At 57.8% G+C, this 57,671-nt stretch carries 51 protein-coding genes (1 of these 51 running past the window's edge); 32 read left to right on the top strand and 19 right to left on the bottom strand.

Translation table 11 applies throughout. The features are described from left to right. The 11 genes from AU11_RS14730 to AU11_RS17850 form a co-directional block, all read left to right on the top strand. Window positions 1-441, top strand: partial view of a hypothetical protein gene (locus AU11_RS14730; RefSeq protein WP_051687284.1) — the 3' portion only. The gene continues 123 nt to the left of window position 1, outside the view; 441 of the gene's 564 nt are visible here — the last part of the coding sequence; its start codon lies off the left edge, out of view; it ends in the stop codon at window positions 439-441. A gap of 19 nt (window positions 442-460) precedes the next feature. Next, complete coding sequence (locus AU11_RS14725) at window positions 461-2,644, top strand: hypothetical protein (RefSeq protein ID WP_156035340.1); 2,184 nt, start codon at window positions 461-463, stop codon at window positions 2,642-2,644. Beyond that, window positions 2,641-5,556 (top strand): tetratricopeptide repeat protein, encoded by a 2,916-nt coding sequence (locus AU11_RS14720; RefSeq protein WP_043320028.1) that lies wholly within the window; start codon window positions 2,641-2,643, stop codon window positions 5,554-5,556. Before AU11_RS14725 ends, AU11_RS14720 begins: the two co-directional genes overlap by 4 nt. Beyond that, window positions 5,543-6,202, top strand: a complete 660-nt coding sequence (locus AU11_RS14715) for a tetratricopeptide repeat protein (protein WP_051687283.1) — start codon at window positions 5,543-5,545, stop codon at window positions 6,200-6,202. The genes AU11_RS14720 and AU11_RS14715 overlap by 14 nt, the downstream gene beginning before the upstream one ends. Before the next feature lie 3 nt (window positions 6,203-6,205). Next, complete coding sequence (locus AU11_RS14710) at window positions 6,206-6,487, top strand: hypothetical protein (protein WP_156035338.1); 282 nt, start codon at window positions 6,206-6,208, stop codon at window positions 6,485-6,487. A gap of 118 nt (window positions 6,488-6,605) precedes the next feature. After that, window positions 6,606-7,295: a MotA/TolQ/ExbB proton channel family protein gene (locus AU11_RS14705; protein WP_043320026.1), complete on the top strand. Its 690-nt coding sequence runs from the start codon at window positions 6,606-6,608 to the stop codon at window positions 7,293-7,295. Between the two features lie 54 nt (window positions 7,296-7,349). Further along, the gene (locus AU11_RS14700; protein WP_043320025.1) at window positions 7,350-7,901 is read left to right on the top strand and encodes a biopolymer transporter ExbD; all 552 of its coding nucleotides are present in this window, start codon (window positions 7,350-7,352) and stop codon (window positions 7,899-7,901) included. Next, window positions 7,898-8,419: a biopolymer transporter ExbD gene (locus AU11_RS14695; RefSeq protein ID WP_043320024.1), complete on the top strand. Its 522-nt coding sequence runs from the start codon at window positions 7,898-7,900 to the stop codon at window positions 8,417-8,419. Before AU11_RS14700 ends, AU11_RS14695 begins: the two co-directional genes overlap by 4 nt. A 12-nt stretch (window positions 8,420-8,431) precedes the next feature. Continuing rightward, window positions 8,432-9,469 (top strand): AgmX/PglI C-terminal domain-containing protein, encoded by a 1,038-nt coding sequence (locus AU11_RS14690; RefSeq protein ID WP_043320023.1) that lies wholly within the window; start codon window positions 8,432-8,434, stop codon window positions 9,467-9,469. Between the two features lie 290 nt (window positions 9,470-9,759). Further along, window positions 9,760-10,557 carry a LuxR C-terminal-related transcriptional regulator gene (locus tag AU11_RS14685; protein WP_043320022.1) on the top strand — a complete coding sequence of 266 codons (798 nt, stop codon included), beginning with the start codon at window positions 9,760-9,762 and terminating at the stop codon, window positions 10,555-10,557. A 200-nt stretch (window positions 10,558-10,757) separates the two neighbouring features. Next, a complete protein-coding gene (locus AU11_RS17850) occupies window positions 10,758-11,555 on the top strand; it encodes a response regulator transcription factor (RefSeq protein ID WP_051687282.1) in 798 nt (265 codons plus the stop codon). A 295-nt stretch (window positions 11,556-11,850) separates the two neighbouring features. On the opposite strand, the gene AU11_RS14670 is transcribed toward AU11_RS17850, so the two are convergent. The 4 genes from AU11_RS14670 to AU11_RS14655 are packed head-to-tail and all read right to left on the bottom strand — an operon-like array spanning window position 11,851 to window position 15,378. Then, window positions 11,851-12,240, bottom strand: coding sequence for a DUF2237 family protein (locus tag AU11_RS14670; RefSeq protein ID WP_197023844.1), 390 nt, complete (start codon window positions 12,238-12,240; stop codon window positions 11,851-11,853). 2 nt (window positions 12,241-12,242) lie between these two features. Continuing rightward, the gene (locus AU11_RS14665; RefSeq protein ID WP_043320020.1) at window positions 12,243-12,866 is read right to left on the bottom strand and encodes a DUF2939 domain-containing protein; all 624 of its coding nucleotides are present in this window, start codon (window positions 12,864-12,866) and stop codon (window positions 12,243-12,245) included. 17 nt (window positions 12,867-12,883) lie between these two features. After that, window positions 12,884-13,963, bottom strand: coding sequence for a M48 family metallopeptidase (locus tag AU11_RS14660; protein WP_043320019.1), 1,080 nt, complete (start codon window positions 13,961-13,963; stop codon window positions 12,884-12,886). Window positions 13,964-13,977: 14 nt separating this feature from the next. Then, a complete protein-coding gene (locus tag AU11_RS14655) occupies window positions 13,978-15,378 on the bottom strand; it encodes a YjgN family protein (protein ID WP_043320018.1) in 1,401 nt (466 codons plus the stop codon). A gap of 216 nt (window positions 15,379-15,594) precedes the next feature. Here AU11_RS14655 and AU11_RS14650 point away from each other — a divergent pair, with 216 nt between their 5' ends. Beyond that, window positions 15,595-16,671, top strand: a complete 1,077-nt coding sequence (locus AU11_RS14650) for a hypothetical protein (RefSeq protein WP_051687281.1) — start codon at window positions 15,595-15,597, stop codon at window positions 16,669-16,671. 56 nt (window positions 16,672-16,727) lie between these two features. Here AU11_RS14650 and AU11_RS14645 read toward each other — a convergent pair whose 3' ends face one another. The 5 genes from AU11_RS14645 to cysK form a co-directional block, all read right to left on the bottom strand. Next, window positions 16,728-17,324: an outer membrane protein gene (locus tag AU11_RS14645; protein ID WP_043320017.1), complete on the bottom strand. Its 597-nt coding sequence runs from the start codon at window positions 17,322-17,324 to the stop codon at window positions 16,728-16,730. A gap of 91 nt (window positions 17,325-17,415) precedes the next feature. Then, the gene (locus AU11_RS14640) at window positions 17,416-17,691 is read right to left on the bottom strand and encodes a type II toxin-antitoxin system HicB family antitoxin (protein ID WP_043320016.1); all 276 of its coding nucleotides are present in this window, start codon (window positions 17,689-17,691) and stop codon (window positions 17,416-17,418) included. Between the two features lie 159 nt (window positions 17,692-17,850). Beyond that, window positions 17,851-18,117, bottom strand: coding sequence for a hypothetical protein (locus AU11_RS14635; protein WP_043320015.1), 267 nt, complete (start codon window positions 18,115-18,117; stop codon window positions 17,851-17,853). 158 nt (window positions 18,118-18,275) lie between these two features. Beyond that, complete coding sequence (gene cysQ / locus AU11_RS14630; RefSeq protein ID WP_043320014.1) at window positions 18,276-19,112, bottom strand: 3'(2'),5'-bisphosphate nucleotidase CysQ; 837 nt, start codon at window positions 19,110-19,112, stop codon at window positions 18,276-18,278. A gap of 287 nt (window positions 19,113-19,399) precedes the next feature. Then, a complete protein-coding gene (gene cysK, locus AU11_RS14625) occupies window positions 19,400-20,317 on the bottom strand; it encodes a cysteine synthase A (protein WP_043320013.1) in 918 nt (305 codons plus the stop codon). A 173-nt stretch (window positions 20,318-20,490) separates the two neighbouring features. Here cysK and AU11_RS14620 point away from each other — a divergent pair, with 173 nt between their 5' ends. The 10 genes from AU11_RS14620 to AU11_RS14575 all read left to right on the top strand — a co-directional run bounded on the left by AU11_RS14620 (window position 20,491) and on the right by AU11_RS14575 (window position 30,641). Then, a complete protein-coding gene (locus AU11_RS14620; protein ID WP_043320585.1) occupies window positions 20,491-21,177 on the top strand; it encodes a lysoplasmalogenase in 687 nt (228 codons plus the stop codon). A 61-nt stretch (window positions 21,178-21,238) separates the two neighbouring features. Further along, on the top strand, window positions 21,239-21,895 hold the full coding sequence (yrfG, locus tag AU11_RS14615; RefSeq protein ID WP_043320584.1) for a GMP/IMP nucleotidase: 657 nt from the start codon (window positions 21,239-21,241) through the stop codon (window positions 21,893-21,895). A 231-nt stretch (window positions 21,896-22,126) separates the two neighbouring features. Further along, window positions 22,127-22,507: an RNA-binding S4 domain-containing protein gene (locus AU11_RS14610; protein ID WP_043320012.1), complete on the top strand. Its 381-nt coding sequence runs from the start codon at window positions 22,127-22,129 to the stop codon at window positions 22,505-22,507. Window positions 22,508-22,848: 341 nt separating this feature from the next. Continuing rightward, the gene (locus AU11_RS14605) at window positions 22,849-24,396 is read left to right on the top strand and encodes a serine protease (RefSeq protein ID WP_043320011.1); all 1,548 of its coding nucleotides are present in this window, start codon (window positions 22,849-22,851) and stop codon (window positions 24,394-24,396) included. Between the two features lie 42 nt (window positions 24,397-24,438). Next, window positions 24,439-24,903: a DUF4124 domain-containing protein gene (locus AU11_RS14600; protein WP_197023843.1), complete on the top strand. Its 465-nt coding sequence runs from the start codon at window positions 24,439-24,441 to the stop codon at window positions 24,901-24,903. 91 nt (window positions 24,904-24,994) lie between these two features. Next, window positions 24,995-25,873 carry an Hsp33 family molecular chaperone HslO gene (gene hslO / locus AU11_RS14595; RefSeq protein WP_043320009.1) on the top strand — a complete coding sequence of 293 codons (879 nt, stop codon included), beginning with the start codon at window positions 24,995-24,997 and terminating at the stop codon, window positions 25,871-25,873. A gap of 399 nt (window positions 25,874-26,272) precedes the next feature. Continuing rightward, window positions 26,273-27,820 carry a phosphoenolpyruvate carboxykinase gene (locus AU11_RS14590; RefSeq protein ID WP_043320583.1) on the top strand — a complete coding sequence of 516 codons (1,548 nt, stop codon included), beginning with the start codon at window positions 26,273-26,275 and terminating at the stop codon, window positions 27,818-27,820. Between the two features lie 174 nt (window positions 27,821-27,994). Further along, on the top strand, window positions 27,995-28,675 hold the full coding sequence (locus tag AU11_RS14585) for a D-Ala-D-Ala carboxypeptidase family metallohydrolase (RefSeq protein WP_043320008.1): 681 nt from the start codon (window positions 27,995-27,997) through the stop codon (window positions 28,673-28,675). 38 nt (window positions 28,676-28,713) lie between these two features. Further along, window positions 28,714-29,442: a D-Ala-D-Ala carboxypeptidase family metallohydrolase gene (locus tag AU11_RS14580; protein WP_043320007.1), complete on the top strand. Its 729-nt coding sequence runs from the start codon at window positions 28,714-28,716 to the stop codon at window positions 29,440-29,442. 74 nt (window positions 29,443-29,516) lie between these two features. Next, complete coding sequence (locus AU11_RS14575) at window positions 29,517-30,641, top strand: AI-2E family transporter (RefSeq protein ID WP_051687280.1); 1,125 nt, start codon at window positions 29,517-29,519, stop codon at window positions 30,639-30,641. Window positions 30,642-30,762: 121 nt separating this feature from the next. Here AU11_RS14575 and AU11_RS14570 read toward each other — a convergent pair whose 3' ends face one another. The 5 genes from AU11_RS14570 to glnA form a co-directional block, all read right to left on the bottom strand. Continuing rightward, window positions 30,763-31,098, bottom strand: a complete 336-nt coding sequence (locus tag AU11_RS14570; RefSeq protein WP_043320006.1) for a zinc ribbon domain-containing protein YjdM — start codon at window positions 31,096-31,098, stop codon at window positions 30,763-30,765. A 143-nt stretch (window positions 31,099-31,241) separates the two neighbouring features. Then, window positions 31,242-32,654 (bottom strand): nitrogen regulation protein NR(I), encoded by a 1,413-nt coding sequence (gene glnG / locus AU11_RS14565; protein ID WP_043320005.1) that lies wholly within the window; start codon window positions 32,652-32,654, stop codon window positions 31,242-31,244. Between the two features lie 75 nt (window positions 32,655-32,729). Next, window positions 32,730-33,803, bottom strand: coding sequence for a nitrogen regulation protein NR(II) (gene glnL / locus AU11_RS14560; RefSeq protein ID WP_043320004.1), 1,074 nt, complete (start codon window positions 33,801-33,803; stop codon window positions 32,730-32,732). Window positions 33,804-34,102: 299 nt separating this feature from the next. Beyond that, on the bottom strand, window positions 34,103-34,780 hold the full coding sequence (locus AU11_RS14555) for a DUF4124 domain-containing protein (RefSeq protein ID WP_043320003.1): 678 nt from the start codon (window positions 34,778-34,780) through the stop codon (window positions 34,103-34,105). A 230-nt stretch (window positions 34,781-35,010) separates the two neighbouring features. Then, window positions 35,011-36,414 (bottom strand): glutamate--ammonia ligase, encoded by a 1,404-nt coding sequence (glnA, locus tag AU11_RS14550; RefSeq protein ID WP_043320002.1) that lies wholly within the window; start codon window positions 36,412-36,414, stop codon window positions 35,011-35,013. 391 nt (window positions 36,415-36,805) lie between these two features. Here glnA and thiI point away from each other — a divergent pair, with 391 nt between their 5' ends. Further along, entirely contained in the window at window positions 36,806-38,272 is a 1,467-nt protein-coding gene (gene thiI / locus AU11_RS14545; RefSeq protein ID WP_043320001.1) for a tRNA uracil 4-sulfurtransferase ThiI, read from the top strand. 74 nt (window positions 38,273-38,346) lie between these two features. On the opposite strand, the gene AU11_RS17845 is transcribed toward thiI, so the two are convergent. Together AU11_RS17845 and AU11_RS14535 are read right to left on the bottom strand one after the other, a co-directional pair. Next, window positions 38,347-41,295 (bottom strand): serine/threonine-protein kinase, encoded by a 2,949-nt coding sequence (locus AU11_RS17845; protein ID WP_051687279.1) that lies wholly within the window; start codon window positions 41,293-41,295, stop codon window positions 38,347-38,349. A 659-nt stretch (window positions 41,296-41,954) separates the two neighbouring features. After that, window positions 41,955-43,385 carry a carbohydrate-binding protein gene (locus tag AU11_RS14535; RefSeq protein ID WP_051687278.1) on the bottom strand — a complete coding sequence of 477 codons (1,431 nt, stop codon included), beginning with the start codon at window positions 43,383-43,385 and terminating at the stop codon, window positions 41,955-41,957. A 346-nt stretch (window positions 43,386-43,731) separates the two neighbouring features. On the opposite strand from AU11_RS14535, the gene AU11_RS14530 reads away from it, so the two are divergent. From AU11_RS14530 to AU11_RS14515, 4 genes are all read left to right on the top strand, one after another. Beyond that, window positions 43,732-44,109: a VOC family protein gene (locus tag AU11_RS14530; protein ID WP_043320000.1), complete on the top strand. Its 378-nt coding sequence runs from the start codon at window positions 43,732-43,734 to the stop codon at window positions 44,107-44,109. A gap of 254 nt (window positions 44,110-44,363) precedes the next feature. Then, on the top strand, window positions 44,364-46,172 hold the full coding sequence (typA, locus tag AU11_RS14525) for a translational GTPase TypA (RefSeq protein WP_043319999.1): 1,809 nt from the start codon (window positions 44,364-44,366) through the stop codon (window positions 46,170-46,172). 182 nt (window positions 46,173-46,354) lie between these two features. After that, window positions 46,355-50,062, top strand: a complete 3,708-nt coding sequence (locus tag AU11_RS14520) for a DUF1566 domain-containing protein (RefSeq protein WP_043319998.1) — start codon at window positions 46,355-46,357, stop codon at window positions 50,060-50,062. 65 nt (window positions 50,063-50,127) lie between these two features. Beyond that, window positions 50,128-50,925: a helix-turn-helix transcriptional regulator gene (locus AU11_RS14515; protein ID WP_043319997.1), complete on the top strand. Its 798-nt coding sequence runs from the start codon at window positions 50,128-50,130 to the stop codon at window positions 50,923-50,925. Window positions 50,926-50,938: 13 nt separating this feature from the next. Here the strand turns inward: AU11_RS14515 and AU11_RS14510 are convergent, their stop codons facing one another. Continuing rightward, complete coding sequence (locus AU11_RS14510) at window positions 50,939-51,502, bottom strand: glutathione S-transferase family protein (protein ID WP_043319996.1); 564 nt, start codon at window positions 51,500-51,502, stop codon at window positions 50,939-50,941. A gap of 229 nt (window positions 51,503-51,731) precedes the next feature. Here AU11_RS14510 and AU11_RS18340 point away from each other — a divergent pair, with 229 nt between their 5' ends. Beyond that, a complete protein-coding gene (locus AU11_RS18340) occupies window positions 51,732-52,397 on the top strand; it encodes a hypothetical protein (protein WP_043319995.1) in 666 nt (221 codons plus the stop codon). 107 nt (window positions 52,398-52,504) lie between these two features. After that, window positions 52,505-53,503, top strand: coding sequence for a hypothetical protein (locus AU11_RS14500; protein WP_043319994.1), 999 nt, complete (start codon window positions 52,505-52,507; stop codon window positions 53,501-53,503). On the opposite strand, the gene AU11_RS14495 is transcribed toward AU11_RS14500, so the two are convergent. Continuing rightward, complete coding sequence (locus tag AU11_RS14495; protein WP_051687277.1) at window positions 53,500-54,918, bottom strand: S8 family serine peptidase; 1,419 nt, start codon at window positions 54,916-54,918, stop codon at window positions 53,500-53,502. The genes AU11_RS14500 and AU11_RS14495 overlap by 4 nt on opposite strands. Before the next feature lie 158 nt (window positions 54,919-55,076). On the opposite strand from AU11_RS14495, the gene AU11_RS14490 reads away from it, so the two are divergent. The 3 genes from AU11_RS14490 to AU11_RS14480 are packed head-to-tail and all read left to right on the top strand — an operon-like array spanning window position 55,077 to window position 57,046. Further along, entirely contained in the window at window positions 55,077-55,595 is a 519-nt protein-coding gene (locus AU11_RS14490) for an RNA polymerase sigma factor (protein WP_231491952.1), read from the top strand. A 10-nt stretch (window positions 55,596-55,605) separates the two neighbouring features. Next, the gene (locus tag AU11_RS14485; RefSeq protein WP_051687276.1) at window positions 55,606-56,385 is read left to right on the top strand and encodes a hypothetical protein; all 780 of its coding nucleotides are present in this window, start codon (window positions 55,606-55,608) and stop codon (window positions 56,383-56,385) included. Window positions 56,386-56,425: 40 nt separating this feature from the next. Next, window positions 56,426-57,046, top strand: coding sequence for a hypothetical protein (locus AU11_RS14480; RefSeq protein ID WP_051687275.1), 621 nt, complete (start codon window positions 56,426-56,428; stop codon window positions 57,044-57,046). A gap of 25 nt (window positions 57,047-57,071) precedes the next feature. Here AU11_RS14480 and AU11_RS14475 read toward each other — a convergent pair whose 3' ends face one another. Further along, on the bottom strand, window positions 57,072-57,584 hold the full coding sequence (locus tag AU11_RS14475) for a macro domain-containing protein (RefSeq protein WP_043319993.1): 513 nt from the start codon (window positions 57,582-57,584) through the stop codon (window positions 57,072-57,074). Between the last annotated feature and the right edge of the window lie 87 nt (window positions 57,585-57,671).

Raw genomic sequence — 57,671 nt, 5'->3', positions numbered from 1 at the left:
GCGGACGACCTCGAATCGCTGAAACAGGAAGTCCTGAAGCTGAATCGAGACCTGCTGGTGCTGGAAGAGGATCTTCTGTTTCCAGCCCAGAGTCAGGTGGCGGTATACGTGTCCATGGACGTGGGTCACTTTTTTGATCTGGACTCGGTAAAGCTGCACATCAATAACAAGCTGGTGGAAACCCACCTGTACACCGAACACCAGAAAGAAGCGCTGTTTCGCGGCGGTATCCAGCCCCTGTTCAAGGGCAACCTGAAATCCGGGGAACACACCATTACTGCGTTCTTCAATGGTACCGGCCCCGAGCAACGCGAGTTCAAGCGCGCCGCCACCCTGGAGCTCAGCAAAACGGATGAGCCCGCTGTGATCGAACTGCGCATATCCGATACCGGAGGCAAGCAGCAGCCGGAATTTACCGTCGTCCAGTGGCCGGCTCCCTGAGTTCCCCATGGGGTCTGTTGTGTTTAAAAATACTACCGTGGCGCTCGCGCTGACCGGATTGATTGCCGGCGCTGTTCCCTGCGCGGCGGAAGACACGCCCGCGGAGACAATACCGGGTGCCGAGTCACCCGAAGGAAAGCCCCGGGAGAAGTTCCAGCAGGCACAGGACATGCGTTACGGCGCTGCCCTGTATCACTACTTTCAGGGCAACACCTTTGATGCGCTGAGCACCCTCATGGTGTCAGACCTGCGCGGGGGAATTTCTCATCACGCGGATAATGCAGAATTAATCCGCGGCGGTATCAGTCTGGCATTCGGTCTGGAGCGTCAGGCTGCAGACCTGTTCGAGCAGCAGTTACAGAAAGCCGCGGATGAAGAAAATCAGCAGCAGATCGAGCGCTTTCGGGAAATTGCCTGGCTGAAACTGGCGGAACTGAACTACCGACACCAGAACTGGGACACGGCGGCCCTGCAGCTGGAAAAATCCGGCGCAATCCACCAGACCACCCTCACTCTTAATCTCGCCATTCGCAACGGTGACCTCAGCCAGGCCGCGCAACTCCTGCGCCTGGCTGATCTGCCAGTGGCGGAAAGGGTACTCGGCCACAATAACCTGGCCGCCGCCTTTGCCCGCGATGAATACTTCCCTGCAGCAGCAGAAGAGTACCAGCGCGCCGCAGATCTGGTCGATAGCGTCACCCTCGACAAGGATCTGGCGGATGAACTGCGCGAGGAACTGTACATTCTGCGCGACAAGGCCCGCATTGGTGCCGGATACGCCTTTACCCTGCAGGGTGATTACGCGGCCGCAGCGGAAGAATTTCGCCGGGTGAGATTGGACACCCCCTGGTCCCCGGACGCACTGCTCGGCCTGGGTTGGGCCTCCGTAAACGGCGCCGCTCACACACAGGCAGTGGATGCCCTGGGTTATCTGATTCGCCAGAACCCGCTACTACCACAGGTACAGGAAGCCTTGCTGGCCCTACCCTATACCTACGAAGCGCTGGACCGGCCGAAGCTCGCACTGCGAAGTTATCAAAATGCCGAGCAACAGTACCAGCGCGCACTCGATGATCTGCACAAACTGACAGGGGCCGCCGGTCAACTGCAGTTTGCGGAAATCGACGGGGACGAACGCATCGACCTGCAGCGATACGGCTGGCTCGAGGATGCTGAGACACCGGCACTGATTCGTATGAACCAGCATTATCTGTTGCAGATAATGCAAAGTGACCGCCTGCAATTGCAGTTGTCCGAATTGCGCGATCTGCAACAGTTGCGGCGAGTGCTGGATCGCTGGCAGCAACGACTGCCGGAATTCCATACCCTGATTGACGAACGTGAGCAGCGTCGCCTAGCGATCGTACGTGAGCACGACAGTGCCCAGTACGATCAGCAGGTACAGATTGCCGAGCAGCAGCTGGAAAAACTGCAGGCCTCGCTGGCGCGGGTAGAGGCCGATAAAGATGGGCTGGCCATGTTCGCCGCTTCCGATAGCGAACACGCAGAATTCCTGCAAATGTTGCGCGACGCGGAAACCCGATACGAAAAATTGAGTGCGGCCGGCAAGACCAGCAACTATCAGCAACAAACCCTGGCGCGAGCACGGGGCATTCTGCAGTGGCAGGCTTCTGAGGAATACCATCAGAACCTGTGGCAGAAGCGCAAGGCTATCGATGCTCTGCAAGCCCAATTGGTAGACGCGGCGCGCAACCAGCGTAACGTGGCTCGCATTTCTGCCGAAGCCCCGCAACTCAATTTGCTGGCCGGTAGTGTCGAAGACGCGGGCCTGCGCATTGATCAACAGCGCAGCGCTATTGACCGCGCCAGTGCGGTTATCGAAAACCAGATCCGCGCCGATCTGCGCAGCGCCCTGAATAAGACCCGCGGGCGGGTAGAGCAGTACATGGCCCACACCCGGCTGGCCATCGCACGCATTCAGGATGCGGCCATGCAGGGGCACTATGATCGGCCCGAAGATCGCACCGAGGATCTCCCCGGTGACCCTCCCAATCCTGAAGCAACTCCTGGGAGCAGTACCGAAGAGCCTGCAGCCACCGATACGCTCACCCCGGGCGAAACTGAACGCGAACCCGATGCCCGTTCCGGTTCTTCAACGGACGAGTCCCCGAACCCCGAAAACCCCGCTGAACCGGACCAGGAATCAGAACCAACTGCCCAGCCAGGAGAGCCGGAATCGTGAGTGCTACTTTTTCACGGCCACCTCGCAGGCACCTGTTGACCCTCGCAATAAGCGCCAGCATCGCCCTGGGTGGCTGCGCCGGTTACGTGGATAAAAGCAAAACCCTCGCGGACCTGCCGCCAGCGGCACTGCCACCCGAACCACTGGTGGAAATGCCCAAACTGGCACTGCCGGCCCTGATCGACAGCTACGAGCGCGCCCTGGCTGCACAGCAGAATCCGCAGACCCGCCGCCAGATACAGCTGCGCCTGGCGGATCTGGAAATGGAACGACTGGAGCAGCTACAGGCAGACAACCCGGAAATGGCGGTGGCTTACGCGGAAGCGGTGCGCCACTACGAAGCGCTGTTGCAGACCTCAGCAGACGACGATTATCTGGCCTATCGCCTGGCCCGTGCACGCTCGCTGGATGGCAACAATCCCGGCGCCCTGGACGCACTGGAACAGATCGTCCAGCGCAACCCGGATTCACCATTTATCGCCGAGGCGCTGTTTCGGCGCGGCGAAGCGGCCTTTGGTCGCAAGCAGTATCGCGCTGCGGAACGTGATTTCAGCGATGTTCTCGCACAGGGTGATACACCATTTGCACGTAACGCCCGCTATATGCTCGGTTGGAGTCAGTTCAAGGACGCCCGCTACAAAGCCGCCAGTGAGACCTTCCTGACACTGATGGACGACCTGCTTGGAGAAACAAACGGGCAAACACGCTTTCTGGGCGAACTGGAAAAGGGTGAGCGTCGCCTTGCGGACGACACCCTGCGAGTGCTGGCACTGGGGTTCAATTACCTGGGCGGCGCCGAGGTCATCGAGTCCTTTGTCGTCGATGAGCGACCACGCACCTATCATCACTTACTGTATCGCGCCCTTGGCGACTGGTATGCCGAAAGTGAACGCTATCGCGACGGTGCGGAAACCTTTCTCGCCTATGCAGATCAGTACCCACAGAGCTTCAAGGCCCCGGGCATGCACGCGCGGGCGGTGGAAATCCTGCAGCAGGGCAACTTTCCCAGCGAGGTCATTCCGGCCAAGCGCACATTCGTTACCCGCTACGGCAGCCGCAGCGCCTATTGGGAAAATGCCGACGACCAGCAACGGGGCCTGCTTAAAAATCAGTTAAAACCCTGGCTGGAAGAACTGGCCCGCTTCGACCACGCCCGCGCCCAGGCACTGGCCAAAGAGGCATCCGATCCCCGCAATCGCGGAAAGGTGGCAGCCCAGGCACAGCGGCAATCCCGCGAGGCATTTATTGCCGCCGCCGCACTTTATGGCGAATTTATTGATACTTTCCCCGGTGATGACAAAACCCCGGAGCTTACTTTCCTGATGGCGGAAAGTCTCAACGAATCCGGACAGTATGCACAGGCATTCAATGCCTACCGCCGCGTGGCCTGGGGCTTTGCCACCGAAAGCGAACCCGCGCCACAACCGAATCCGCGCCAGGCCACCGAGGCGGGCTACGCCGCGATCCTTATGGCGGGGCGGGTGCACGACGCCGAAAAGAAAGTGCAGAACAATGCGGAACAGGCCAACCTGTGGCTGGACCTGAAAACCGAAACAAGCCTGCGTTTTGCCGACAGCTGGCCACAGGACCCTCGCGCCTTACCGGTGCAGCTGGATGCCGCACGCAATCTGTTTGACCAGTATCGCCACCAGGAAACCATCGACGCCGCCATCAAGGCCGCAGCGTGGCAGCCACCGCCCACCCCGGAACAGCGCCGCAGCATCCTGCTGCTGTTGGGCCACAGCCAATTCGAAACGGAAAATTATCCGGCCGCAGAACTGGCCTACGAGCAGCTGCTCGCCGGTATGGCATCGGACGATCCGGAGTACCTCAACACCCGAGACCGCCTACAGTCGTCTATCTACAAGCAGGCGGAGGTAATTCTCAAGCAGGTACACCTGACCACTGACAACATGGAGTTTGTGGCGCCTACCGAGGAAGCCATTGCGCTATTACTACGAGTACGGGAAAGCGGTCGTTCACCCATCGCCGCCACCGCACAATACGATGCGATCAACCAGTTGATCCGCCTGCAGCGCTGGCCGCAGGCCCAGGCCGAACTGCAGGACTTCCGCACACATTATCCTCAGCACAGACTGACCCCGACCCTCACTGCAAAAGCGGTAGTGATTTATCAGGGTATGGATATGCCGGAAGCCGCGGCCAGCGAACTGATGGCACTTGCGCAGAACGACCCCGACCCGAACGTGCGTCGCGACTCTCTGTACCTCGCAGCAGAACAGTTCGAGCAGTCGGGTAATCGCAGCCGCGCGATCGATGCTTACCGCCAGTACGCGCGTGACTGGCGCCAGCCGGCGCTACAGAATCTGGAAGCGCAATACCAGCTGGTGTCCCTGTATGAAAAATCCGGAAACCAGCGCGAGCGCAATCAGTGGCTGAATAGTCTGGCGAGCAACAAGGTTTCCGAACCCCGCGGCCGTTATCTCGCCGCCTTTGCTCAGAACGATCTGGCCGGCCAGAGCTTCGCCCGCTTTGAACAGCTGGCTCTGACCCTGCCGTTGAAACAAAGCTTGCGCAACAAAAAGCAGGCGATGGAAACCACCGTAACCGCGTACAAGAAAGTACTCGACTTCGGTATTGCCGAATTCACTACCGCGGCGAATTTCCGGCTGGCCGAAATCTATCGTCAGTTGAGTCGCGATCTGATGGACTCCCAGCGACCCAACGGACTCAACCCGCTGGAACTGGAGCAGTACGAAATCCTGCTGGAAGAACAGGCTTACCCCTTCGAGGAAAAAGCCATCGAGCTGCACGAAGCCAATGTGAAGCGTACCGCTGACGGCGTCTACGACGAGTGGATCAAAAGCAGTTTCTCGTCGCTGGAGAATCTGTTGCCCGCCCGTTATCGCAAACCGGAATCAACTGTGGAGTGGAGCGATGCGGCCTATTAACCAGAACCAACTCAGCAGCTATGCTCTGGCAACCATTGCCGCGCTACTGCTCAGCGCCTGCGCCGGGAACCCCACGGGGTCAGATACCTCGGGCATCGATGCTGAGCCGGTCGCCGAGGGGGAAATACCCCAGCGTGTTGCCACCCCCAACCCCTATCTTGCGGAAGCCGCCAGCGTACCAGGGGCTGCGCAGCAGGCTCTGGCAAACGCTCGCGGGTACTTCGAACAACAGCAGTTTGGCGCGGCGGAAACCGAGCTCCAGCAGGTCGTCACCCAGTGGCCGCAGCTTTCTGGGGCCTGGCTAAACCTGGCCAAGGTCCAGTTGAAACTGGAGCAGCCGGAGCAGGCCGAAGCGAGCCTGCGGCAAGCGGTGACCGCCAACCCAAAAAATGTGTTCGCGTGGAACTCCCTCGGCGTCCTGCTGCGCGACCTGGGTCGCTTTGACGAAGCACAGCAAGCCTATGAAAACGCCCTACAGCAATGGCCGGACTTCGCCATGGGCCACCGCAACCTGGGTATTTTATTTGACCTCTATCTGCACCAACCGGAACGGGCCTTGCATCACTATCGCGAAGCCAGGGCACTGGAAGCGGAAGCGGACCGGGTATTGGCGGGGTGGATTATGGATCTGGAGCGGAGACTGTAGCCCATGAGATTGCCGATGATTTCCGCAGCGCTGCTCTCACTGCTGTTTAACTCTGCCGCTCAGGGGCAGCAGGAAAGCGGAGAAGTGATCACACTGGAGTCCACTATCGTGGGCAGTCAGGAGCAACCCAAAGTGCTGTATATCATTCCGTGGAAACAGGCCGCCAGCCTGGAAAAAATCGAGAGCACACTGCCCAATGCCATTTCCCACAGCTTCCAACATCAGGAATACTCGGAGCTGCATCGGGAAATAAAGTTACTCAAGGTGGAAAACACCGAAGAGTAAAATATCAACCAGTTTCTGACCTGCGGGGCCTGCCATAACAGCACCGCGGAAGTGAATGAACTCAACACAACCCTTTTTCATTACTAGATAAGAATCTTTACGTCCCGGAGATTTGACCATGGAGTTTTTCAATACACTGCTGCGCTTCTTTCAGAACGGCGGCACTTTCATGTATCCCATCGCACTGGTACTGGTGATCGGTGTGGTGCTGGTGATCGAGCGCTGGGTATTCCTGTCCCGCGCCAAGCTCGCCAACCGTCGCGCCTACGGCCAGATTCTGCCGATGATGCAGCAGCGCAACTTCGCCGCGGCGCTGAAGTTTGCCCAGAACGAGCCGGCACCTATGGGCCAGCTCGTTGCCGCCGGCATCAGCACCGCCCAGCATGCGCGCAAGGACGAGAACATCGCCATGGCCATTGAAGAGAGTATCCTTGAAGCCGTGCCGCGCCTGGAAAAGCGCACCAACTATCTGGCCACCCTGGCCAACATCGCCACCCTGTTGGGCCTGCTGGGTACCATTATCGGTCTGATCGCGGCGTTTACCGCGGTGGCCAATGCGGACCCTTCTGAGAAAGCCAGCATGCTGTCTTCCAGTATTTCCGTGGCGATGAACACCACCGCCTTCGGTCTGATCTCCGCGATCCCGCTGCTGCTGGCCTACTCCATGCTGCAGAACAAGACCAACGAGATCATCGACAGCCTGGAAATGGCCGGCGTGAAGTTTCTTAACCTGATTACCCTGACCCGCAGTCAGAAAGCGGAAGCATCCGCAGCGCGTCCCGCCGCCAAAGCCGGCGCACCGGCCTAACGCCACCGAAGACGCAACAATCGTAAACGTTAAGAACTAGACCAAGAGAGAGCCATGGCTATCCGACGCAGGCTGGAAACCGACCCGGATCTGGACATCACCTCATTTATGAGCCTGATGACCGTTCTGGTCCCGGTATTGCTTCTGAATATGGTGTTTTCCCATATCTCCGTGCTGAACCTCAACCTTCCGGGATTGAGTGATGCCAGTGTGGAAGAGCAGAAAGAAAACCGGCAACTGGAAATGGTGCTGCGCGCCGAGTACATCGACATCAACTATCCGGCGGGGGTTCGCGTAAAGCGCATTCCCAACCGGGACGGCAAGCCGGACTTGAAGCTGGTGTCGGATGTGCTGCAGGAGATCAAGCGCGCGCTGCGGGATAAGGATATCGACAAGAAAGACCTGGTTATTCTCTCGGAACCCGGCACTCCCTACCGCACCCTGGTGAGCGCCATGGATACCGCACGCTCCTTCCGCGCCGTGGTGGCGGCATCGGTAGTGGACGCGGAACTGTTCCCACAGATCTCCCTGGGCGATGCACCCCAGGGAGGCGTGGCCCAGAGCGGCCAGGGGCAAGATGAACAGCTGGCAGGCAACGGACTATGAAAGCGACGATCGGCGGCAAGCTGAAAGGGCGCAAGACGCGCCGGCATAAAGAAACGAAACTCAACCTGGTTTCGCTGATGGATATTTTCACCATTCTGGTATTTTTCCTGCTGGTGAACTCCTCTGATGTGGAAGTATTGCAGGCAGACAAGACCATCACTCTGCCGGAATCCACTTCCACCCAGAAGCCGGAAACCACAACCGTGGTGCGGGTGAATGGTGACCAGCTGATAGTGGGCAACCGCATGATTGCGAAAGTGGCGGATATCCCCAGTAACGGGGATCAGATCGAGCCACTACTGAATGAATTGAAATACCTCGCCAGCCGCGCCGAGCCCCTGCCGGAAGATAAGGTCGCATTGGGTCGCCCGGTGACCATCCTCGGCGACGAGGAAGTTCCCTACGCACTGCTCAAGCAGATCATGAACACCTGCGCGGCGGCGGATTACCGGGACATCGATCTCGCCGTAACCCAGACGTCGCCGCAAGATCCGGCCGGCCCGGCCGCCGGTCAATAAGGGAGGTAATCGATGACCAGCGCCTCTCTCAGCACCACACAGACAGCCAATCGTCCGGCGCTTATGCCGTGGCATTACTACAACTCCACTCTGCCGTGGGCCTCTACCGAAGAAGAAGACCAGCGCTTTATCAAGTTCCTCAAATCCGGTTTTGCCGCGTTTGTGGTACTCGGTGCGCTGTTCACGTTCATTCCAGCTCCCGAGCTCACCCGCGAGCAGAAAGAGCAGCTACCGCCGCAGCTGGCCCGGGTAATCCTGGAGAAAAAGGAATTGCCCAAGCCGGTGGAAAAACCCAAACCGAAGCCGGTTGAGAAAAAAATCGAAAAACCCAAAGAGGTTAAAAAAGTAGAGCCCAAACCGGTCGAGAAACCAAAACCCAAGCCCGAACCGATCAAAACCGTCAAGCCCAAACCGCTAACGGAAAAGGCCCCGGCAGAAGAGGTCGCGAAGGCGCGGGAAAAAGCAGCCAATAGTGGGCTGATGCAGCTGCAGGACGACCTGATGGACATGCGCGATAGCCTCGACGTATCCCAGGTGGCCAATGCCAACTCCCTGGCCAGCGGTGCGGCCAACGCGCAAAAAATCGACCGCTCGCTGATTACCGATAAATCCAAGGCTGCCAGTGGTGGTATCAATACCGGCCAACTGAGCCGCAATACCGGTGGTTCGGCATTGTCCGGACGCCAGACTACCCAGGTAGAAGTGGCGGAAGCCCAGGTGGCCGCCAAGTCCAGCAGCAAGGAAGCCCGTCGCGAGCGCGGTACCCGCGGTGAGGAATCCATCCGTCAGGTAATGGAAGCCAATAAAGGGGCAATCTTCGCTATCTACAACCGGGCCTTGCGCCGGGACCCGACACTGGCCGGTAAGGTGACGGTAAAACTGGTGATCGAGCCCAATGGTGTTATCTCCGGCGTAAGTCTGGTGAGCAGTGAGCTGGGCGACCCGGATCTTGAACGCAAACTGCTAGCACGTATCCGACTGATCAATTTTGGCTCCGCCAATGTGGAGAAATCCACATTGAACTACTCGATCGACTTCCTGCCTTCCTGAGCAAGGGTACCGCTGTCATTGGCCACCGGGAACAGGTGGTCTCTGCAGCGGACCTCCTTTGCGGTCACTTTCCCCACACCCCTATTGATGAGCCCCTGTAAAATACACCGGGACACGCGGTACTTTATTTACCCAGCTTGCCCAGCCCATCCGGCCAGACTTTCCTGTCTATCCTTCATGGAGTGCTGATTTTCACAAAATGACCAGCAAATACATTTGCGCCATCAGATAAACTTCTGGTACAAGTGTCTCACGATAAATGTGACACTCATCACAAAGGAAGCGCCCTGGTGGCCAGTGAAACAAAAGTACAGAAGTCGAGTGGCGACATGTTGACCAGCGTATGGGACCAGCGCAACGCACTGTTTGCGAAAAATAAGACCGAGCTGGCGAAGTTGCAGGTGGATGAGATGGTCAGCCGGGTGTTCAGCAACGGCCCGCACTATCACTATATATTCGACCTCTTTGACCTGGAGCTACTCTACGTTAGCCCACAGGTCGAGCAGATTCACGACCTGAACATCGCGACCATGACGTTCCAGGATGTGCTTGCACTGATACACCCGGACGACATGGCGTTTGTGGCCAACGCTGAGTCCACCGCCATCCGGGTCATGCAGCAGCGCGTGGGCATGGATAAAATAACCGACTACAAGTTTTCGTACTGCTTTCGCTTTCGAGTCAAAACCGGTGAGTACCGACTGTTCAATCACCAGTCCATCGTCCTCAATACCGACGACGAGGGCGGTATTGGGAAAGCCCTGAATGTCCACACCGATATTTCACACCTAACCACGGAAAACAACTATCGACTGTCGCTGATCGGTATGAATGGGGAGCCCTCCTATCTGAATATCGATGTGGACAATCACCCGCAGAAAGTGGATCGGGATAAACCGGTATTTACCGAGCGTGAGATATCCGTGATTCAACTGGTCTCGAAAGGGTTGACTAGTGCCCAGATCGGAGAAGCGCTCTCACTCTCCGAATATACGATCAAAAATCACCGCAAACGTATATTGAAAAAAGCGGGCTGCCAGAACATGAGCCAGCTACTGGCCAGCTGTGCCATCGAAGGCTTGATTTGAATCGCGCTCGGGGACATTGGTGTTTAAGCTGGATAATCTGCCAACCTGAAACCAAAACTGGCTTGCCAGCCACAAAGTTCCTTCACGACCGCCTAATGAAATCTGTGCCGGGCACTGCGTATTTGCTATAAACGGATCTCGGGAAATAGATCACGAAACTGCAGGCGGCGGTCACGCACGATAATAACAAGGAAGTATTCATGGGCCTCAAGACGCTCGACGCGGGCAACAACCTGATTTATCGGGCATGGCACAACATTCCAGGCTTTTTCGCCAAACGGAATGTCACTCAGCAGCGATACGAGCTCGATCAGTTTATTGCCACCACTTTCAGCAGCGGCGCCTGCTATTACTATGTTCTCGACTTCCTAAACCTCGACAAACCCATGCTGGTGAGTCCTTCTATCCAATCGATACTGGGACTCGACCCGCAGACCGCGACAATTCAATCATTGATCGAGCGCGGACACCCGGATGACATTCCATTCGCCGCAAAAGCAGAGGAAACTGCCCTGTCGATCCTGAAAAACGAAATCGGTATGGATCAGGTGAAGAACTACAAGATTTCCTACAGCGGGCGTATGCGGGTGGCCGATGGCAGTTACCGATTGTTCAATCACCAGGCAATCATACTGGATACCGACGAACATTTCGGTGTGGCACGGACACTCGGTATTCACACCGATATTTCCCACCTTGCCAGCGGCAGTAACTACACACTCTCGCTGCTGAACCTGTTTGGGGGCGAGAGCTACCTCAATATTGATGTGCTTAATAATCCACAACCGTGTATTACCTCATCACCATCGTTGTTTACCCAGCGGGAAATGGAAATTGTGCGCCTGCTGGCGGATGGAAAAACAAGTGCAGATATCGGGCGCCTGCTAAACATATCGCCACACACGGTCAAAAATCACCGGAAAAATATTCTAAAAAAGTCCGACTGCAAGACAACCGGCCAGCTGGTTTCCAAGAGTGTCAGTGAAGGACTGATCTGAAACCCGGCGCGGTATTACGGTCAGAGAAAGTGAAGGGTCAGCAGTATTTAGGCCCCTAGGGGCTATTGCCCAAGCGTCCGCTTGCGCGCATTCTGATTACTGAGCAGGACGGGCGCCTACCGATGCCCGCGCCAGATACGGATATCGCGCTCACCAACAAATTTTCATCCTGTGAGTTGGTTGTGGCCGCAAGGCTGGCTCTGGGCAAGCCGGGAAAGCTTGCTCCAGAGCACTTTTCTTTTTTATCGTAGTGATTCCACCGCGGTTTTATTACCGGTCGACCGCGTATTCACCGTCAGTTCAAATCTGCCGCATATTGTCGCAATACTTCCAACGGTACAATTTTCAGGGCACGCATATGCGTACGCTGCAGATGGACACGGGGCGCTTTTTCTGCTTTTTGCGCCTCCAGCCAGCGAGCGGCACACAGACACCAGCGGTCGCCGGGTGTCAGCCCGGGAAAACCAAACTCTTCCACCGGCGTACTCAGATCATTGCCGCGCTCTGCAGAAAACTTTAAAAATTCGCGGGTCACCTCCACACAGACAGTGTGAGAGCCCAGGTCCTGGTCGTTGGTGTTACAACAACCGTCGCGAAAGAAACCTGTCAGCGGGTCAGTACTGCAAGGAATAAGCGGATCCCCAAACACGTTGAGTGATTCATGCATTTGCAGGGTAACGGCCATACTTATTCTCCCCCGGTAAGATCATCAATTTTCTGGATATCGACCAGCTGCCAGCGCAGGCCTCTGCGCTGTAGTTGCAGCTGCACCAACTCATTATTATCACCATTGCCACAGATGACCTCCACTGTGCTGAGACCGCTAAAGTACCAGTGTTCCATATGCCAATGGTGATCGTGCTCAGTGCCGTCGCTATCATCTGCAACGCCGCGCCCGGATTGAACCGGAGGTTTTTCAGCACCCTGTGACCTACGCTTCCCTGTACCAAGGCTACCTAGTTCACGCTCGAACTCTCGCCAGTCACGCTGGCCCTGTATCAATTGGGTGATTCCCTCCGGACTGATCACGCGCTCGAGCAATGGCCCAAGAAACAGGTCTGCGCCCGCGTTGAACAGCTCCCCCAGCTGCGGGGGCACATCGTCTCCCAGGGATCGATGCATTTCTTCCTGCAAGCGCTGACGAATATTGCCTCGCAGGACTGGGAAATCCACGTAGCGCTCAATTTTGGCGGCATCATTATGCTGCGCCGCTTCAATTAACTGACGTGCGGAATACCAGGGCAGGGCGGCGTACACCATTGCCAGAAAGAGCAGCACCAGCCCAATACGCAGCAGCCATTTTCCGGTCATCTGCACAGCTCTCACATCTAATCGCGATCCCGGGTAAGCGAGATGCGTTCTTCAAGGTGAGGGTGAGTACTGAGATACTTCAGCCACTCGCCCTCTCGCTCCGCGGCTGGATCCACGTCGTGATCTGCCACGTCCTCATTGTTACAACCACTGTCCATTTCACAGCGCTTATTCTGGTAAAGCTTGGTCAGCATATCCGCCAGCGCTTGCGGGGAGTGGCCGCGTTCCCGCAGCATCTGCACCGCGTAGTCGTCAGACTCCAGCTCAAACTGACGGGAATAGGATAGCTGGGTAAATACCACGGGCGCGGTCAGCAACAGATCTCCCAATGCGGACACTTCACCGGTAATCAAGGCCAATGTCAGGGAGATCGCCGAGCCCTGAATTACGTGCCTAAGCGAGTGGCGGTGCGCCACATGCCCAAGCTCGTGCCCAAACACCGCCAACAACTCTTCATCGGTATCCGCCAGGGCTATGATTTCATCGGTAAATATGATCGTGCCATCGGGCAGAGCAAAGGCATTCGCCCCCTGATCACCACCGCCATAAAAACGCAGTTTTTCGATCGGATAGTCCGGGGCAAACCCTTGGAAGGTATCGCGAATTTCCTGCTGCCGCTGTGCACTCAGGGTAGTTTCCTCGAGCTGAAATTCCTCGAGAAATTTCAGGGTCTCCTGGGCAGACCGATTCAGCAGATCTGCGGGAAGCCGTTCAGCCAGGACCTTACTGCCAACCGGGACACCCCAGGTGAAATACCCCCAAATGAGTGCTGCCACGACCACCGTAGCCAACACCACCATACCAAGATGGTTTTCCAGCCGATGGATGAATGCGAATCCGCGGCCACCCAGGTCACTGCTCAAGCGATCCAGATGCTCGTGATCTTCACTCTCAAACTGACCTGACTGCCCGGCAAAGTGGAGGTAGCGCGGTGTACGGCCGAGTTTTGCAGACAGCTTCAATTCACTGTGCGGTGCACGTCTTAACTCCTGACCGTCAACAGAGAGGTAAACCCGCCCTTCGAGGCAGCGCAGCTCCGCAGGCAAAACGGCGCTGGTTGCGCCGTCCTGCCACTTTCCTTTGATGATGTATTGCATGATGATCGGTGCAGTTAGATTCCCACTTCCATATCAAACACATCGCCAAACTCTTCACCGAAGGCGGATTCATCCGGCTGGCTGATCGCCGCGAATTTATCCAGATCCTGCGTAACATTGAGTGCGGTATGTTCGGCCGCGTAGTGTGCAACGCGCACCTTGGCCCAGGGGATGAAAAGCCCAAGCGTAACGATGGTCATCAGAAAGTTGGTCACCATCAGCAGACCGTAGGATTTCATCTGGTAACGCGCCTTGAAATCGTTGTCGGCCAGGCTGGTGCTGTTGAAAATAAGGTTCTGCATATTGGTCACGAAGTACAGGATACCCACCGCGTAACCAGCCAGGGCGGCAACACCGGAAAGAATACCCAGCGGCGCATAGATCAGTGCCAGCACCACCCCCACCAGGGATCCCGCAATCAACCCTGCGAGACCAATACCGATGGCGATAAATACCAGTCCGTAAAAATCTCCTACCTTGGCACGGAACGCAAAGCTTTTATTGCCGTAGCGATGATTATCAATCACGTACTGCTTTTGCTTAAAGATCATAAACGGTGACAGCAGACCAAGGCTCAGCGTAGCCAGGATCGGCCAGCCGAGATAATTTACCAGCGCATCGGTGTAGCGGCCCACAAACCGGAAGCGGATATTGCGGTAAGTACTATTGCGCGCGTAGAACGCAAAGGTCCGGTTCAGTACCCACGGGAAGACAAAAATCAGCCCAAGGCTGAGAATCAGCCCCGCCACCGGTGATACGTTGTAAATCGCCATAAATGCGACCAGTAACCCAATGGCGATCAGGCGACCAATAAGCATCTTTTTCGGGTCGGCGGTAAAGGCAAAGCTGGCATTCTCCAGACTGGTATTGCCGTAAAAGTACTGAGCGTTGCGGACCTTCGCCCAGGGCGCATAGAGGCCCAGGGTTACAATGGTTAGCAGGATATTCACGATCCAGATCTTGAAGTACTCGTAGCCATTTCCGGAAAACACGAAACCGATATGGCGCTTGCCTTCCGTTTCGCCACCCCCACTGCCACCGGCGGGGGGTACCTGGCTGGCCTCTGGTGTCGGCGTCTCCACAGCCTGGCGGGCAGAAGAGGTCGATGATGCCGCGCTGGTCACCTCGTCGGACGCATCTTCGCCAGCTTCCATCGGCTCCAGTGCCAGGGCCTCTTCGCGCACACTGGCAACCGCACGCCGCGCACCGATACCGAGATCCGCCAGCTTGCGCTCGTAACGCTCGGCGAGGTCCTCGGGAATCTCACGCTTAACCACGGTTGGCGCGTTGGCAAACATCTCCCGGGCGCGCTCTTCGCTGATTCCGGCGTAGCGGGCCAGCGCCGCAACGGCTTCCTGCTGGCTTTTCCCCCCAACCGCTTCACCGGTAATTTCAATATTGTATTTATCGTTCACTGATCAATCCTTGTTCGATTCTTTTGTTTTTTGCATTCGCACAGCCATGATGCCACAAGTGACGATGGTCACCTACGCGCTGCTGCCGATGTCACCAGGGTGGGGCATATCGTCGCAGTCGCTTCCGTCCGGCAATGCCGCTGGTAGCCTTTTTTGCCCCAGGGCCGTTTACACGGACCGCGGGTGCACACGACCCCCTATAACAAGGAATCACCAATGAATCGTTTCGGGAAACTTTTCCCCTGTTTGCCCCCTCTCGCGCTTGCCATCGGCAGTATGCCGGCGCTAAGCCATGACAGCACGCTGCCTGTGTATCTGCCCGAGAGTCACGCACCAGCAGGTATCATGGCGGATCATCTGCATCGGCAGGGGGAGTGGATGCTCGGTTACCGTTACATGCGCGAGACCTTCTCTGGGCTGTATTCCGGTTCGCAAAAGACCAGCACCGCGGCGGCGGGGCACGCGGGCTACGCCATGGTGCCCACAGGCATGACCATGGAAATGCATATGCTCGACATCATGTACGCGGTCAGCGACAGCCTGACCCTGATGTTCATGCCCCAGACCATGAGTATGGATATGACCATGGCAATGACAGGTACCGGGCACGACCATACCGGAGGTATGGACGCCATGAATGCGATGGGTGGTATGAATCATGATATGACCATGCACGCCAGTCACAGCCATGGCACCGGCGATACCGTGTTCGCCGGGCTGTTTCGCCTTGCAGACACCGGCAACTACAAGCTTCACGGCACACTGGGTGTCAGCGCACCCACCGGCGACGTCAATTTGAAAAATGCAGATGGCACTTACGTGCATTACGGTATGCAGTTGGGAAGCGGCACTTGGGATCTGATGCCTTCACTTACCTATACCGGCGGTCACGAGCGGCTCAGCTGGGGAGCCCAGACCAGTGCCCGACTACCCCTGCAGGACGAAAATGATTCCGGTTTCAGTTTCGGGGAGCGCTATGGTGCCACCGCCTGGAGTGCCTACCGACTGGCGGACTGGGTGAGCGTTTCCGCACGCCTGGGCTACACCAAGCAGCACGACATCAATGGCCACTACAATGGCCCTCACAATCACGCCAGCCCGTCGGACCTGCAGGGGAATTACGGCGGAGAGTTTGTCGATGCTGCACTCGGAGCAAACCTGGTGCCGCAGTCGGGGCCTTTTGCCGGCGTGCGACTGGGCGTAGAGTGGACGAGCAGTGTGTCCGCGCACTACAACGGCTATCAGCTGGGGCGCGATGACGGCCTCAATATGAGTCTGTCCTACGCACTCTGAAGATTGGAGAGGGGCCCGATGTACTTGCCACCGGGGCCGCTTTCAGGCGCCTGCGCTCAGAAACGGTAGCTGAAATTGACCGTGAGGGTGCGCAGGTGGCCGAGGTCGAAGCGCACATCGTCGACGCCGTCGTAGTAATAAAACTTGGTGTCAACGTCGTTATAGTTGTACTCGATGGACGTGTTGAAATCCTTGGTCCAGTTGTAGCGGTAGCCGACACCGGCATTCCAGTAATTGTCATCCGCGTTATCGTCGAGATCATAAATCAGCCCGCGACGCTCGATGGAATCCACATCAAACTCGCCGTAGTTCCAGCCGACCATCCAGTAAAGACACTGCACATCACAGCTAACGGTGAAGTCTACCTTGGCACCGATACCCCACTGGTCTACCGACACACTGCCATCGTCAAAACCCGTGTAACGGAGCTCTACCTGCCAGATACCCGCATCGGGGGTAACTCCGATACTGGCATACCCGGCAAAGTCCTGCTCGTCGTTGATCTGCAGCTCACCCACACCGAGGCCAACGGTGCCGACGATGTGGTATTCGCCGTTACAGTATCCATCGATAGGGTTGTTCCACTGCGCCAGCGCGCTGTTGGAGGCCAGAGCCGAGGCGAACAAAGCCAGAAGAAATACCAGTGCTTTCATTATTTGACTTCCCTGTTTAACCGCGCAGAGATCCGCTTGTCTGCGGCATCTGCGCATACTTACTAAAATCCGTATTACGATTGTGTGCGATTCAGGAGCGAGGGCTGAAGGCGTTCTGCTCGATATCGATGATTGCCCAGACACCGCCGGCAAACGCAGGATTTTTCCGCAGTTTTTCCAGGTCGCCGGGCTCCGGCGGCGCATCGCCAGCGTCCTGAATCTCATCGAGCCGGCCGGCGATCGTTTCCGCCATTTTCTGCAGTGCAGCTTCCAGCGAATCTCCGTGGCAGTGGCAATGCGGCAGGTCGGGTGCGATGGCACCGTAACCGGCGAATTCAATATTGTGGACCACAACCGGATAACGCATGGGCTTTCTCTTTTAAGTTAACTTTTATCCCACCAAGCGTAGACCCAATTGTTCAGACTTGAACAAAATTCTCAGCAAAGAAATTAAATGCGCGACGCACGCGGTAAAAATTGCGGAATTCACAACCGGAGAAGAAAAACTTTCCTGGAAAGGACGAAATCAGCGGGGGATACGCCCGAGAAGTGCGCGACGGGAAAAGATCATTTCCCGGTAGGTCTGTTGCAGCGAATGGTCCGGCAGCTGATCCGCAGTCTGCAGATCCTGCAGCTGCCGTGACAGCCAGGTAATCTCCACCTGCAGTCGCTGGCGCAGATGACGGGTTTCGGTTTCGTTGACGTTCACATGGGCAGCGCGGGCACAGGCCATGGCTTTACCTCCCAATCCCTGTATTGGATAGAGCAGGTGGATGGAACCGACTGCCAGCATTTGCTTGTTGCGCTCAACAGACAGGTGTCGTTAAAAACAACGGCGGCAGGCGAGTAATAAGGTTAAGCCTAGACCAGAACCGCGCATTTTACCGGACGCCACGCGGCGGTCTGAGGGGGCAGCCGTGCAACTGCCCCGTGGACCGGCAGGTCATAGCATCAACCCAGCAAAAGGGTTTTCCAATCAAAAGACGGGTCACCAATCACATAGAAGAACGGATTGAGCAATTCTTCTTTCTGGTTGTAACGCAACAGCTCGAACTTATCGTCTACCACCACGCCACCGGCCGCTTCCACTACCGCCTGTGCCGCCGCGGTATCCCACTCACAGGTTAACGCCAGACGCGGATACAGGTCCGCCGCACCTTCTGCAACCAAGCACAGCTTCAACGAGCTGCCCATGTTCTTAAGCCCGGTCTCACCCAGCGCACCCTCGATGCGCTCCAGCAGCGCATCCACCGCACCGGCACCGTGACTGCGGCTCGCCACCACCTCGATCGGCTGCTTCGCCTCCAGACGCGGTTGCATCGCCCGCACTGCGATCACCTTCTCACCGGATGCATCCCGCTTGATCGCTCCCAGGGACCTGGCGCCCGCATAGGTAATATCCAGCACCGGCACATGCACCACTCCCAGCACCGGCTCACCATTCTCGATCAGCGCCACATTCACCGTGAACTCGCCGTTTCGGCGGATAAACTCCTTGGTGCCATCCAGCGGATCGATAATCCAGTAGCGATCCCACTGACCGCGCACATCATAAGACGGCATCTCGCCCTCTTCAGACAGCACCGGCACCCCATCCAGCAGCTTCGCCAGCGCCGGCGCCAGAATCTTGTGTGCCGCCAGATCCGCGGCGGTTACCGGAGAATCATCGGACTTGGTATCCACCTCCAGCTCACCGCTGGCGTTGTACACCTCCAGAATCGCCTCGCCCGCTTCTACTGAAATGGCGATGACCTGATCCAGCAGTTCCCTGCTTACTACGTTTTCCATGATTCCCCCGATAGAAATTTATTCGAATACCACTTGGGTCGACGGGAAGGTGGTGATAGCGGGTATAGCCGTGCGAGACCTTCACCGCCATGGATGGCGGTGCAGAGCCCCCAGGGATGGGTTTACGGCGTGTCTCGCAAGGCTGTACCCGGTAGCACCACCGCCACTCAAGTGGCCGGCGCCCCGAAAAAAGAAAGGTGGGATTATACGCAGGCCAGGGCGGGATTTGTGGGTTGATCCCGCGCTGGCCTGGATTGGAATAGCCGTGCAGCTATAGAGAAGGGCGATTACGCCGAGAAGAGGTCTTCGATGGACAGGTAGCGCTCACCAGTGTCATAGCTGAACACCAGCACCCGGCTGCCGGCATCCAGATCCTTCTCCCGCTTCTTCAGCGCCGCCAGCGACGCCCCGGATGAAATCCCGATAAAGATCCCCTCCTTCAACGCACACTGCCGCGCCATTTCAAAGCTGTCCTCCTCACTCACCCCGATGGTGCCATCCAGCGCCTCTTTATCCAGCACCTCCGGCACAAAACCCGCGCCGATGCCCTGCAGGCGGTGCATCCCCTTCTCACCACCGGCAATCACCTGCGACTTCTCCGGCTCCACCGCCAACACCTGCAGATTCGCCATCGACTCCTTCAGCACCTGCGCACAACCGGTAATATGCCCGCCGGTACCCACCCCGGTAATCAGAAAATCCAACCCCTCGGGAAAATCCGCCAGAATCTCTCGCGCCGTCGTATTCTTGTGCGCCGTCACATTCGCCGGATTCTTGAACTGTTGCGGCATCCAGCTGTTTTCATGCTGGGAGAGGATTTCCTCCGCCATCGCAATGGCCCCGGGCATACCGTTTTCCTTCGGGGTGAGTACCAACTCCGCCCCCATCGCCTTCATGATCTTGCGCCGCTCCACCGACATGGACTCCGGCATGGTCAGAATCAGGCGATAACCCTTTACCGCTGCCACCATCGCCAGGCCGATACCGGTATTGCCGGACGTCGGCTCCACGATCACGCCACCTGGCTGCAGCGCCCCGGATTTCTCCGCATCCTCGATCATTCCGAGAGCAATCCGGTCCTTGATACTGCTGCCTGGATTGAAGCGCTCCACTTTCATCCACACCTCGATGTCGTCGCGAAAGAGATGGTTGATGCGTACGTGGGGCGTGTTGCCGATGGTTTCGAGAATATTATTGGCCTTCATCTGTCACTCCTTGAATGGACAAAAGGGATTGGCGTGTTCGAACCTGAAAACAGAAAATGGAATTCGTGGTCGAAAATGTCACCGCGCAGTGGATTGTACGGCGCAGCAGATTCGCGAATACTCGGGCAAGAATACTCCCCAAAGCAGCAAATATAAAAATGATGGAGAAGCCCATGTCGACGATAGCGATGCAATCCCAGTCAGTCAGCGGACTCAAACCGTTCCCCACGCTCGTGTTTAGCACTGGTGCTCTGGTTTATATGACTCTGGATACGCTGGGCACAAGCGCCCTATGGATGGCAGCACTGAAAATCGTACCCATCACCGCGCTCTGCTGGCTGGCCGCGGGCGCGCTCCGCGGCGCCACCCGGACACTTACATTGGCTGCACTCATCTTGTCTGCGATCGGCGATGTTCTGCTGGCCGTCCCTTTCGACAATCACTTTGTATTTGGCCTGGGGGCCTTTCTGCTGGCCCAGCTGACCTACGCCGGTAACTTTCTGCGCAACCCGCGACTGGATAGTCGCAGATTTGCGTTGCGCGGCGCTGCCATTGTGCTGGCCGCACTCCTGCTGGCCCGGCAGGTACTCCCCGGTGCAGGCGAACTCGGACTGCCGGTAGTCCTCTACATTGTGGCCATTGTATTTATGGCGCTGTCAGCAGCAGCGCACCGCAGTGGCTCTTCACTGCTGTTTGCCGGCGCGGTGACTTTTATGGTTTCCGATGCGCTGATTGCTCTGAACCGCTTTGTAGATCCGATTCCTCTGGCTGGCACATGGATCATGCTGACCTATTACGGCGCACAGGCTCTGCTGGTTACCGGGTTGATTCGCGCGGAGTTGGCGCGCCCGGAAGCTTGAGGGCATAATAGCCGACCAATTTTTGATCAGCCGCGGGTGCTCCCCGCGGGTTAGGGTGGATATGCTGGACTGGAGCCGAATCGATACGGTGCTGTTGGATATGGACGGCACCCTGCTGGATCTGCATTACGACAATCACTTCTGGATGGAGCATCTGCCCCTGCGCTATGCAGAGGCGAATGGTATTTCTGTGCTTGAGGCGCAGGCGCTGGTGATCCGCATGACCGATGAGTTGCGGGGCACCCTGGACTGGTACTGCCTGCAGTATTGGTCGGATGTGTTGAAGCTGGATGTGCCGGCGATTTACCGTGAGATTGAGGATCGGATCGCGCTGCGCCCGCACACGGACAATTTCCTGCGCAGCCTGCGCACGATGAAGAAGCGCACTCTGTTGGTGACCAATGCGCACCCTGATGGCCTGAGTCACAAGCTGGAAATTACCGGTATTGATCAGTGGTTGGATGAGATTGTGTCCTCCCACGACCTGGGTCATGCGAAAGAGAGCACTCTGTTCTGGCATTCCCTGCAGGAGCGCCAGCCGTTTGATCCGGCGCGCACGTTGTTTGTAGATGACAACCTGCATGTACTGGGTGCGGCGCAGGAATATGGCATCGAGCACCTGCTTTGTATCCGCCAGCCTGACAGTAAAAGCCCGGTTCGGGAGATTACCGAGTTTCCGGCGATTCATGATTTTGATGAGATTCTTCGGGCTTCTTAGTACTTTCCAGTTTTTTAAAGTTCTTTATTACCTGTGGTGGCGGCCTGGCACTGGGTGGCGCTTTCCAGGACCGAGCTAGGCGCCCCCCTGTTAACCCATCCCTGGGCGCTGCGTCGCAAAGTACCCGGCCGCTTCAACGCGGCGCCTTCGGCCCTGTTTGCGACGCTCCTGGAAAGCGCCACCCAGCACCCGCCCTTCGCATTTGACAGTTTTACTTCGTAGTAATTTTTGATGGAAAAAGTACGTATTGATAAGTGGCTTTGGGCCGCGCGATTTTTTAAAACCCGCAGCATTGCCAAGCAGGCAATTGAAGGCGGCAAGGTGCATGCGGAAGGGCAGCGGGTGAAAGCCAGTAAGGAAATTGCCACCGGCACACTGCTGACCATTCGCCAAGGTTGGGATGAAAAAGTGGTGGAGGTACTTGTACTTTCAGACCAGCGCCGTGGTGCGGATATCGCACAGACATTGTATCGGGAGACCGAAGACAGTATTGCCAAGCGCGAACAGTTTGCGGCGGATCGCAAGGCGAATAACGCAAATATTTCCCACGAGCGCCCGAACAAGAAACAGCGCCGGCAGATCCACAGGTTCCTGCGGGAGTCGCAAGACTAACGCACTCCCTGCCACCCCCACTGGATGCCGGGTCAAACCCGGCATGACGATTCGTCCACGCACTGTCATCCCGGACTCGATCCGGGATCCAGACGCTACGAAGTACGGAAGCTAAATGCTAAGGCCGGGCGTCGGGTACAGGTTTTCAGGAGCGTCGCAAACAGGGACGTTTGCGACGCAGCGTACATGGATGTACTCGCAGCGGTCCTGAAAACCTGTACCCGACGCCCGGCCGCCACACAGCCCCAAAAGAACGAACCCCACAACCCGACAACAGAGCACAAACCCGCCAAAGTGCTAAACTGGCCCAGACCCACAAATAATCAAGACTCGACGCCGCAATGAAACACCTGCTGAAACCCTGCCTGTTCAAACTGGGCCTGCTGATTCTCTGCTTCTCCCAACTCGTCCACGCCGACAGCCGTGAGCGGGAGCAGCTCAAGCGCTCGATCATCAAGATCTACACCACCGCCGCCGCCCCCGACTACTTCAACCCCTGGGCCCTGCTCAACGCTCAGCAACTGTCCGGCTCCGGCGCCGTGATCAAAGGTAAGCAAATCCTTACCAATGCCCACGTTATCGCCAACGGTAGCTTTATCCAGGTACAGCGCCACGGCGACGCGCAGAAATTTCGCGCACGGGTCAAATTTGTCTCCCACGACGCCGATCTCGCACTGCTCACCGTCGACGACGAAGCCTTCTTCGAGGACACCCGTGCACTCACCTTTGGCAGCCTTCCCGAGCTGCAGGAAGAGGTCACGGTCTACGGCTACCCCATCGGCGGCAAATCCCTGTCCATCACTCGCGGCGTGCTATCCCGGGTGGAACACCAGTATTACGCCCACGCCGAAAGCTACCTGATGGCCGGCCAGATCGACGCCGCCATCAACCCCGGCAACAGCGGTGGCCCGGTGATCTCCAACGGCAAGATCGTTGGCGTCGCCATGCAGACCAATAACAGTAACGGCGCCGAAAACCTGGGCTACTTCGTGCCGCCGAGCGTGATCAACCATGTACTTGAAGACGCCAAAGACGGTGTGCACCAGGGCTTTCCGGAGCTGGGCGCAGTGACCCAGAGCCTGGAGAGCCCCTCCATGAAAGCCGCCGCCGGCCTGGCACCGGATCAGGAGGGCGCGCTGGTGGTGCGGGTGTTTGAGGATGCGCCGGCCGCCCAGGTACTCAAACCCGGCGACGTCCTGTTACAGGTGGACGGTTTCAATATCGCCGCCGATCGCACCATCGAGTGGCGCGAACACCAGCGCACCAACTATCACTACGCGGTGGATCAGTACCACGTGGGCGATCAGCTGCCGGTGCGCTTTGCCCGCGATGGCAAGATCTACAACAAAAAAATCACCCTCGCCGCCACGCCTCCATCCCGCTCTCTGGTACAGGGCGAAAAGTTCGACCAGCGCCCGCGGTATTACATCTATGGCGGCGTGGTCTTTGTGCCGCTGAATATGAACCTGATCAAACGCTGGGGGGGCAACTGGCACTCCAAGGCACCCATCGAATACCTCTACTCGCGCAACCAGTGGTCGAGCCCCGAACAACGGGAGCTGGTGGTAGCGTTAAAGGTGTTACCGGCGCCGGTAAATCTCGGTTACCACGACTGGAAGAACTGGATTATCGAATCGGTCAACGGCGAGAAAATTCGCGACTTCCAGCAGTTCGCGCAGCTGATGGAAACCAGTGAGAGCGAATACATCGAGCTGAAAGACGGTGCCGGCTACCGCATGGTGCTGGACAGCGCAGCGGCGAAGGAACAGCAACCGCTGATCCTGCAGACTTACCAGATTCCGGAGCGTCACTCCCTCGGCCTGTTCGGCACCCTGGCAGAACACGAGCCGTCAGGGACCGGCGAGACGGAGCTCGGCCAAATCCAGTAAATAAACAGACTCACCGAAATGCGTAGAGATGGAATGGCGGAAATGATGCAACGACGACGATCAGTGCTAACCCGGCTGGTACGCGACGCGACAATATTGGCGGCACTTTGCAGTCAATCGACCCTGGCCGCTGAGCTCTACCGCTGGGTCGACAAGGACGGCAAGGTCCATTTCGGTGATCGCCCACCCGTAGAGGCCAAGGCCGAGCCCCTCAGTGGCCAGCTGAAGCCGGTCAACAGCGCAGCCCCCACCCATCGTCAGGATTTCCCCGACCACCGCCGCGGTAATGAGATAGAACAGGAATACGTGGCGCGCAAGCAAACCGAGCAGGTCAACCAGTTGCGACAGCAACAAATTGCCTGTCAGCGTGCGCGCAAGCAGTTGTCCATCCTACAGGGCCCGGTGTACTTCGTGGATGCGGAGGGCAAGGAATCCACCATCAGTGAGCGACAGCGGGTCATTGAAGCGCGCAAACTGGAGGCGCAGATTCGCCGCCTGTGCGGCTAGCCGCCACTCGCACTAACATGGAAGGCTATCGCAATTCTGGCGGGCTGCCCCTAAAATCGCCTCCCCCCACGATAGATAGCGAGGCACACATATGTCGGATCAGTTGGAACGCTTTATCTTCTCCAAGCACGATATTCGTGGTCAGTTGGTCACGCTTACCGATGCTTACCGGGAAGTGCTGACGCAAAACCAACTTCCACTGCCGGTGCAGAAATTGCTTGGGGAATTCCTCGCCGCCTCCTGTCTGCTCGCGACCACACTCAAGTTTGAAGGCATCCTTATGCTGCAGGCCCGCGGTGAAGGCGACGTGCCACTGCTGGTGGCAGAGTGTACGCACCAGAGCGATGTGCGTGGCCTGGCCCGTGTTGCCGAAGGGGCTGAGATCAAAGAGGACGCCACACTGCGCGAGCTGGTGGGCAACCGGGGGGCTCTGGTGATTACCGTGGACCCGCAGGACGGGGAGCGCTACCAGGGCATTGTGCCACTGGAAAAGGACACCCTGGCGGAATGCCTGGAAGACTACTTTACCCAATCCGAACAATTGCAGACCCGCTTCTGGATCGAATCCAGTGCCGATACAGTGGGCGGCATCATGTTGCAGGTGCTGCCGGGTAACAACGCGGCTTCGGCGGTAGAGAACGAAGATGCTTGGGAGACCGGCGTACAGCTGGCTTCGACGGTCACCCCCGAGGAGCTGCACAGCCTGCCTCATGAAGAGTTGCTGTTCCGCCTGTTCCATCAGATGGAACCCGCGAGTCTCGGTACCGCCAATATCCGCTTCAAATGCAGTTGCTCCGCGGATCGCAGTGCGCGGGCGCTGATTGCCATGGGTCCGGAAGATGTCTACCGGCTGCTGGAGGAACAGGGCGGTGAGATTACCGCGGACTGCCAGTTCTGCAACCAGAGCTATCGTTTCGATCGCGACAAGGTCGAAGAGCTGTTCAACGCTCCGCCACACACTCTGCACTGATTCAGTTTCTGTGGCGGTGGCACTGCCATTCGATCAATCCAAAACGCGCCAGACGGCGCGTTTTTTTATGCCTGCGAGTCCAGTCCGACACCCTCCCTCTCGGTAAATCCGACTGTAGTAAAAACTACAGAACACCCAATATTCTCCAAAATTATGAAGTAAAAAAACTACATCATAAATTTGAATAAATTTCCGCGAAAAAATTCCCAGATAAGCCCATTTTTGCTCAAACTTTATACAGATCTTCCTGTGATCGGGATTTGAAGTTTGTAATAATGCGCGCGCCAGCAGCCTGGGGCGCCAATTTTATCGCGGCTCCATCTCGCATCTGTTTAGCAACTCCGGGCGGCACCCCCTACTATTTATTTCAGTGATACAACTTTCATGGGTAATAAGCGAATGGCACAGCAAAACGAGTCGGTGCAGGCGTTCTCCAACCTTTCCCCCGCACAACTGGTCGAACAGGCACTGCAGCGCGGCGAAGGCCACCTTACTCACACCGGTGCACTTCTGGCGGTAACCGGCACGCGCACTGGCCGCTCTCCCGCGGACCGCTTCGTGGTGGAAGAACCCTCCACCGCCGACAGTATCGAATGGGGCAACGTGAACCGCCCCTTTCCCGCCGACAAATTCGATGCCCTGTGGAGCCGTGTAGATGACTTCATCGCCAGCCACGACAGCTTTGTACAGCAACTGCACGTGGGTCAGGATGAAGACCACTATATCCCCGTGAAAGTCACTACCCAGACCGCCTGGCACAATCTGTTCGGCCGCAACATGTTTATCCGCGCAGAGAAGTACAACCCCAAGGGCAAGGGAGAGTGGCGCATCCTGCACGCAGCCAACTTCGAGTGTGACCCGTCCCGCGACGGCACCAATTCCGAGGGCTGCGTGATCATCAATTTTGCCCAGCGTAAAGTGCTGCTGGCTGGCATGCGCTATGCCGGTGAGATGAAGAAAGCCATGTTCTCTGTGCAGAACTTCCTGCTGCCGGAAAAAGACGTGATGCCAATGCACTGCGCCGCCAACGTGGGCAAAGACGGCGATGTATGCCTGTTCTTCGGCCTGTCTGGCACCGGTAAGACCACCCTGTCTGCAGACCCCGAACGCTACCTGATTGGCGATGACGAGCACGGCTGGGCCAAGGGCGGCGTATTCAATATGGAAGGCGGCTGCTACGCCAAGACCATCAATCTGAGCCAGAAGAACGAACCGGTGATCTGGGATGCCATCCGCTTCGGCGCCATCGTGGAAAACGTGGTGACCGATGACGCCGGTGTACCGGACTACGACGACACCAGTCTGACCGAGAATGGCCGCTGCTCCTACCCGCTGGAGCACGTGGAAATGCGCCAGCTGGAAAACCGCGCCGGCGAACCGAAAAATGTGATCTTCCTGACCTGCGATGTGACCGGCGTTTTGCCTCCGGTTTCCATCCTGTCCAAGGAAGCGGCGGCTTACCACTTCCTGTCCGGCTACACCGCCCGCGTGGGCTCCACCGAGCTGGGTGCAGAAGCGGGCATCCACCCGACCTTCTCCACCTGCTTCGGCGCACCGTTTATGCCGCGCGCACCGCGCGAGTACGCGGACCTGCTGATGAAGCGTATCGAGGACTTCGGCTCAAAGGTGTACCTGGTCAATACCGGCTGGACCGGCGGCTCTGGCGACAAGGGCAAACGCTTCCCGATCCCGGTTACCCGCGCGGTAGTTGCGGCGATCCAGAGCGGCGCCCTTGAAGCGGGGGAAACCGAACACCTGGATATCATGAATCTGGACATCCCCACTGAAGTACCCGGTGTGGACAAGTCCTACCTGAACCCGCGCAATGCCTGGACCGACCAGGATGCCTACGATGCCGCTGCGAAAAAGCTGGCGGGACTGTTTGCCGAGAACATCGAAAAGTTCTCCGTGAACGCTGACATCAAAAGCGCGGGGCCCAAGGCATAACCCTTTGTTCCCCCCCGGCGGCCTCGCGACCGCCACCCCAAGGCGATCTTCGGATCGCCTTTTTTGTATCCCCCAACCTCATCCTCCAACCTCTGAGCACCAGCGCCTGCAGCCCGGGTAGAGACGGCTATAGTCTTTAAAGAACCAGTTTTTTCGGGCGAGCAGTTAGCGCATATGCCATCGGGCAATCCATTTTCTAAAGCCAAACGCCGATACGATCACCTGCCACCAGATCAACAGACCAACTGGTGGGTCGTTGCGGGTATTGCGGGCTTACTGCTGTTGCTGCTGTTGGCCCTGTGGGTTTACCTGCAGTACAAGGCGGTAGAAAAGCCCTACTACGACCTCAAGGGCTACCGGGTCGCCACCCACGCCAGTTTCAATCAGTTTCTACGTGAAGGGCGCAATCGCCGCGAATTCCGCCAGCTTGAAAAATTCCTTGCCGAGGCTGGTGTCGCCAACGCCACCGCGCCGGAAAACCTGCTGCGCCAGGGTTCTGACTGGCTGGATATCAACGAGCCTCCGTTCGCCATCCCCCCCAAAGATTACTGGCCCAATATGGTTGCCACTCTGAAGCTGATTCGCGATGAACTGGTGCCCACCATCGGTCCCGTGGATATCGTCTCCGCGTTCCGCAGCGATGAATACAACCGCAAGGCGGGGGGCTCGAAGAAAAGCAAACACAAGACGTTTTGCGGCGTCGACCTGGTGCCGCAGTCGAATATCAGCCGCAAGGAGCTGATCGAGGAATTGCGCAGCCTGCACGCCCGCCTGGGTCCCGACAGCCACATGGGCCTGGGGATCTACAGCGGTGTGCGCTTTCATGTAGACACCTGCGGCTTTCGTCGCTGGTAGCCGTTTCACACCTGGTTGTTTGGTAGTAAGTCGACCCTATGGATATCAAAGAAAGCGAAGACCACGAGTTTATTGACATCCATATCGAGCGGCGGCGAGTCATCTGGATCGTCGCGCTGGTACTGGTTGCATCGCTGGTACTGGTGGTGCTGACGGTTGAAAAGGTAAAACAGCTGGCCGAGCGCATCGTCTCCCCGGTTACCCATATCGAGCCGGCACCAGAGCCCATCGATCCAGACGTTCCGCTGATCTACCGTATTAAAGGGTATACCGCAGCAACCCCTCTGGCGTTCGAGAAGTTTCTCGACGAAGGGGACAACCGGGCGAAATACGAGAAGCTGGAACGCTTCCTGGAACTGAACCATGTTGCTGAGGTTGTGCCTCCGTTTGAGCTGTTGCGCCAGGGTACCGATTGGCAGCAAATAGACGAGCCCCCCTTTGCCATTCCGCCGGAGGACACCTGGGAGACCATGGTGGACACACTGAAGGTCCTCAAGGAATACATCATACCGGCGATAGGCCCGGTCATCGTTCTGTCGGGCTGGCGCACGGCCAGCTACAACGCCAAGGCTGGCGGTGCACGCACCAGTAAGCACATGCACTTCTGCGGCCTGGACATGATTCCCGAGGACGAATACACCCGCAAACAACTATTGCCCAAGCTGCGCCGCATTCACAAAAAATACGGCCGCAAGTGGAATATGGGCCTGGGTATCTATAGTGGTATTCGCTTCCATGTAGACACTTGCGGTTACCGGCGCTGGTAAAGAACCAGCCTATCTGTTTTCATTGCCCCTGGTATTTCCCCAAACAACTGTCCATAAAAAACAGGGATCTCTCGGTGCAGGAAAGACTGGAAAGACGCTCGTTTATATTCACCCTGGCACTGGTGACAGTCGCCTTCGCGCTGTTACTGAAACCGTTCTTTACCGCCATATTCTGGGCCTGCGCGGTAGCGCTGATATTCCACCCACTGTATCGCTATCTGCTCCACCGTTTCCCCCGCTGGCCCAACCTCACCGCGCTGACCACGCTCGTCCTGTGTATCGTGGTGGTAGTGATCCCGGTGCTGCTGGTGGCCAGCTCATTTATCAGCGAGGTAGCTGCGCTGTATCAGAAGGTGCAGGCAGGGGAGATCAATCTCGGTGCCAAGGTCGAGCAGATTCGACAGGCATTTCCCGGCGTCAATGCGGCACTGGAGCGCTTTGGTCTGGATTTCGACGGCCTGAAGGAGCGCCTGCTCGGCGGGCTGATGGCGGCCGGTAGCCTGATCGCCAAAAATGCGCTGGCACTGGGGCAGAACACCCTGAACTTTTTCGTCAGCCTCGGCCTGATGCTGTACCTCACTTTTTTCCTGATTCGCGACGGCAACGCACTGGTGGCGCTACTGATCCGCGCGCTGCCCCTTGGTGACGAACGCGAAAAACTGCTGCTGGCGAAGTTTGCCGAGGTCACCCGCGCAACCATCAAGGGCAACCTGGTGGTAGCGGTCACCCAGGGCACACTGGGGGGTATTATCTTCTGGGTACTCGGGCTGCCCGCGCCGCTGCTGTGGGGCGTGGTGATGACGGTATTGTCGCTTCTGCCCGCCGTGGGTGCGGCCATCATCTGGTTCCCGGCGGCACTCTATCTTTACGCTACCGGCGATACGGTGAAAGCCACGGTATTGATGCTTTACGGCGTTATGGTTATCAGCCTGGTAGACAATATTCTGCGCCCCATTCTGGTTGGCCGTGACACCAAGTTACCGGACTATATCGTGTTGTTTTCGACGGTGGGGGGCCTGCTGATGTTTGGTATCAGTGGCTTTGCGATCGGGCCTCTATTAGCAGCGTTGTTTATGGCGTTCTGGGAAATTTTTATGCGGGAGTTTATTGCCGAGGATGAGCCCTTGCTGCCTCCGGACGACGAATCTGTACTGGCACTGGATGAGCCGCAAAAACCCAGCAACAAACCAGCCAGCTAAATGTCAGGACACAGCCTTCAATACACGCAGGATATCCCGCATTTCCCCATGGAAGTCTGACCCAGACTCCAACCACCGACCATTGAAGGAATGTGGGTGCCGCCAGCGGCACCCACTGGCATCACGCTTTCTTGACGAATTCAGACTTAAGTTTCATGGGACCGATACCATCGATTTTGCAATCGATATCGTGATCGCCCTCCACCAGGCGAATGTTTTTCACTTTGGTACCCACTTTCACCACCGCGGACGAGCCCTTCACTTTCAAGTCCTTGATCACGGTAACGGTGTCACCGTCTGCCAGCGGATTGCCGTTGGCGTCCTTGATGTTCAGTCCTTCCTCCTCCACCAGATCACCAGCGGTCCACTCGTGGCCACACTCGGGGCATACAAACAAATCGCGGTCTTCATAGGTATACGCGGACTGGCATTGGGGGCAATTGGGCAGTTCACTCATGGTTTTGGACGCTAAGTAGTGAGGATAACAATGGCTGTGACGGTACCCCCCAGGTGGGGTGTGCCGCCAGCCGTGATCAATCCCCAAGTATAACCAAAACGGGCACCAGAAGGTGCCCGTTATAACTATTAATTTTTGGATGCTCAGTCATCCGCCCCATTCATACCCAATTCCTTGAGCTTGCGGGTCAGGGTATTGCGCCCCCAGCCCAACAGTTCCGCAGCGTCGCGCTTGCGGCCGGCGGTATGCTTGAGGGCGATTTCGATCAGTGCACGCTCGAACGCGGGAACCGCTTCGCTGAGAATTTCCCGCTGGCCGGTAGCCAGCGCCTGATCCGCCCACAAACGCAGGGCTTTCTGCCAGTCCTGGGGTGCTTCGCTGGTGGCGCCCTGCTGGTGGAGCTCCGGCGGCAGATCGTCGATGTGCACTTCGCGGCCGGAAGCCATGACGGTGATCCAGCGACAGGTGTTTTCCAGCTGGCGGACGTTACCAGGCCAGTCCAGACCGGACAGATATTCTTCGGTTTCTTTGGTAAGGATTTTGGGCTCGACGCCCAGATCTTTTGCGGCGCTGTTAAAGAAGAAGCGCACCAGGCGTGGGATGTCTTCGCGGCGATCTGCCAGGCGAGGGATGTGAATGCGGATGACGTTGAGGCGGTGGAACAGGTCTTCGCGGAATTTGTGTTCTTCTACCAGGCGTTCCAGGTCCTGGTGGGTAGCGGCAATAATGCGGACATCGACTTTAACCGGGGTGTGGCCGCCCACCCGATAAAACTCCCCGTCTGCAAGCACCCTCAGCAGACGGGTCTGCGTCTCCGCGGGCATATCCCCGATTTCATCCAGGAATAATGTACCGCCGTTGGCCTGCTCAAAGCGGCCGGCGCGTTGCGCACTGGCGCCAGTGAATGCACCTTTTTCGTGGCCAAACAGCTCAGACTCCATCAGGTCCTTGGGAATCGCCGCCATGTTCAGGGCAATAAATGGCTGATTTTTGCGTGGACTGTGGTTGTGCAGCGCCGCTGCGACCAGCTCTTTACCGGTGCCGGATTCGCCATTGATCAGCACGGTGATATTGGAGTGTGACAGGCGACCGATTGCCCGGAACACCTCCTGCATGGCCGGCGCCTCGCCGATAATTTCCTTGTTGCCAGTACCATTTTCGATCACTACCGGCTCTTCCGGCTGCTGCTCGTTGGCCAGCGCCAGTGCGCGGCGGGTAACGGCAACCGCCTCGTCCACGTCAAACGGCTTGGGCAAATATTCGAATGCACCGCCCTGATAGGCGGCGACGGCGCTGTCGAGATCCGAGTGCGCGGTCATGATGATGATGGGCAGGGATGGACGTTCGGCCTGGAAGCGCTGCAGCAACTTGAAACCATCAGAGCCAGGCATGCGGATATCGCTGATCACCACATCCGGCGACTCACTGTAAAAATCGTCCAGGGCGCGATCGCCGTTTTCATAACAGGTGGTCTCAATCCCGGCGCGGGAAAGTGCGCGCTCCAGTACCCAGCGGATAGAGCGGTCGTCATCAATAATCCAAACGCGATTGTTCATAGTAATTTTCCGGCCTGCGTTTTTTTGATTCAACGGTTTGTTCTGGTGTTACTTCTGCTCAGTCGAGCATTGCGGCTAGTCCATTGCCAACGGTAAATAAATCTGGAATTCGGTTTGCCCCGGCTGGCTTTCACATTTGATAAGTCCCCGGTGCTGATTGATGATGTGCTGGGAAATAGAAAGTCCCAGTCCGGACCCTTCGGCGCGCCCGGAAATCATCGGATAAAAAATCCGCTCACGGATGTCTTCCGGAATCCCTGGGCCGTTGTCGACGATGTCGATCCGGCAAACCAGTGAGCAGTGACGGCGGCCAATGGTGAACTGCCGCTGCACCCGGGTGCGGATAATCAGACTGCCCTCCGCCAGACCAATATTTTCTGCAATGGCCTGCATGGCGTTGCGCGCAATATTCAGTACCGCCTGAATCAGTTGTTCACTGTCCGCTGGAATATCCGGAATGGAGGGATCGTAGTCGCGCTGAATAATCAGCTCGCCATTGCATTCAGCCTCCACCAGCTGCGCCACGCGCTCAGTGATGGTGTGTACATTGACCGGCTCCAGTTTTACCGGAATGCGCGGCCCAAGCATGCGATCCACCAGATTGCGCAGGCGGTCCGCCTCTTCGATGATGATCTGGGTGTACTCACCAAGTCCGTCATCATCCAGTTCACTGAGCTCTCTTTGCAGTAACTGTGCCGCTCCGCGAATGCCGCCCAGCGGATTTTTCACCTCGTGCGCCATACCCCGCACCAGGTTACGGGTGGTCTCCTGGGCCGAAATCAGTGCGTCTTCACGGGCAATGCGCAACAGACGATCCATGGACTGGACTTCCAGCAACAGCAAGCCGAGTTCGGTGAGCGGGGTTACCGAGTAGTCGACGGTGCACTCTTCCAGGTTGTGCAGAAACCACAGAGCACGGCGCACCGTGTATTTCTCACCACTGGCCAGAGAGGAGCGCAGCGCCTGCAAGGCGGCGGGGTTTTCCCGAACCACCTCTTCCAGAGGCAGGCCGCAGGCGCGGGCACTGGAAGCCGCCACCAGGTCCTCTGCAGCGGAGTTCAGATAGCAGAGGGACAGGTTTTCATCGAGCACCAAAACGGCCGAGGTGAGGTTGTCCAACAGCAGGCGTAACTGGCGGTCATTGAGCATTCGCGGTTCCGAAGTAATTCACATGTCCGGTTCGCCTAATGGCAGTGCAAGAAGCAAACCAAAATGGCGCAAAAAATCCGTCGTATAGGAAGATTTTCAGGTCACCACCGGGGATGGCTGGCAAGATGCGCACCATTATTGTGCATAGAGCGAAAAATAGCCAGTTCGGGCGTGCATCTCGGGGCACGGGCGCCAGGAAGTGAGTCAGAGCGGGGCAGAGCCCGTGCCTGCGGGGAAATACGGAGAATGGAGGCCCCGCCTTATCAGCAAGTGGGACCACAGGTTGCGATAGACAGAATTCAGCGTGGTTGAGGTTTGACCGGTTTGGCCACACCGGGAGCCTGGGGCATCTGCGGCATTTGTGGTGCCTGCTCGGCAGGGAAATCGGGTACCTGACCGCCCGGGCGCTTCACGTGTACCTGGATAGTCTGGGATTGCGCCAGTGGCTGTCCGTCCGCCCCAAGCAGTACCGCCCGTATGGTGTGAGTACCGCGCTCCAGCGCGGATATATCCAGACTGGTGCCAGAGGAACTGCCGGACCAACGCTGACCATCGATTACCGCAAAAAACTGATAACCGTCTCGCGGCACCGGGCTCATGGCCACCTCCAGCACGATAAAGCGCTGCCCCGGGGGAATGGTGGCATCGTTAGCCGGGCTCACGATGGCAAATTTCACCGGGCCCTGCTCGGCGCGCGTCTCTTCGCTGCCAGGCGACAGTTTGCGCGTAGGCAGCGCGCCCTTGGGGGCAAGGGGCTGGACGTTGATCGGCCCGATTTCCACCTTCTCGGCCTTTTCTCCGGCGGGTGGGTTGTCACTGAAGGTCACGCGACCATCGGGGCCGACGATCTTATACACGGTGCCACCGGAGGATTGTCCCTGGGCGGCGGATTTGTCGTCACTGTGTTCCTGGGCCGATGCCGGCATCGCCAGTAACGCAAACCAGAATATGGACAACTGCACGGTGGATCTGATCATGGGCGCTCCCGCAATCTTCTTTGCAACATTCCGTTCTCTAAAGGCTAGTGTACTCGCGAACGGTATAACCGCATAAATACTCCAGCCACAAACCACCGATTTCAACACATAAAAAAAGCCCACACCTTGCGATGTGGGCTTTCTCGTCATCTTTGCACCTTCTCATCGACCCTTCCATAAAGGGCCGGCGGGGGCGCAGAGATGATACCTGCTAATTGGCAGGACTTACATTAGCAAGAGTAGTAAAGGTCGAACTCAACCGGGTGAGTGGTCATGTTCAGGCGCTGTACTTCTTCTTTCTTCAGCTCGATATAAGCGTCAATGGCGTCGTCGGTGAATACGCCACCTTCGGTCAGGAAGGCGCGGTCCTGATCCAGTGCATCCAGGGCCTGCTCCAGGCTGGAGGCAACGGTCGGGTACTCGGCCAGCTCTTCCGCCGGCAGGTCGTACAGGTCTTTGTCTGCAGCGTCGCCAGGGTGGATCTTGTTCTTCACGCCGTCGAGGCCAGCCATCAGCAGTGCAGCGAAGGCCAGGTACGGGTTGGCGGTGGGATCCGGGAAGCGGGTCTCGATACGCTTGCCTTTCGGGCTCGGCACGAACGGAATGCGGATGGACGCAGAGCGGTTACGCGCGGAGTAGGCCAGGATTACCGGCGCTTCGAAGCCCGGAACCAGACGCTTGTAGGAGTTGGTAGACGCGTTACAGATGGCATTCAGCGCGCGTGCGTGCTTGATGATACCGCCGATGTAGAACAGGGCAGTTTCAGACAGGCCAGCGTAGGCGTCGCCCGCGAACTGGTTGACACCGTCCTTACTGAAGGACTGGTGCACGTGCATACCGGAACCGTTGTCACCTACCAGCGGCTTGGGCATGAAGGTGGCGGTCTTGCCGTAAGCGTGCGCTACGTTGTGTACCGCGTACTTAAGGATCTGAACTTCGTCAGCCTTCTTGGTCAGAGTGTTGGCGCCAACGCCGATCTCACACTGGCCAGCGGTGCCCACTTCGTGGTGGTGCACTTCGATCTCCAGGCCCATGGCTTCCATAGCGGAACACATGGCGGCACGCACGTCGTGCAGGGAGTCGACCGGTGGAACCGGGAAGTAGCCGCCCTTGACGCCCGGACGGTGACCCATGTTGCCGTCGGTGTAGCTGGCACCGGAAGACCAGGCCGCTTCTTCGGAGTTGATCTTGTAGAAGGCGCCACCCATTTCGGCACCCCAGGTGATGTCGTCGAATACGAAGAACTCGGGCTCCGGACCGAACAGTGCGGTGTCACCGAAACCAGTGGACTTCAGGTATTCCTCGGCGCGCAGTGCGATGGAACGCGGGTCGCGCTCGTAGCCCTGACCGGTGATCGGGTCAACAATGTTACAGCGAATGATCACGGTGGATTCGTCGGTGAACGGATCCAGGAAGGAGGTCTCGTCATCCGGCATCAGGATCATGTCCGATTCGTTGATGCCCTTCCAGCCAGCGATGGAAGATCCATCGAACATCTTGCCTTCTTCGAAGAACTCGCCGTCAACTTCCTTAGCAGGAATGGAAACGTGTTGTTCCTTACCTTTGGTATCGGTGAAGCGCAGGTCTACCCATTTGGCTTCGCTCTCTTTGATCAGGTCGAGCGTCTTTGACATTACAGTCCTCCAAGAATGAAAAGTTATGTTCGCGCCGATTCGCTTTATCTTGTGGCAACTGTAAAAGCAAAGAGTGTGCCAAATTGGGGCAAACCGGTAACAAAGTGATTCGGGTCGTAAGAAATGGCTACCTGTGGGAGCAATCGGGTGCAAATCAACCAATCCGCAAGGCCTTTTAAGCGCCAGCACTCCCTGTCAGGTCACAATAGTCCCAACAATGGTGCTCTCAAACCTCTATTTGCACTATTTTGGGGCCGAGAAGTCACGCCGAGCACCAACATGGTGCCGCAAGCAAATTCCCGATAGCGAGTTTATAATTCGCCACCTTTTCCGGGAAGCCAGTAACCGGGCTCCCGGCCTAAAATTCAACCGCGGTTCCGGCACATCTCCTATGCACTTCGTCGTCAAATTTTTTCCAGAGATCACTATCAAGAGCAATCCCGTGCGCAAGCGCATGTCACGTCAGCTCGCCGACAACCTGCGCAAGCTCATGCGCCAGCTGGATGATCGCATCCAGGTGCGCAAGGATTGGGAAAAAATCGATGTGGTCGCACCGGATGCAGTATCCCACCTTTCCGAGCGTATAGAGGAGGTACTGGCGCACACCCCGGGCATTGCCAATTTCGCCCGGGTGCAGCAGTTCCCGCTGGGCGACCTGGATGATATCTACCAGAAAACACTGGCCATCTGGGGCCCACAGCTCGCGGGTAAGACCTTCTGTGTACGGGTAAAGCGTACCGGCAAGCACGACTTTCAATCCCTCGACGTAGAGCAGTACGTGGGCGGCGGCCTCAACCAGAACACCGACGCCGCCGGGGTAAAGCTCAAGAACCCGGATATCACCGTCAAACTGGAAATCCGCCACGACAAACTGAATGTTATCGAGGAACTACACCAGGGCCTCGGCGGCTTCCCGCTCGGCACCCAGGACCCGGTCATCTCCCTGGTGTCCGGCGGCTTCGATTCCACCGTGGCGAGCTATCTCACCATCAAGCGCGGCATCCGCACCCACTTCCTGTTCTTTAACCTGGGCGGACGCCAGCACGAGCTGGGGGTAAAGGAAGTCGCCTTCTACCTGTGGGACAAATACGGCTCCTCCCACCGGGTGCGTTTTGTCACCGTACCATTCGATGAGGTGGTCGCGGAGATTCTGGAAAAGGTGGACGACTCCTATATGGGCGTCACCCTCAAGCGCATGATGCTGCGTGCCGGTTCCATCATTGCCAAAGAGCTGGAAGTGGACGCACTGGTGACCGGTGAAGCCATCGCCCAGGTTTCCAGCCAGACCCTGAAAAATCTGTCGGTGATCGACAGCGTCACCGATACCCTGGTACTGCGCCCGCTGATCACCTCGGATAAAACCGACATCATCCGTACCGCGCGAGAAATCGGTACCGAGGAGTTCGCCGCGAATATGCCGGAATACTGCGGCGTGATCTCGGTAAAACCCACCACCCGTGCAAAAATGGAAAAGTTGGAGCACGAGGAAACCCGCTTCGACTTCACCGTTCTCGATCGCGCCGTGGGCAACCGGGTGATGCAGAATATCGATCAGGTGATGGACGACCTGGGTGAAGACGCACCACCGGTGGATATATTCAGCGAGCCGGGCGATGCCATCATCATCGATATCCGCCACCCCACGGAAGAAGAAGTGAACCCGCTGGAGCTGGACAATGCAGAAGTGGAAACCATTCCCTTCTACCGCCTCAGCACCGCCTTCCAGAAGCTGGATAAAGAGAAGCAGTACCTGCTGTATTGCGCGCGTGGGGTGATGAGCCAGTTACATGCGTCGCATCTGCTGGATGAAGGGTATCGGAATGTGGGGGTTTATCGGCCCGAGAACAAAAAGGGCTAGCCGGACAACCAGGGGGGCTCGGACTACTCCGAGCCCCCCTGGGTTACTGCGATGGCACACACCGGGTAAAGTCTTCAATAGGGCGAGAAAACCGGCTTCTCTTTCTGCAGACGGCTCAGTGTAGATTTCTCGCTGGATAACTCCCGACGCTTGCTGCTGATATCACTCTCAGCACGACGCAGCCGGCGGGATGCACTGGCCACCGATGACTGGCACTGCTCGTATTCGCGCTCAACTTGACGCTGTTTTGCTGCCGCCTGGTTGCGACAACTACTGACGCAATAATTGTCTGTGCGGGTTTCGTAATAGGTGCCGTTCCACACCTGCTTATTACAACCCATCTCACAGCTTGCGGAGTTGAGGCCATCAGCAAAGGCCGACCAGCCACTACGCGAGCAACTGGCGTTGGCGTCGGAACGGTAATCGTAGATATCACTGGAGAGACCGTTGATCTTTCTTTCCAGGCTGCTGATATTACTGCGGGTGCTGCTGAGCTTACTCTCCCATGCACTGTAAGATTCCTTGAATACCTTGCGATGCTTGTCCACCGCACTATTGAGCTTGGCATACGCGCTGGATGCCTGCCCGAGCTTGTCTGCAGCGTCGGTCCAGCTTCCCGCCTTGCGCATGTTAACACCCTCTGTGTACAGCCTGGATGCTGCTTCCGCACGATTGGCTTTGGCATAATTGTTTTTTACATGGCTTTCCCAGACGGACTTGTTGTTGCTCGCAGAGCCTAGATTTGCGTTGACCTTGCGCGCCGCGGCCATCAGTTTTACGTATTTCTTTTCGAGCTCGGAAAACAGTTTTGCCGCGTCAACAACTTCGCCGTTTTTGAAATCGCTTTCCGCCTTCGCGTATTCGCTAGCGTACTGATCGGTGAGGCTGATCATCATCTTGTTACGCGTGCGGTACGTATCCCAGGCCCCTTTGGCCCGGCTGGCTTTCAGTTTCAGGGCACCGGCATTACGCGCAGCGGATTCCAGCTCGGTGTAGGCGTCGTACAGCGTCTTGTAAGTGGCGCTGGCGGGTACCAGGTCACCTTGATCCCACTGCGCCTCTGCGGTATCAAATGCCGACGCATATTCACCGGTAAAGTGACTCTGCAAACCGCGGTCGGCGGCATAAGCCTCCCAACTCTGTTTTGCTTCGGTCGAGGACGCTTTAAAGTCGCTACCGCTGACGATCGCTTCGGTAGCCTGGACGTAGCCAACCGCGACTCTTTCCAAAATCGGTGCGGCTTGCGCAAACTCGACATTCTGCAGGTGTTCATAGGCAGCGGTCAGCTCTACCTGCAACGCGTCCACAAATGGAATGGTTTCAATACCGTATTCCGGTGCGGTTTTTTCCCAGGTAGATTTCTCACGCTGACTGGCATACTTGTACTCGGCGACGCCTTCGGTTGCCTCCGCTTGGGCCAGCAGGTTTTCATAACCCGCAACAGCCTGTTGATAGGCGCCGATCGATTTTTCATATTTTTTCGCGCGCATCAGCTCTTCACCAAGAGCCATGAGGCCATCCAGTTCCCCGCGCTTGTTACTATCAATAATGTAGTTGGTCAGCAGCTCTTCCTGCGCTTCAAGCAAGCGTTGCTGTAACACACTCTGTTCAAGCTTTTGTTCCAGAGCCTTGCGTTCACTTCTACCAGCGCGATTGATGTCATTTTCCAGCTGACGAATTTCAAATTTGAGGTCGCGCTCCTGATCGCGTACAGATTCACGCGCACCGTCGAGACGGTTCACCAACGCCTTGATTTTTCCCTGTGCACTGGCCTGTTCAGATTTGAATGCGAGTATTTCCTCCTGAGAATAGGGGCGCACCATATCCCAGGCTTTTTTAAGATTTCCGGTTCCCGCAAGGGCACCGATACCGATCACCGCGAGCAGCGCAGCAGCCACGGCAAATTTTCCCGCGCCGGGCACTGCGATCGAAGGCAAAGTGAATTTTGGCTTTTGGGTTAGCGCTGCTTTCACTTCCACCATTGTTGCATAGCGGTCATCAGGGTTGCCTGCCAGCATTTTGTCAACCACCGCCGACAGGTGTTTACCCACCTGCTTGTTGACCTTGTGCAGACTTTCCACGCGACCTGCGGGAATCTGGCCACTGAGCATTTCATAGAGCATCACCCCCAGTGCGTACTGGTCCGCACGGCCATCGATATCCATGCGCCCCTTGAGCTGTTCAGGAGCCATATAATAGGCGGTACCCATGGCCGCGCCGGTCTTGGTCATCTGGCTGGAACTCATTACCCGGGCGATACCGAAGTCCATCAGCTTGACCTTGCCTTCCCCGGTAATCCATATATTTTCCGGCTTGATATCCCGGTGCACCGTATGTTCGTGCGCATGCAGCAGACCTTCACAGATCTCATCGGCAAATTCGATGGCCTCCTGCGGGCTCATCTGCTGCTTGGTAAGTTCGAGGTTCTCCATGTAGTCACGCAGGTTTTGCCCTTCAAGCAATTCCATGGTGATAAAGAACAGGTCACCGTCATTCTGTACGTCGTACACGTTGACGATATTCGGGTGGCTCAGGGTGCTGGATATGCGCGCCTCATCCATAAAGCGCTCTTTGGCCGCCGGACTGTTCAACAGACTCGGCAGCAACACCTTGATGGCAATGTCCTGATCGCGGTTCTTGTCATGGGCGCGGAACACGGCGCCCATGCCACCTTCGCCAATTCGCTCCTCAATGGTGTAGCGATCGGCGAGCAGCAGGCCACGCTCCAGCTGAATACCGGAATTGGCGCCATCATCAAACTGGGTCGCAGAGCGTGGCAAGTCGGCGAACTTGGTCTGCGAGAAGGAGGGTTTCGCAACGGCTGCCGGCTCATCCTGCAATGACGCCAGGGCACGGGTGAGACCATCCAGCTGCTGCTGATACTTGTTGCGTAGAACTTCCGTAGGCGCCGCATCCATAGCCTGGTTCAACGCCTCGGACTTTGCCGATACCGCAGCCTCGATCTCCGCATTACTCGCGGAAGACTCCAGCCCCAGCTTTTCCAGTAGTTCACCCCGGTTCAAAATTCACCCCCATAGACTGTTGTTTTGATTAATTTTCGAAGACCTACACCCTGGACTTGCGCGCCCCGCATAACCCACTCGCCCCCAAAGCACAGGGACCTGTCTGCAGGTGGCATAAGATTTGAGCGGGCAGATTCGTGACTTCCGGGAAGGGAGACGGCTGGCGCCTGGCGGATGAGTAGCGCGAATCGCGGCGGGAGAGTACGGTGCCATTGCTCTGTCAGGTGTAAGCGTTGTTGTCGATTGTTGTATTGAAGCAAGATGGCCAATTCGCGGACTTCAACACCGCACTCACACGAATCAACAGGCAGCTTTGTGACGAGGTTATCACCCGAGACGTGAAAAATGCACGGCATGGCTGTGAAAATTGCTGCTTTTCACAGAATTTCACGTTTTTTGAACGATTTTTGCTCGCCCTCACGCCGGTCCACACTGGGACGTTCGCGGATAGGGATTGCAGCTGTACATATTTCCAACAGCTCTATTCCCCTTGCCGCACAATCCGCACACTGCTGCGCAGGCGATGGACACGGGTGTCCCACACCCCGCGGGGCTGAATAGAAGTAACGGAGAAGGCAAAGGGTAGAAGGAATGAGGGGCGATATGCAGCCCTGCAGCGGAAATTTGACGGGCCGATCTACACCGGCCCGCCACGCTATTTATAAAAACTCGTCAAAGAAACCGCCGATATTCCCTACCGAGTTGAATCCGAAGATCCAGGTGGTTTCCACCGTGTCGGAAAAGTCCATTCCTCCTGCCGCGATGGATGGATTTTTCCACCCTACATGGTTGTCGATGCTGTGATCGGCAACGCGCTTGGCTTCTGTCCAGAGAACGCCAACCTCGCTGTGATTGAGCACACGATTCCAGTGGCTGGTATTCTTGTTATTGAACCCGGGAGTACCATTCCCTGCCGAGTTTCCATCGCTAATTTTCTGGTAATCGGTGTGGCTGCGCACGTAGCTCAGATCATTAGGAGTGGTATGGTCCTGGTTCCAGTTACTGTGCTGGATGATATGGATTCGACCATTGGTATTGACCGAGGGCAACTGCGCCTTCACCCGACGCACCAGATCCGCACTGAAGTCCGACTGCCCCGCTTCCGCGATCCAGATGTCGCCACCGGCGTTGAGCGCGGACTTCACTTTATTGAATACCGTGTCGAGTGCGCCGTTGTAATTTACGTGCGCGTTGGTCCAGCCATTGGCGCCGAATGCGAGATCGAATAAATAATCCGCCTCGATAAAATCGCCACCTTGATCCCCATAGGCACCGGCCACGGCAAAATAATTCACATTGCTGAAACGCGCATCCTTCAATACGGTAGCGACTGCGGCCACTGCGTGGATGTCATCCGGGTCCGGTTTGCTGTCGAAATTCGCCAGAAACAGATCTTTTCCGGTATCGAAACGACCAATCATTTCCCCACTTCCGGTATCGGTCAGCGGACGCAGTTCAAGCCAATTGATATTGAAATTGCCCGCCTGAATCTGCAAGCGCAGGGTGTGCTGCCCCTGGGTCAGCTGCCCCAGATCCAGACTCTGCGTCACCCACTGCTGCCAGCCACCGGTTGCCGGTACCGGCATCGCACTGCCACGGGTCTGTCCGTCAATTTCCACAGTGTATTGACCGCCACCGGGTGCAGATGCAACACGGACGTTCGCGCGATACACACCCGCCTGTTCGACATGGATATCAAATTCCAGCCACTCATTGGTTGCCGTCCAGCCCACGTTGTACTGGCCACCGTTGTCGCTGGAATCCTGTATATCCACTCCATCTTCGCGATAAACGCCACCGAGGTTATCGGCGGTCGAATCCCAGTAGCGGTGGTAGTCTTCCGCCTGGATAAAACCAGGAACCATCAGCAGGTTTTCATCCGGCTGTCCGGGCTCCTCACTGTCCTCACAGGGAACAGAACCACACATACACACACTGAACAATGAGCGACTGTTGGCGCAGTCTGTTGCCTGATTTCCGTACTGGGCTTTGCACTGAGCGGTGTAATCGCACTGGTCCTGCGCGAAAGCAGAAAGTGCGAAGACCGCGGAAGCGATACTGGTCAAGGATCGGAACAATAGCGAACGCATAATGGCGGCTCCGTTGTTTCACATTAATTTTCGCTGGTTAAGCGAGTTAAATCTCCCGCACACGGGCGTGCAAAGAGAGCCGCGACTCTAGCCTCCTCGAATATTGCTAACAGTTAACTATCGCGCGAATTTATGTGGTGCCAGGCGACACTGAGCGTTTTGTGATGAATGGGCATTTCTGCTTTGTACCGATGTACAAAATCGGCTGTTTTCCAGCGCTTTTCATCAATTCCGGTGTTTCCGGACAAAACCCAGCCGGCATATGTTGTTGAGCCAATTTATCCGCGGCAGCGCTGCCAAAACCCTATACACTCGCCCCACTATTCAATCGTCCGGAGACATGTTCATGTTTAGCCACGTTATGCTCGGCGCAAACGATATCCAGGAGTCCAAAGCGTTTTACGATGCGGTTCTCGGCGAGCTGGGTTACAAGCCCGGGGTGATCGACCAAAAGGGACGCTGCTTCTATTTCACCGATACTGGAGTCTTTGCGATCACCAAACCCATCAATGGTGAGCCGGCCTCCTGCGGCAATGGCAGTACCATCGGCTTCGCGGTGCAGAGCCCGGAGCAGGGCGATCGCTGGCACGCGACGGGCCTGGCCAATGGTGGTAGCGAATGTGAAGATCCACCCGCGGTGCGCGAGGGCGGCGGCCTGAAGCTGTACCTGGCCTACCTGCGTGACCCGGCAGGCAACAAAATCTGCGCGATGCACCGTCTGTAAACCGGGTCCGGGCGAAATCTCCGAGATTTTGCCCAGTTTCAACGCCGGGCCCCGGCCCGGCCCCCTCAAAACCGCACAAATTTCCGCCAATCCGACTCCCAATTGCCACACTTCACCTCTATAATGCGCGCGCTTTGGCCGGATAGCCGCTGTTTCAAACCTCAGCCCATTCCCCGCCTGCCCAATTTTCCGGTGTGACCGCTCTCTTCAAGACAGTGTCCCACCCAATCACGCATTACGCCCAGAGGCCCCCAGTGATAGACAATCTTCGCAATATCGCGATCATCGCCCACGTTGACCACGGCAAGACCACCCTGGTGGACAAGCTGCTGCAGCAGTCCGGCACCCTCGACCGCCGCAGCGCCGACTCCGAGCGCGTGATGGACTCCAACGATCAGGAAAAAGAGCGCGGTATTACCATCCTCGCCAAGAACACCGCGATCCGCTGGAACGACTACCGCATCAACATCGTGGACACCCCCGGGCACGCCGACTTCGGCGGTGAGGTAGAGCGCGTACTGTCCATGGTGGACTCGGTACTGCTGCTGGTGGACGCGGTAGACGGCCCCATGCCGCAGACCCGCTTCGTCACCTCCAAGGCCTTCGAGCAGGGCCTGAACCCGATCGTGGTCATCAACAAGATCGACCGCCCGGGCGCCCGTCCTGACTGGGTAATGGACCAGGTCTTCGACCTGTTCGACAGCCTCGGCGCTACCGAAGAGCAGCTGGACTTCCCGGTGATCTACGCTTCCGCCCTGAACGGTATCGCCGGTCTGGACGAGACCGATATGGCGGACGACATGACCCCGCTGTTCCAGATGATCGTCGACAAGGTCAAGCCGCCGCAGGTGGACAGCGACGGTCCTTTCCAGATGCAGGTTTCCGCACTGGACTACAACAGCTATGTGGGTGTTATCGGCGTGGGCCGCATTACCCGCGGCACCCTGAAGCCGAACCAGCAGGTGGTGATCCTCGACCGCGACGAAAAGTCACGCAAGGCGAAGGTCCTGCAGGTAATGGGTTACCTGGGCCTGGAGCGTGTGGAAGTGGAACAGGCCAGCGCCGGTGACATCGTGTGTATTACCGGGGTGGGCGACCTGAACATCTCCGATACCCTGTGTCACCCGGACCACCCGGAAGCACTGCCGGCACTGTCGGTGGACGAGCCCACCGTGAGCATGACCTTCCAGGTGAACGATTCCCCGTTCGCCGGTAAAGAAGGTAAGTACGTGACCTCGCGCAACATCAAGGACCGCCTGGACCAGGAGCTGATCCACAACGTGGCACTGCGTGTGGAGCAGGGCGATTCCCCGGATAAATTCAAGGTATCCGGCCGCGGCGAACTGCACCTGTCGGTACTGATCGAATCCATGCGCCGCGAAGGCTTCGAGCTGGGTGTATCCCGTCCGGAAGTGGTACAGAAAGAAGTCGACGGCGAGATCCAGGAGCCCTACGAGCAGGTGGTGATCGACGTCGAAGAACAGCACCAGGGTCCGATTATGGAAGAGCTGGGTCTGCGCAAGGCCGACCTCACCAATATGGAACCGGACGGCAAGGGCCGTGTGCGCCTGACCTTCATCGTACCGTCCCGCGGCATGATCGGTTTCCGCAACCAGTTCCTGACCATCACCAGCGGCTCCGGCATCATGACCAGCATTTTCGACCACTACGGTCCGGTGAAACTGGGTGACGTGGCCAAGCGTATTAACGGTGTACTGGTGTCCATGACCAAGGGCAAAACCCTGGCCTACGGCCTGTTCGCCCTGCAAGACCGCGGCCGCCTGTTTTTGGGTCACGGCGAGGAAGTGTACGAAGGCCAGGTCATCGGCATTCACTCCCGCGGTAACGACCTGGTGGTAAACCCCACCAAGGCCAAGCAGCTCACCAACGTGCGCGCTTCCGGTACCGACGACGCGCTGACCCTGTCACCGCCCATCCGCCACACCCTGGAGCAGGCACTGGAATTCATCGAAGACGATGAGCTGGTGGAAGTGACTCCGGAGAGCATCCGGATTCGCAAAAAAATCCTGCAGGAAAATATGCGCAAGCGCGCGAAGAAGTAATTCGCGCAAAAGATGGAAAACGGGGCCAACTGGCCCCGTTTTTTATTGGCCGCCAATGTGTTTTTATCACCACAATCCCACTGAATTCCCCACGCAGTACCTGAATAGGGAATGGACACTTCGCGACCATCTGATAGTTTCCCGCCGAAAAATATCGCTGGATATATTAATTTGGGGAACGCATGTTCATTCGCAATTGCCTTGTTCTACTCCTGCTGGTTCTGACGCTCACCGCCTGCGATCGCGGGCTGAACCTCGATAGCCGCCGGTACCTGCCGCCACCGACATCCGACTCCTCCCCGGAAACACCCGATGACGGCGAAGAAGATGAAGATGAAGATGAAGATGAACAGAGCGAAGACGGCGACCAGGAAGAAAACCCAGGAGAAGACCAGAAGGAGGAACCGGTCGAGGAGGATACCCCGCCTTCCCAGCCTGCGAACCTGATCAAGCTCGCGGCGAGTGGTGCGCCCTTACAAATCCAGACCGAGACCTGGAGTGATACCGGCAGTGAGGAAGAAGGCTCCCAATGGGCCTGTATTGAAGACCTCGAAAGCGGGCTGGTGTGGGAGGTAAAACGCCCCGGCTCCGGCCATGCTCATTCCGCCGACAGCAGTTACAGCTGGTTCGACCCGGAAAGTGATACAAACAGCGATGCCAACGGCCAGGGACAGTGCTACCTCGACGGGGCGCTTACCAGTAGTGCCGACTGCAACAGCCGCGCATTCGCAGATCGCGTTCGCGCGGAGGGTCTGTGTGGCCGCAGTAACTGGCGGGTTCCCAGTGCGGATGAACTGCACACACTGGTGGAGCAGCAGGCTGCAGGGCAATACCGCCACACAGGTAATGGGGTATTCCCCAGTATCGAGGCCAAAGGGGGCACGCCCTATTGGAGCGCCGACGGCGCCGACGCACAGACCGCCTGGGCGCTGGACTTCGCCAGTGGCGAGGCCGTGGCGACACCCCCATCCACCGCATTGAACCTGCGGCTGGTCAGTACTGATCAGGCGCCCCAGGAAAACACCCTGCAACAATACTGTGAGGAATTCGAGCACCCTGAGCTTTTGCCCGATGCGCTGTGCAATGGGGATACGGCGTGGGAAATCAATTGCGACGACGCATCCTGCAGCGCGGTCAATTACTCGGAGTCGGTAGATCTCAAGTTCGAGTGCGCCTATCGAGACTCGCCAGAACTCGGCCCGGTTATGCGCTGCCGCGCCTACCAGGCTTCCTCCGGTGAATTTCTGTATGAGATATGCCCGGCTCCCTATGACTGCCTGATCCCTCCTGAAGACCCGCAGGACCCCGATGCCGTCGACCCAGAAGAACCCACAGCTCCGGGACCGGCACACCTGGTGAAGCTTGGCGCCGACGGTTTACCACTGGCAGTACAGAACCTCGCCTGGAGTGACTCGGGCAGCGAAACGGTAGGCAATCAGTGGTCCTGCGTTCTCGACATCGAGAGCGGACTCATTTGGGAGGTAAAGCGCACCACACTGGCAGGTATTCACCACGCGGGCAACCGCTATAGCTGGCACGATCCACTCAGTACCACACTGAACAAGGCCAACGGTCTTGGGCAGTGCCAACTGGCGGAAGGGCCAACCAGCGGCGCCCCATGCAATACACAGGCATTCGTCGAGCGCGTGCGCACCGCCAACCTGTGCGGCCTGAGCAACTGGCGGGTCCCCAGTATCGAAGAGCTCATCACCCTGGTGGCCGAGGAATCTGAGGCCAGCGCTTACCACATTGCCGCGAGCCATTTCCCAGGTCTTAACGGTGGAGCCGGTGTGCCCTACTGGAGCGCCAATGGTGGTGACCGGCGGTACGCGTTGGCGATGGATTTCTCCAGCGGCGAGGCAGTGCTGCGGGAACCCTTCGAGGGGCTGAATCTGCGCCTGGTAAGTGGTAATCAGTCTCCGATTGCGATACCACAGCACTTTGGTGTTGCCCCGGAGCACATGGCACTTGCACCGCTTCTGGGGCGAAAAAAACTGGATATCACGCTCACCGGTGAAGACCCCGACGGCGACAGCCTCACCTTCACACTGGTCTCCGAGCCACAACATGGGGATCTCCAGGGCGACGCACCCGATCTCCAGTACATCCTCGACGAAGGTTTTATCGGCGAAGACAGCTTCACGTTTACCGTAAGCGACGGCACCAAAACGTCACAAACCGCCACGGTGCGTATTGGCGTGGCGCCAACGGTAAGCCCCAATCCGGCAGCACCTACGCCGGTTTCCCTCAGTCAGCTGAGTCCGGAGGCGCCACTGCCCCTGTTGCTCGAAGACGATACCAGCGACGACGATAAGGTCGAGGGCTACCTGAAAGTCAGCGTGCCCGGCAATACGGATATTCTGCAGGATGTCCGTTACCTCCTCGCCATGCAAAACACGCGCTCGCCCCAATCAAGTCACTACACCTTCGACGTGTTCACCACTGCGGATTTTTCCGGCTCCCCCCTGACACAGGTTACCGCCAGTGACGGCGCCTATTTCGAGGCCGCCAATCACCGGGACGAAACACTGTATGTGCGTATTCGCGCAAATACCGATGAGGCCGCACCGGTGTATTTTGAACTGACGGGCAGTAGTACTTCCGAGCAAAACCGGCTCGCACACTATTGCGAGGATTACCCCCACCCCGAGCTGGTGCCTTACAACCTGTGTAACTGGGAATCCGGCTGGGAGATCGGTTGCGACGACGAGCGCTGTATCGCCGTAAACTCGGCACCTTCGGTGGATTTGAAGTACGAGTGCGACTACCGCGACGGCGACTACTTTGAAAATGTCATGCGCTGCCAGGCGTTCCAGGTATCGACCGGTGAGTTCTCCCATGAAATCTGCCCGTCACCGCATCTGTGCACGCGGATTAAACTTTCCGACCCCCCGGATATAGATCCGGGGGACACCATCCCAGTGACCGATCCCATCGAGATCGAATTCAACACGCCGGGGATAGTGGTGGAAGTACCCACCACCCCGGCCTATGGTGTCGACCTGAGCCGGCAGCTGTTTCGGGATGTTGTGCGCAGCGATGCCAGCCAGCAGATTCTCGGGGATTTTCTCGAGACCCTGCGCACATCGCTGATTGAAGATGCCAGCGAGGATTCCACGGTTGTACCCTGGCGCGACTATGTATTGGCGCTGGTGGATTCCGGCGCACCGGTCAGCGACATTATGGAAACGTTTGTCGAGGATGCTGGCAACGGCAACCAGGAAGCCGGAGCCTCGCTTTTTGCCGCGCTGAATGAACTGCTGCTGTCGCTGACGGCGAAAGAGCAAAGCGAACTGAGCAACGACGAAGTCTGGCTGCTGACTATTGCCATGGCCCACATCAATGATCGCCGCGAACTTCTGGTAACCAACGCAGAGGATCGTGTAGATGCCTATTTCGCCGAAAAAAGTGATTGTTTCGGCCTGCACTGCGTCTACGTATCCAAAGGGTTCCCCCAGGTTCTTTCAGACGCCATCGCCAGTACCGACGCGGACCTGATCGCTGCGGGCGCCCTCGGCGGTGTCGCCGTAGCCGGTGGGGTGGGAACCTATTTCACCCTGACCTCCAGTGTGGTGCTCTCCACCGCCATGGTGCATACCGCGGCTACCGCGGCCAAAGCAGGGGTGACGGTGTCTGCCTTTATCTCGGGCAGTGCCAGTGTCGCCGCGCTCCCAGCGGTGCTGGTCACGGTCGGTATTGTGTGTACCGTGGTCTCGGTATCCAATCTGATTGAGGCGGGAGAAAATGAAGCGGCGTATAACGCATTTATTCAGGACAATAACGCACGCTTTGAGGATCTCAGCGATTTTACCGGTGTAGAGCACAGTGAAGAGGTGCGTGCGGAAATCATCAACGCCGCCTTCCGCATGCTGGACGGCATGTATCACTAAGCCAGTGTCTGTCCCTGTGGTAAATTGGGCGCTTTCAACGGGCCATTACCACAGGGATCGACATTTTGCCCCCGCACGTTTCGCCAGAGAACCACGCACACAGAATCTGGGATCACCTCGCCGGTTTACCCGCAGCGAGACTGGCCAGTGACGGTCTGCAGTTTCTGCTGGAATCGATCAGCCAGACGATCAGTGCCGACCACGGTTACTGGCTCAGCGCTGTGTGCCTCGAACATCTCAATCCCGAGCGGGACTATATGCTCGGCTGGCGGCCCGGGCCGGTGTATTTTTATCGGGAGCTCCCCTCGGATCGCCAGCTGCACAAGCACTACACCAGAGAGGTGACGGCGGGGAAATATGAAGTGGATGAGAGCACCCTCAATCACATTCGCCAGGCGGGTCAGTTTCGCGGCACACTGATGCGTGATCACGTATCTGCAGCCTTCTACGACACCGCGCACTATCACGAATTTTATCGGGACAAGCGAGTGGCCGATACGCTGTTTGTGGTGGCACCCTCGGGCGAGGATGCGGAATCCTATTACTGTTTCAACCGCATGGATGGCCAGCCACCGTTTACAATGGGGGATCTGCTCCTGGCGATGGAAGTACTGCGCCCCCTGGGCTGGTTCCATCGCAAGCTACTACTGGCCCACGGCCTGCTGGTGGCGGAAAACCCCCTGACCCCCTCTGAGAAGAAAGTGCTGCACTGGCTCCTGACCGACCTGACGGAAAAAGAGATTTCCTCCAGACTCGACCTGAAGCCAGACACCACCCACAAGCACGTAATGAATATTTACCGCAAGTTCAATGTCACAAGCCGCGCAGCACTGATGGCGCTGTGGCTGGGGCATAACAGCTGAATCTCCCGTCCTCCTAGGCTGCAGGGGGCGCTGTGTTGGCAAAGGCCACATCCTCACCGGCAATGGCCAGTAGCTGCTGCAGATTCTTGCAGTTTTCTATGGAGAAACGCTGGCGGAACGCACCCCAGGCCACACCCACCGCCACGCGATAATCCGCATCGTTCAGCTTTCCCACCTCAGGCAGTGGCGCCGAATCCAGCTCACTGAGAATTCGCTCTACCCGAGCCTGCTGGCGACGGGTGTAGACATTTTCCTTGATATCCAGACCGCTGCGCTCCAGCAGGAACAGGTTGATGGCAGCATCCAGCAAAGTATTCGCTAGGCAGTAGCGATCCATATCCCGCGCGTCTGGAATAAACCCCTGCGCGGATTTTTCACGCACGTATTTCACAATGGAAGTGGAGTCGGTCAGTTTGATGTCGCCGTCTTCGAGAAACGGAACCCGCATGGTGGGGGTATCCGGGTTCTGGGTGCTATGGATATCCAGCTCCACCATTTCCCAGTCCAGGCCGGATTGCATCAGTGCCAGGCGGCAGTGGCGCACGAAGGGGGAAGTCAGGCTGCCAAATAGTTTCATCTCCGGGTGTTCCTTTTCTTTGATTTCACGGTGTTCGGGTGAGCGTGATTGATTCAGGGATGATCTCGAAAAGCTCCGCAGCCTGCAAATGGATATTTCCGATCGTCGATCAGGAAAGCACATTAAAAATTTTCACATCTTTCGGGAATAAGTCACCTTCCCAGCCGTTGTCCCTGTGCAAGCCAACAGATTGCACCAAAACCCAGAGGTTTACCAAGAGGACAACCCGATGCCAAATTTCAAAGCCATTTCCCGCTCGTTTGTTAAAACCCAGCTGATTACTGCAGCCAGCCTGCTACTGGTGGCCAGCGCCCACGCCCAACCCCAGCACAGCGTATCAGCAGATATGCACAGTAGCGCCAACATCAACACCAACATCAACTCCAACATCAACACCAATGCCAACGCCGGCGTGCAGGCCCAGGCCAGTATGCAGGCGTCCACCAGCGCCAGTATTCACAGCAGTAAATCTGGGCAGACCGCAGCCGTTACCGAAGCAGGGGATGGGCAGGGTGCGGCGCAAACTGCCGAGCAACGTGCCGATTCATCGATCGAGACCGCCAGCAGTAATCTGGAGGCTGCGACTGCGGGTGCCGCGGGTGCCGCAACCAATATTGCTGCCAGTACCGCCAACAGCCTTTCAACCCATGTCGCTGCAAACGCCGCAGAAAAACTGGATGCCGATGCCACTGCCAATGTCACCGGAGCGGTAGCCAGCAGTGTGGATCAGACGATCTCCTCTACCGTGGCTGCGACCACGCAAAGTGCCCTGGATGCAGAAATCGTCGGGCAGGTCGCCGCAGCGGTGAACGGTGAAATCGCCGCGGCAGTCGAGGAATCCGTCGAGGCGAGTGTGGCGCAGGCTATGGACACCTCTGTACTGGGCGACCTTTAAACCGCAGTCATCTTTTCCAGACTTTTCAAATAATGCCAATGCCGGGCCGCACAGGCGGCTCCGGCTTCGCGCAGGGAAGTCGCAACAGATCACATGGAATCCAGACAATGAACACGACAAACAAATTTCAGAAAAACTGCGGGATTTTTTATCCGGGCGTGCTCGCACTTTCCTGCGCCTTGTGTTCCGGCGCATCGGCTGCAGAAGTAAAAACCGATTTTTCTTTTGAAGCGGGTGCAGGCATGGAACACGATAGCAACCTTTCCATCCAGGAGCTGGACCGAGCACAAAATACGGGGGACAGCGCTTTTCTGCTGAACACCGACCTGCAGGGGAAGTTAACCGTTGACGAAGCATTTACCGTTAAGGGCGGCTATCGTCACCAGTGGAAGAACTATCAGACTTTCGAGGAGTTCGATCAGCGCACCGGCACCTGCTCGGTGGATGCCCGCTACGATTTCACCGCATTGACCCTCGGTGCCAGCGCGCACCGCGCCGATGCCGCACTGGACAGCGAGCCATTCCTAACGCTTGTCCAGAGCGGTGTGTACGCGGGCAAACTGATTGGCGGCCGGGTATACCTGCGCGGCGCCCTGGGTCAGCGTGACAAAAATTTCTCCGACAATCCGTTGCGCGACGCAAAGGCCGATATTTTTGATGGCGATATGTTTGTGTTTTTTGCCGGAGCGCAAAGTTATTTCTCACTCGGCGCCGGTTGGGAGCGCGAGGACGCGGCCTCCGAAAGTCTCGATTTCAACGGGCGCAGCCTGCGCGCACGCCTCTCCCACAAGTTCGCGCTCGCCGGTACCGAAAATACCCTGCAGCTGGGAGGGCGGTTGAGCGAACGGGAATACGTATCGGAATTTTCGCTGATGGATACACCGCTGGATTCCCCTAACCTGCCCTGGCAGGAGCCGGCGGTGACGACCACGGATGAGGAAACGCGCCGGGACCTGCGCCGCACCCTGGATGCCAGCTGGGAACTGGCCTTTAACGAAGCACTCTCTGTCACCGGCAAGCTCAGCCACGGCAATCACAGCTCACCACTGGCCGGTGCAGATTACGACGAGACGCTTGCCTCGCTGATGCTCAACCTGCGTTTTTAATCGAGAAAGCCGTAACCAAACACCGGGTCGCGGCCCGGCTCCCCCAGATCGCTGGCCCGTGCGGCCAGCTTTTCCATTACTGCACTGCTTGTTTTTGTCGTCACCTCCGGGTCGGTTGCCAGGCCCGGGTTGGTCGCCTGTTCACAGGCGGCAAAGGCGGACACGATCGGTGCGGCAATGGAAGTGCCGCTCTCGCGACCAAAGCGGCTGCCGCTGCGCGCGGTCATTACTCGCACGCCGTGCGCGGCAAAGTCCACATAGTCCCCGCGGTTGGCCCAGCGGTAAACATTCATCTGCTCATCCACCGCCGTGGCGGAAATCACTCCCGGGTAGGCCGCGGGATACAACGGTGGCGCCGCCGGGCCGCCATTGCCCGCGGCGGCCACCACGATTTTCCCCTGCGCCAGTACCCGCTTCAGTGTCGTTTCCAGTACCCGGTTGCCGGGACCGCTCAGGCTCATATTGATGACCTGTACATCCACCGACAGCAACCAGTCGAGCGCGCCGACCAAGTGCATCATGGTGGCGCCCTGGGCAAACTGGTCCCGCGGGTAGAATACCGAAGCGTTGTACAGGGTCGCTTTGGGCAGCCGCGACAGGCCCGCCGGTGCGGCGCCGATCAGTACACCGGCCACTGCGGTGCCGTGGGCATCCGGTTGTGGCAATGAGGGATCCACAAACGACTGTTGTTCGATACGGTGGCCGCGAAACGCAGGGTGATCCAGTTGAATCGCGGTATCCACCATTCCGATGGACACGGGCGCGTCGCAGATGCTGGAAACCTCCGCCGGTGCGTCACCCCCAACGGAGGACTCACTGGCGTTCTGCGGCCGGAAAATATGGTTGCGGTCGAAGCGCTCCACCAGGGACGCCGGCAGATGCCTGGACAGGGCGGCCCGGGAGTCCATGGCCGCCGGCACGCGAAAGCGCAGCAGGCTGAGACCCAGCCGGGTGTAATCGGTCTGCTCCAGAATCTCGATATCCAGCTTCTGCAGCAGGGCCAGTTCCCCAGTATCCAGCATCGCCAGCCACTGGCGCTCCACCGCCCATTCCCCCGGCGCCACCTCGACCTCCACCAGCGCCACGGCACCTCCGCCATTCAGCACCGGGATCCGGCGCAGGGTATCTGTGGCTGCGCCGGTAACCTGTTGCGCGGTGTCCGATAACTGCCGAGCCTGCTGTTGTGCCCGGCGCTCGGCCTGCCGCGCCGCTTGCGCGGCACGACGCTCCAGGTCCCGGGCCAGCCGCTCGCTTTCGCTGATGCCGTCAGAGATAGCCGGTCCCACGGCGTCCACCACCGGATCCAGATTGACGAGCTGAGCGCTCGCCGCCATCGGCAGGGGAAGCAGCAGCGCCAGCGCAGTCATACCGGTGCGCAGTGGATGTGTGGTGGGTTTCTTCAGTGGCGTTTTCATGGGTGGCATTCTCGCATTAGCCCGCCGCTTGGGAAAATGCGCGGCGCATACCGGTATCACGGCCCAACGGCGGTAAAATTCCCGCCGCCCGAAACTATTTCGATTTTCCGGGAATAAACCGGGCACCGGGCCGTTACTGGAGAAACGGGAACGAGATAATGATCATGCAAGACGAGTTGACGTCACAGCTGCCAGAGCTACTCCCCGGGCTCAGGCGCTTTGCGTTTTCCCTCACCGGATCCATGGCGGATGCCGACGACCTGCTGCAGAGCACCGTAGAGCGGTTGCTGGACCGCAGGGTTCCGGAGGATGTGGCGCTGGCGAAATGGGCCTTCCGGGTATGCCGCAACCTGTGGATCGATGAATACCGGGCGCGCAAGGTGCGCCAACAGGCGGCAGAACAGCCGGAGCTGAGCGAGGGCCAGATTGTGGACGGCGAGCGCGCGATGGCCGGGGAAATGGAACTGGAGCGGGTCAACCGCGCCATGCACCAGCTGCCGGATGAGCAGCGCTCGATTCTGTCTCTGGTGGCGCTGCAGGGGCTGTCCTACAAGGATGTGGCCGCCACCCTGGAGATACCCATCGGCACCGTAATGAGTCGTCTGGCGCGGGCCCGCGCCGCCCTCTGCGACGCCCTGAACACGCCTCCACACAAACAGGCAAGAACCGCCCACTGAGGACCACCCGATGAACGAGCACAGACAGACACAACCACCGGCGGTCACCGATAAACAGCTGAGTGCCTTTCTCGATGGAGAGCTGCCGGAACCGCAGATGGACGAGATCCGCGCGCTTTTGCTCGAGCACGAATCCCTCGCGGATCGCCTGGCGCAACTGGCGGCAGTAGACCAGACCGTGCGCCAGACCTACTCCGCCATCGACCAGCGACCCATGCCCGATGGGATCACCAGCCTGCTGGAAAAAGAGCGAGCCGGCAGCGCGCAGGTCATCGCCTTTCCCCTGTGGCGGCGAGCCCAGCGGCAGGTGCACCAGCAACTGCAACGCCACGCCGGCATGGCCGCCGCCATTGCCCTGGCCATCGGCCTCGGTGCCGGCTGGTTGCTGCCGACTACCGACAACAACGAAGGGCAGTGGCAGACCGTCGCCGCCGGCCTGGAACAGGCTCCCAGCGGCGCCAGCCTGACACTGCCAGACGGCCGCGCCATCACCCCGCGCCTGACCTTCCGCAATCAGCAGGGGGACTACTGTCGCCAGTTCCAGCTGCGCGAAGCAAACGGAGGCTCGGAGAATATTGCCTGTCGCAACGACGGCGGCCAGTGGCAGCTGGCGGCCTCGGTACAGCTGGATGCGGTGCAGGCCCCCGGCAGTTACCAGACCGCCACCGGCGGCTCGCTGCTGGACAGCGCACTGGATGCGATGGCCGCAGAAACCCTGGCCCCGGCACAGGAACAAAAAATAATTGGAAAAGGCTGGAATAAAACCGGAGCCGAGCCGTCAACCCGGTAAATGACACGCTCACGCTTCGGCAAAGAAAGGGAAAACAACCATGACCAGTATCAGTAAAACATTCGTCACTACTAAAACCGTCACCACCATTGCCGCCATCCTGGTCACACTGTCACTGAGCACCGGCTGCGCGTCTTCCGGTGAGTCTCCGGATTACCGGGCGGCCAAGGGCGCGGGCTACGGCTACCAGGAGCGCAAGATCGCCGAAGACCGTTACCGGGTGAGTTACAAGGGCCGTGGCAACAAGCGCGGCGATGCCCGGGACTACGCCATGCTGCGCGCCGCCGAACTGACACTGCTCGAGGGTTACGACTGGTTTGTGGTGGTGCGCGAGGATACCCAGGTGGACCGGGGCGATATGGATCCCAATGCCCACGGCGGAATTAGTGCCAGTACCAGCTACCGCAGTGGCCCCGACTACGTGACTACCCGCGAATGTGGGTTGCTCACGTGCACCAGCCGCACACGCCCGGCCTCCACAAGCTACGCCGCCAGCCTGCACAGTGGAAGCCATGCGCAGCCCAGCCACCGCACCAGCACCGAGGCCAGCCTGGAAATTCGCATGGGTCGCGGGGTGCGACCGGCGGGCACCAGCGGGAGCGAGGAAGCTATCGAGAGTTACGACGCGCTGGAAGTCCGCGATAATCTGGGCCGCGACTGAATACCAGCCTGACTTCGCCGTGCGGTTAGCTAAAGCGCTCCCGCACCTGCTGCCAGGTAGCGAGCGCGCTTTGGCTGTGCAGGCACACGGTCAGCATCTCGAAATCCCCCCGCGCCTTGTTCAGCACATCCAGCCCCTGGTGAGCAGCGATTTCATGGGGGAAGCGATTGGTGCCCGCCCCCAGGGCCGGAAACAACAGGCGCTGCAGTCCTTGTTCACGGGCGAGTCCCAGCACACTCTCGTAACACCGGCGCAGTTGCACCAGTGCCTCGGCTCCCCACTGGTCACCGCTGCTCCACTGGGGTGTGACCGTGTGAATCAAGTGGTTCACGAATAGATCGGGGGCGGTGGTGATCCGCGCCTCTCCCACCGGGCACTCCGGCAGCTGCGAGCACTCACTCACCAGCGCCTCACCGGCCCGTTCGAAGATCTGCTCCGACAGCCCTCGCCCGCGAATCAGATGCTTGTGCGCCGGACACACCAGTGCATCCGCCTCCAGAGTGAGAACGTCATCACAAATTAGTTGCAGCTGTCCCATGGGCCTCTCCGCGCCTAAGGCTTTCGCCATTACTATAGCCCGCTCGACCCCCGCTGCCGGCGGGACTAAGGGCTGAAGGACCAGGCC

The organism is Microbulbifer sp. HZ11 (assembly GCF_000708675.1).
GTDB lineage: Bacteria > Pseudomonadota > Gammaproteobacteria > Pseudomonadales > Cellvibrionaceae > Microbulbifer.
This window is presented reverse-complemented; position numbering and strand designations above follow the sequence as displayed.

Excerpts from the sequence above, each read along its gene's own strand:
- AU11_RS14715 (WP_051687283.1), top strand. The coding sequence starts at position 5,543 with ATGCGGCCTATTAACCAGAACCAACTCAGCAGCTATGCTCTGGCAACC.
- AU11_RS14710 (WP_156035338.1), top strand. The coding sequence starts at position 6,206 with ATGAGATTGCCGATGATTTCCGCAGCGCTGCTCTCACTGCTGTTTAAC.
- AU11_RS14705 (WP_043320026.1), top strand. The coding sequence starts at position 6,606 with ATGGAGTTTTTCAATACACTGCTGCGCTTCTTTCAGAACGGCGGCACT.
- AU11_RS14700 (WP_043320025.1), top strand. The coding sequence starts at position 7,350 with ATGGCTATCCGACGCAGGCTGGAAACCGACCCGGATCTGGACATCACC.
- AU11_RS14695 (WP_043320024.1), top strand. The coding sequence starts at position 7,898 with ATGAAAGCGACGATCGGCGGCAAGCTGAAAGGGCGCAAGACGCGCCGG.
- AU11_RS14690 (WP_043320023.1), top strand. The coding sequence starts at position 8,432 with ATGACCAGCGCCTCTCTCAGCACCACACAGACAGCCAATCGTCCGGCG.
- AU11_RS17850 (WP_051687282.1), top strand. The coding sequence starts at position 10,758 with ATGGGCCTCAAGACGCTCGACGCGGGCAACAACCTGATTTATCGGGCA.
- AU11_RS14670 (WP_197023844.1), bottom strand. The coding sequence starts at position 12,240 with ATGGCCGTTACCCTGCAAATGCATGAATCACTCAACGTGTTTGGGGAT.
- AU11_RS14665 (WP_043320020.1), bottom strand. The coding sequence starts at position 12,866 with ATGACCGGAAAATGGCTGCTGCGTATTGGGCTGGTGCTGCTCTTTCTG.
- AU11_RS14660 (WP_043320019.1), bottom strand. The coding sequence starts at position 13,963 with ATGCAATACATCATCAAAGGAAAGTGGCAGGACGGCGCAACCAGCGCC.
- AU11_RS14650 (WP_051687281.1), top strand. The coding sequence starts at position 15,595 with ATGAATCGTTTCGGGAAACTTTTCCCCTGTTTGCCCCCTCTCGCGCTT.
- AU11_RS14645 (WP_043320017.1), bottom strand. The coding sequence starts at position 17,324 with ATGAAAGCACTGGTATTTCTTCTGGCTTTGTTCGCCTCGGCTCTGGCC.
- AU11_RS14640 (WP_043320016.1), bottom strand. The coding sequence starts at position 17,691 with ATGCGTTATCCGGTTGTGGTCCACAATATTGAATTCGCCGGTTACGGT.
- AU11_RS14635 (WP_043320015.1), bottom strand. The coding sequence starts at position 18,117 with ATGCTGGCAGTCGGTTCCATCCACCTGCTCTATCCAATACAGGGATTG.
- cysQ (WP_043320014.1), bottom strand. The coding sequence starts at position 19,112 with ATGGAAAACGTAGTAAGCAGGGAACTGCTGGATCAGGTCATCGCCATT.
- cysK (WP_043320013.1), bottom strand. The coding sequence starts at position 20,317 with ATGAAGGCCAATAATATTCTCGAAACCATCGGCAACACGCCCCACGTA.
- AU11_RS14620 (WP_043320585.1), top strand. The coding sequence starts at position 20,491 with ATGTCGACGATAGCGATGCAATCCCAGTCAGTCAGCGGACTCAAACCG.
- yrfG (WP_043320584.1), top strand. The coding sequence starts at position 21,239 with ATGCTGGACTGGAGCCGAATCGATACGGTGCTGTTGGATATGGACGGC.
- AU11_RS14610 (WP_043320012.1), top strand. The coding sequence starts at position 22,127 with ATGGAAAAAGTACGTATTGATAAGTGGCTTTGGGCCGCGCGATTTTTT.
- AU11_RS14605 (WP_043320011.1), top strand. The coding sequence starts at position 22,849 with ATGAAACACCTGCTGAAACCCTGCCTGTTCAAACTGGGCCTGCTGATT.
- AU11_RS14600 (WP_197023843.1), top strand. The coding sequence starts at position 24,439 with ATGATGCAACGACGACGATCAGTGCTAACCCGGCTGGTACGCGACGCG.
- hslO (WP_043320009.1), top strand. The coding sequence starts at position 24,995 with ATGTCGGATCAGTTGGAACGCTTTATCTTCTCCAAGCACGATATTCGT.
- AU11_RS14590 (WP_043320583.1), top strand. The coding sequence starts at position 26,273 with ATGGCACAGCAAAACGAGTCGGTGCAGGCGTTCTCCAACCTTTCCCCC.
- AU11_RS14585 (WP_043320008.1), top strand. The coding sequence starts at position 27,995 with ATGCCATCGGGCAATCCATTTTCTAAAGCCAAACGCCGATACGATCAC.
- AU11_RS14580 (WP_043320007.1), top strand. The coding sequence starts at position 28,714 with ATGGATATCAAAGAAAGCGAAGACCACGAGTTTATTGACATCCATATC.
- AU11_RS14570 (WP_043320006.1), bottom strand. The coding sequence starts at position 31,098 with ATGAGTGAACTGCCCAATTGCCCCCAATGCCAGTCCGCGTATACCTAT.
- glnG (WP_043320005.1), bottom strand. The coding sequence starts at position 32,654 with ATGAACAATCGCGTTTGGATTATTGATGACGACCGCTCTATCCGCTGG.
- glnL (WP_043320004.1), bottom strand. The coding sequence starts at position 33,803 with ATGCTCAATGACCGCCAGTTACGCCTGCTGTTGGACAACCTCACCTCG.
- AU11_RS14555 (WP_043320003.1), bottom strand. The coding sequence starts at position 34,780 with ATGATCAGATCCACCGTGCAGTTGTCCATATTCTGGTTTGCGTTACTG.
- glnA (WP_043320002.1), bottom strand. The coding sequence starts at position 36,414 with ATGTCAAAGACGCTCGACCTGATCAAAGAGAGCGAAGCCAAATGGGTA.
- thiI (WP_043320001.1), top strand. The coding sequence starts at position 36,806 with ATGCACTTCGTCGTCAAATTTTTTCCAGAGATCACTATCAAGAGCAAT.
- AU11_RS14535 (WP_051687278.1), bottom strand. The coding sequence starts at position 43,385 with ATGCGTTCGCTATTGTTCCGATCCTTGACCAGTATCGCTTCCGCGGTC.
- AU11_RS14530 (WP_043320000.1), top strand. The coding sequence starts at position 43,732 with ATGTTTAGCCACGTTATGCTCGGCGCAAACGATATCCAGGAGTCCAAA.
- AU11_RS14520 (WP_043319998.1), top strand. The coding sequence starts at position 46,355 with ATGTTCATTCGCAATTGCCTTGTTCTACTCCTGCTGGTTCTGACGCTC.
- AU11_RS14510 (WP_043319996.1), bottom strand. The coding sequence starts at position 51,502 with ATGAAACTATTTGGCAGCCTGACTTCCCCCTTCGTGCGCCACTGCCGC.
- AU11_RS18340 (WP_043319995.1), top strand. The coding sequence starts at position 51,732 with ATGCCAAATTTCAAAGCCATTTCCCGCTCGTTTGTTAAAACCCAGCTG.
- AU11_RS14500 (WP_043319994.1), top strand. The coding sequence starts at position 52,505 with ATGAACACGACAAACAAATTTCAGAAAAACTGCGGGATTTTTTATCCG.
- AU11_RS14495 (WP_051687277.1), bottom strand. The coding sequence starts at position 54,918 with ATGAAAACGCCACTGAAGAAACCCACCACACATCCACTGCGCACCGGT.
- AU11_RS14490 (WP_231491952.1), top strand. The coding sequence starts at position 55,077 with ATGATCATGCAAGACGAGTTGACGTCACAGCTGCCAGAGCTACTCCCC.
- AU11_RS14485 (WP_051687276.1), top strand. The coding sequence starts at position 55,606 with ATGAACGAGCACAGACAGACACAACCACCGGCGGTCACCGATAAACAG.
- AU11_RS14480 (WP_051687275.1), top strand. The coding sequence starts at position 56,426 with ATGACCAGTATCAGTAAAACATTCGTCACTACTAAAACCGTCACCACC.
- AU11_RS14475 (WP_043319993.1), bottom strand. The coding sequence starts at position 57,584 with ATGGGACAGCTGCAACTAATTTGTGATGACGTTCTCACTCTGGAGGCG.